This is a genomic window from Photobacterium minamisatsumaniensis (genome assembly GCF_050336695.1).
Taxonomy (GTDB): Bacteria; Pseudomonadota; Gammaproteobacteria; order Enterobacterales; family Vibrionaceae; genus Photobacterium; species Photobacterium minamisatsumaniensis.
Genome location: NZ_JAKJSI010000022.1, coordinates 1 through 57,671, shown reverse-complemented (window position 1 = coordinate 57,671; position 57,671 = coordinate 1). Strand labels below are relative to the sequence as shown.

General features: G+C 44.7%; 54 protein-coding genes, 4 tRNA genes and 2 pseudogenes (1 of these 60 running past the window's edge). 40 read left to right on the top strand and 20 right to left on the bottom strand.

Annotation, left to right across the window (positions count from 1 at the left end; genetic code table 11):
* The 3 genes in view from thiB to thiQ are tightly spaced (at most 13 nt apart) and all read left to right on the top strand, a layout consistent with a single transcriptional unit that may run on beyond the window.
* On the top strand, positions 1 to 693 hold the 3' portion of the coding sequence (gene thiB, locus L4D78_RS12345; RefSeq protein ID WP_428467202.1) for a thiamine ABC transporter substrate binding subunit. It extends 294 nt beyond the left edge of the window; only the last 693 of its 987 coding nucleotides appear in the window; the start codon falls outside the window, past its left edge; it ends in the stop codon at positions 691 to 693.
* Positions 694 to 706: 13 nt separating this feature from the next.
* Positions 707 to 2,302 (top strand): thiamine/thiamine pyrophosphate ABC transporter permease ThiP, encoded by a 1,596-nt coding sequence (gene thiP / locus L4D78_RS12340; protein ID WP_428467201.1) that lies wholly within the window; start codon positions 707 to 709, stop codon positions 2,300 to 2,302.
* A complete protein-coding gene (gene thiQ, locus L4D78_RS12335; protein WP_428467200.1) occupies positions 2,296 to 3,015 on the top strand; it encodes a thiamine ABC transporter ATP-binding protein in 720 nt (239 codons plus the stop codon). Before thiP ends, thiQ begins: the two co-directional genes overlap by 7 nt.
* Before the next feature lie 76 nt (positions 3,016 to 3,091).
* Here the strand turns inward: thiQ and L4D78_RS12330 are convergent, their stop codons facing one another.
* On the bottom strand, positions 3,092 to 4,468 hold the full coding sequence (locus L4D78_RS12330) for a PhoH family protein (RefSeq protein WP_428467199.1): 1,377 nt from the start codon (positions 4,466 to 4,468) through the stop codon (positions 3,092 to 3,094).
* 348 nt (positions 4,469 to 4,816) lie between these two features.
* Here L4D78_RS12330 and rapA point away from each other — a divergent pair, with 348 nt between their 5' ends.
* From rapA to L4D78_RS12315, 3 genes are all read left to right on the top strand, one after another.
* Positions 4,817 to 7,735 carry an RNA polymerase-associated protein RapA gene (gene rapA / locus L4D78_RS12325; protein WP_428467198.1) on the top strand — a complete coding sequence of 973 codons (2,919 nt, stop codon included), beginning with the start codon at positions 4,817 to 4,819 and terminating at the stop codon, positions 7,733 to 7,735.
* A 150-nt stretch (positions 7,736 to 7,885) separates the two neighbouring features.
* Complete coding sequence (rluA, locus tag L4D78_RS12320) at positions 7,886 to 8,593, top strand: bifunctional tRNA pseudouridine(32) synthase/23S rRNA pseudouridine(746) synthase RluA (protein WP_428467197.1); 708 nt, start codon at positions 7,886 to 7,888, stop codon at positions 8,591 to 8,593.
* A 90-nt stretch (positions 8,594 to 8,683) separates the two neighbouring features.
* Entirely contained in the window at positions 8,684 to 9,652 is a 969-nt protein-coding gene (locus tag L4D78_RS12315) for a D-2-hydroxyacid dehydrogenase (protein ID WP_428467196.1), read from the top strand.
* Positions 9,653 to 9,748: 96 nt separating this feature from the next.
* Here L4D78_RS12315 and djlA read toward each other — a convergent pair whose 3' ends face one another.
* Complete coding sequence (gene djlA, locus L4D78_RS12310) at positions 9,749 to 10,582, bottom strand: co-chaperone DjlA (protein ID WP_428467195.1); 834 nt, start codon at positions 10,580 to 10,582, stop codon at positions 9,749 to 9,751.
* Between the two features lie 191 nt (positions 10,583 to 10,773).
* Between djlA and lptD the strand changes: the two genes are divergently transcribed.
* From lptD to L4D78_RS12280, 6 genes are all read left to right on the top strand, one after another.
* Complete coding sequence (gene lptD, locus L4D78_RS12305) at positions 10,774 to 13,119, top strand: LPS assembly protein LptD (RefSeq protein ID WP_428457407.1); 2,346 nt, start codon at positions 10,774 to 10,776, stop codon at positions 13,117 to 13,119.
* A 65-nt stretch (positions 13,120 to 13,184) separates the two neighbouring features.
* Positions 13,185 to 14,489, top strand: coding sequence for a peptidylprolyl isomerase SurA (gene surA / locus L4D78_RS12300; protein WP_428467194.1), 1,305 nt, complete (start codon positions 13,185 to 13,187; stop codon positions 14,487 to 14,489).
* Positions 14,476 to 15,468, top strand: a complete 993-nt coding sequence (gene pdxA, locus L4D78_RS12295; protein WP_428467193.1) for a 4-hydroxythreonine-4-phosphate dehydrogenase PdxA — start codon at positions 14,476 to 14,478, stop codon at positions 15,466 to 15,468. Before surA ends, pdxA begins: the two co-directional genes overlap by 14 nt.
* Positions 15,465 to 16,280, top strand: coding sequence for a 16S rRNA (adenine(1518)-N(6)/adenine(1519)-N(6))-dimethyltransferase RsmA (gene rsmA, locus L4D78_RS12290; RefSeq protein ID WP_428467192.1), 816 nt, complete (start codon positions 15,465 to 15,467; stop codon positions 16,278 to 16,280). The genes pdxA and rsmA overlap by 4 nt, the downstream gene beginning before the upstream one ends.
* Positions 16,281 to 16,363: 83 nt before the next feature.
* A complete protein-coding gene (gene apaG / locus L4D78_RS12285; RefSeq protein WP_428467191.1) occupies positions 16,364 to 16,747 on the top strand; it encodes a Co2+/Mg2+ efflux protein ApaG in 384 nt (127 codons plus the stop codon).
* 8 nt (positions 16,748 to 16,755) lie between these two features.
* The gene (locus L4D78_RS12280; protein ID WP_428467190.1) at positions 16,756 to 17,571 is read left to right on the top strand and encodes a symmetrical bis(5'-nucleosyl)-tetraphosphatase; all 816 of its coding nucleotides are present in this window, start codon (positions 16,756 to 16,758) and stop codon (positions 17,569 to 17,571) included.
* A 60-nt stretch (positions 17,572 to 17,631) separates the two neighbouring features.
* On the opposite strand, the gene folA is transcribed toward L4D78_RS12280, so the two are convergent.
* The 7 genes from folA to rplU all read right to left on the bottom strand — a co-directional run bounded on the left by folA (position 17,632) and on the right by rplU (position 22,432).
* Positions 17,632 to 18,114, bottom strand: a complete 483-nt coding sequence (folA, locus tag L4D78_RS12275) for a type 3 dihydrofolate reductase (RefSeq protein ID WP_428467189.1) — start codon at positions 18,112 to 18,114, stop codon at positions 17,632 to 17,634.
* Positions 18,115 to 18,135: 21 nt separating this feature from the next.
* The gene (locus L4D78_RS12270) at positions 18,136 to 18,609 is read right to left on the bottom strand and encodes a threonine/serine exporter family protein (RefSeq protein WP_428467188.1); all 474 of its coding nucleotides are present in this window, start codon (positions 18,607 to 18,609) and stop codon (positions 18,136 to 18,138) included.
* Positions 18,606 to 19,397, bottom strand: a complete 792-nt coding sequence (locus tag L4D78_RS12265) for a threonine/serine exporter family protein (RefSeq protein ID WP_428467262.1) — start codon at positions 19,395 to 19,397, stop codon at positions 18,606 to 18,608. Before L4D78_RS12265 ends, L4D78_RS12270 begins: the two co-directional genes overlap by 4 nt.
* A gap of 130 nt (positions 19,398 to 19,527) precedes the next feature.
* Entirely contained in the window at positions 19,528 to 20,706 is a 1,179-nt protein-coding gene (gene cgtA / locus L4D78_RS12260) for an Obg family GTPase CgtA (RefSeq protein WP_428467187.1), read from the bottom strand.
* 147 nt (positions 20,707 to 20,853) lie between these two features.
* Positions 20,854 to 21,780 (bottom strand): DMT family transporter, encoded by a 927-nt coding sequence (locus tag L4D78_RS12255; protein WP_428467186.1) that lies wholly within the window; start codon positions 21,778 to 21,780, stop codon positions 20,854 to 20,856.
* A gap of 64 nt (positions 21,781 to 21,844) precedes the next feature.
* Positions 21,845 to 22,102 (bottom strand): 50S ribosomal protein L27, encoded by a 258-nt coding sequence (gene rpmA / locus L4D78_RS12250; protein WP_005369901.1) that lies wholly within the window; start codon positions 22,100 to 22,102, stop codon positions 21,845 to 21,847.
* A gap of 18 nt (positions 22,103 to 22,120) precedes the next feature.
* Positions 22,121 to 22,432: a 50S ribosomal protein L21 gene (gene rplU / locus L4D78_RS12245; protein WP_428457418.1), complete on the bottom strand. Its 312-nt coding sequence runs from the start codon at positions 22,430 to 22,432 to the stop codon at positions 22,121 to 22,123.
* A gap of 416 nt (positions 22,433 to 22,848) precedes the next feature.
* On the opposite strand from rplU, the gene ispB reads away from it, so the two are divergent.
* Positions 22,849 to 23,820, top strand: a complete 972-nt coding sequence (gene ispB / locus L4D78_RS12240) for an octaprenyl diphosphate synthase (protein ID WP_428467185.1) — start codon at positions 22,849 to 22,851, stop codon at positions 23,818 to 23,820.
* 149 nt (positions 23,821 to 23,969) lie between these two features.
* A complete protein-coding gene (locus tag L4D78_RS12235) occupies positions 23,970 to 24,161 on the top strand; it encodes a hypothetical protein (RefSeq protein WP_428467184.1) in 192 nt (63 codons plus the stop codon).
* A gap of 97 nt (positions 24,162 to 24,258) precedes the next feature.
* On the opposite strand, the gene mdh is transcribed toward L4D78_RS12235, so the two are convergent.
* Positions 24,259 to 25,194 (bottom strand): malate dehydrogenase, encoded by a 936-nt coding sequence (gene mdh / locus L4D78_RS12230; protein WP_428467183.1) that lies wholly within the window; start codon positions 25,192 to 25,194, stop codon positions 24,259 to 24,261.
* Between the two features lie 373 nt (positions 25,195 to 25,567).
* Here mdh and argR point away from each other — a divergent pair, with 373 nt between their 5' ends.
* The 4 genes from argR to L4D78_RS12210 all read left to right on the top strand — a co-directional run bounded on the left by argR (position 25,568) and on the right by L4D78_RS12210 (position 30,594).
* Positions 25,568 to 26,038, top strand: coding sequence for a transcriptional regulator ArgR (argR, locus tag L4D78_RS12225; protein ID WP_428457422.1), 471 nt, complete (start codon positions 25,568 to 25,570; stop codon positions 26,036 to 26,038).
* A gap of 338 nt (positions 26,039 to 26,376) precedes the next feature.
* The gene (locus L4D78_RS12220; RefSeq protein ID WP_428467182.1) at positions 26,377 to 27,348 is read left to right on the top strand and encodes a TAXI family TRAP transporter solute-binding subunit; all 972 of its coding nucleotides are present in this window, start codon (positions 26,377 to 26,379) and stop codon (positions 27,346 to 27,348) included.
* Positions 27,349 to 27,473: 125 nt separating this feature from the next.
* Positions 27,474 to 30,050, top strand: a complete 2,577-nt coding sequence (locus tag L4D78_RS12215) for a TRAP transporter permease (protein ID WP_428467181.1) — start codon at positions 27,474 to 27,476, stop codon at positions 30,048 to 30,050.
* A gap of 94 nt (positions 30,051 to 30,144) precedes the next feature.
* Positions 30,145 to 30,594, top strand: a complete 450-nt coding sequence (locus L4D78_RS12210) for a universal stress protein (protein WP_428457425.1) — start codon at positions 30,145 to 30,147, stop codon at positions 30,592 to 30,594.
* A gap of 56 nt (positions 30,595 to 30,650) precedes the next feature.
* Here L4D78_RS12210 and L4D78_RS12205 read toward each other — a convergent pair whose 3' ends face one another.
* On the bottom strand, positions 30,651 to 31,268 hold the full coding sequence (locus L4D78_RS12205) for a flavin prenyltransferase UbiX (RefSeq protein WP_428467180.1): 618 nt from the start codon (positions 31,266 to 31,268) through the stop codon (positions 30,651 to 30,653).
* A 1-nt stretch (position 31,269) separates the two neighbouring features.
* A complete protein-coding gene (gene mpl / locus L4D78_RS12200) occupies positions 31,270 to 32,634 on the bottom strand; it encodes a UDP-N-acetylmuramate:L-alanyl-gamma-D-glutamyl-meso-diaminopimelate ligase (protein ID WP_428467179.1) in 1,365 nt (454 codons plus the stop codon).
* 211 nt (positions 32,635 to 32,845) lie between these two features.
* Between mpl and fbp the strand changes: the two genes are divergently transcribed.
* The 3 genes from fbp (at position 32,846) to L4D78_RS12185 (ending at position 35,035) form a co-directional block, all read left to right on the top strand.
* Positions 32,846 to 33,862 (top strand): class 1 fructose-bisphosphatase, encoded by a 1,017-nt coding sequence (gene fbp, locus L4D78_RS12195; RefSeq protein WP_428467178.1) that lies wholly within the window; start codon positions 32,846 to 32,848, stop codon positions 33,860 to 33,862.
* Positions 33,863 to 34,040: 178 nt separating this feature from the next.
* Positions 34,041 to 34,571: an inorganic diphosphatase gene (gene ppa / locus L4D78_RS12190; RefSeq protein ID WP_428467177.1), complete on the top strand. Its 531-nt coding sequence runs from the start codon at positions 34,041 to 34,043 to the stop codon at positions 34,569 to 34,571.
* A gap of 77 nt (positions 34,572 to 34,648) precedes the next feature.
* On the top strand, positions 34,649 to 35,035 hold the full coding sequence (locus L4D78_RS12185) for a rhodanese-like domain-containing protein (RefSeq protein ID WP_428467176.1): 387 nt from the start codon (positions 34,649 to 34,651) through the stop codon (positions 35,033 to 35,035).
* Positions 35,036 to 35,039: 4 nt separating this feature from the next.
* On the opposite strand, the gene L4D78_RS12180 is transcribed toward L4D78_RS12185, so the two are convergent.
* The 3 genes from L4D78_RS12180 to tamA form a co-directional block, all read right to left on the bottom strand.
* The gene (locus L4D78_RS12180; protein ID WP_428467175.1) at positions 35,040 to 35,393 is read right to left on the bottom strand and encodes a gamma-glutamylcyclotransferase family protein; all 354 of its coding nucleotides are present in this window, start codon (positions 35,391 to 35,393) and stop codon (positions 35,040 to 35,042) included.
* Positions 35,394 to 35,471: 78 nt separating this feature from the next.
* Entirely contained in the window at positions 35,472 to 39,218 is a 3,747-nt protein-coding gene (gene tamB, locus L4D78_RS12175; RefSeq protein WP_428467174.1) for an autotransporter assembly complex protein TamB, read from the bottom strand.
* Entirely contained in the window at positions 39,215 to 40,936 is a 1,722-nt protein-coding gene (gene tamA, locus L4D78_RS12170) for an autotransporter assembly complex protein TamA (RefSeq protein WP_428467173.1), read from the bottom strand. The genes tamB and tamA overlap by 4 nt, the downstream gene beginning before the upstream one ends.
* A gap of 174 nt (positions 40,937 to 41,110) precedes the next feature.
* Between tamA and msrA the strand changes: the two genes are divergently transcribed.
* Positions 41,111 to 41,740, top strand: coding sequence for a peptide-methionine (S)-S-oxide reductase MsrA (gene msrA, locus L4D78_RS12165; RefSeq protein ID WP_428467172.1), 630 nt, complete (start codon positions 41,111 to 41,113; stop codon positions 41,738 to 41,740).
* Position 41,741: 1 nt separating this feature from the next.
* Here msrA and L4D78_RS12160 read toward each other — a convergent pair whose 3' ends face one another.
* Positions 41,742 to 41,948 carry a DUF1107 domain-containing protein gene (locus tag L4D78_RS12160; protein WP_428457434.1) on the bottom strand — a complete coding sequence of 69 codons (207 nt, stop codon included), beginning with the start codon at positions 41,946 to 41,948 and terminating at the stop codon, positions 41,742 to 41,744.
* Positions 41,949 to 42,215: 267 nt separating this feature from the next.
* Here L4D78_RS12160 and L4D78_RS12155 point away from each other — a divergent pair, with 267 nt between their 5' ends.
* The 10 genes and pseudogenes from L4D78_RS12155 to L4D78_RS12110 all read left to right on the top strand — a co-directional run.
* Positions 42,216 to 42,767: a YtfJ family protein gene (locus tag L4D78_RS12155; RefSeq protein ID WP_428467171.1), complete on the top strand. Its 552-nt coding sequence runs from the start codon at positions 42,216 to 42,218 to the stop codon at positions 42,765 to 42,767.
* Positions 42,768 to 43,192: 425 nt separating this feature from the next.
* Positions 43,193 to 43,801, top strand: coding sequence for a zinc uptake protein ZrgA (gene zrgA, locus L4D78_RS12150; RefSeq protein WP_428467170.1), 609 nt, complete (start codon positions 43,193 to 43,195; stop codon positions 43,799 to 43,801).
* Between the two features lie 47 nt (positions 43,802 to 43,848).
* Positions 43,849 to 44,541 carry an ATP-binding cassette domain-containing protein gene (locus tag L4D78_RS12145; RefSeq protein ID WP_428467169.1) on the top strand — a complete coding sequence of 231 codons (693 nt, stop codon included), beginning with the start codon at positions 43,849 to 43,851 and terminating at the stop codon, positions 44,539 to 44,541.
* Positions 44,538 to 45,797, top strand: coding sequence for an ABC transporter permease (locus L4D78_RS12140; protein WP_428467168.1), 1,260 nt, complete (start codon positions 44,538 to 44,540; stop codon positions 45,795 to 45,797). The genes L4D78_RS12145 and L4D78_RS12140 overlap by 4 nt, the downstream gene beginning before the upstream one ends.
* A 6-nt stretch (positions 45,798 to 45,803) precedes the next feature.
* Positions 45,804 to 46,286, top strand: coding sequence for a DUF3299 domain-containing protein (locus tag L4D78_RS12135; protein ID WP_428467167.1), 483 nt, complete (start codon positions 45,804 to 45,806; stop codon positions 46,284 to 46,286).
* Between the two features lie 117 nt (positions 46,287 to 46,403).
* A complete protein-coding gene (locus L4D78_RS12130) occupies positions 46,404 to 47,270 on the top strand; it encodes a TIGR03899 family protein (RefSeq protein WP_428467166.1) in 867 nt (288 codons plus the stop codon).
* 247 nt (positions 47,271 to 47,517) lie between these two features.
* Positions 47,518 to 48,390: pseudogene (locus tag L4D78_RS12125) on the top strand (IS982 family transposase).
* Positions 48,391 to 48,884: 494 nt separating this feature from the next.
* Complete coding sequence (locus tag L4D78_RS12120; protein WP_428467165.1) at positions 48,885 to 49,190, top strand: helix-turn-helix domain-containing protein; 306 nt, start codon at positions 48,885 to 48,887, stop codon at positions 49,188 to 49,190.
* Positions 49,191 to 49,529: 339 nt separating this feature from the next.
* Positions 49,530 to 50,018: a helix-turn-helix domain-containing protein gene (locus L4D78_RS12115; RefSeq protein ID WP_428467164.1), complete on the top strand. Its 489-nt coding sequence runs from the start codon at positions 49,530 to 49,532 to the stop codon at positions 50,016 to 50,018.
* A 365-nt stretch (positions 50,019 to 50,383) separates the two neighbouring features.
* Positions 50,384 to 50,668 (top strand): annotated as a pseudogene (locus L4D78_RS12110) (transposase); the annotation flags it as partial.
* Between the two features lie 228 nt (positions 50,669 to 50,896).
* On the opposite strand, the gene L4D78_RS12105 reads toward L4D78_RS12110, so the two are convergent.
* The 4 genes from L4D78_RS12105 to L4D78_RS12090 all read right to left on the bottom strand — a co-directional run bounded on the left by L4D78_RS12105 (position 50,897) and on the right by L4D78_RS12090 (position 53,779).
* Complete coding sequence (locus tag L4D78_RS12105; protein WP_428467163.1) at positions 50,897 to 51,082, bottom strand: hypothetical protein; 186 nt, start codon at positions 51,080 to 51,082, stop codon at positions 50,897 to 50,899.
* Positions 51,083 to 51,234: 152 nt separating this feature from the next.
* Positions 51,235 to 51,864 (bottom strand): nicotinamidase, encoded by a 630-nt coding sequence (locus L4D78_RS12100; protein WP_428467162.1) that lies wholly within the window; start codon positions 51,862 to 51,864, stop codon positions 51,235 to 51,237.
* Positions 51,865 to 51,872: 8 nt separating this feature from the next.
* Positions 51,873 to 53,222: a CDP-diacylglycerol--serine O-phosphatidyltransferase gene (pssA, locus tag L4D78_RS12095; protein WP_428467161.1), complete on the bottom strand. Its 1,350-nt coding sequence runs from the start codon at positions 53,220 to 53,222 to the stop codon at positions 51,873 to 51,875.
* 131 nt (positions 53,223 to 53,353) lie between these two features.
* Complete coding sequence (locus L4D78_RS12090) at positions 53,354 to 53,779, bottom strand: GNAT family N-acetyltransferase (protein WP_428467160.1); 426 nt, start codon at positions 53,777 to 53,779, stop codon at positions 53,354 to 53,356.
* Between the two features lie 76 nt (positions 53,780 to 53,855).
* Here L4D78_RS12090 and murB point away from each other — a divergent pair, with 76 nt between their 5' ends.
* The 8 genes from murB to L4D78_RS12050 form a co-directional block, all read left to right on the top strand.
* Positions 53,856 to 54,896 carry a UDP-N-acetylmuramate dehydrogenase gene (gene murB, locus L4D78_RS12085; RefSeq protein ID WP_428467159.1) on the top strand — a complete coding sequence of 347 codons (1,041 nt, stop codon included), beginning with the start codon at positions 53,856 to 53,858 and terminating at the stop codon, positions 54,894 to 54,896.
* Positions 54,893 to 55,855, top strand: coding sequence for a bifunctional biotin--[acetyl-CoA-carboxylase] ligase/biotin operon repressor BirA (birA, locus tag L4D78_RS12080; RefSeq protein WP_428467158.1), 963 nt, complete (start codon positions 54,893 to 54,895; stop codon positions 55,853 to 55,855). The genes murB and birA overlap by 4 nt, the downstream gene beginning before the upstream one ends.
* Positions 55,855 to 56,586 (top strand): type III pantothenate kinase, encoded by a 732-nt coding sequence (locus L4D78_RS12075; RefSeq protein WP_428467157.1) that lies wholly within the window; start codon positions 55,855 to 55,857, stop codon positions 56,584 to 56,586. The genes birA and L4D78_RS12075 overlap by 1 nt, the downstream gene beginning before the upstream one ends.
* A gap of 96 nt (positions 56,587 to 56,682) precedes the next feature.
* Positions 56,683 to 56,758 (top strand) — tRNA-Thr (locus L4D78_RS12070).
* Positions 56,759 to 56,794: 36 nt separating this feature from the next.
* Positions 56,795 to 56,879, top strand: a tRNA-Tyr gene (locus L4D78_RS12065).
* Between the two features lie 40 nt (positions 56,880 to 56,919).
* A tRNA-Gly gene (locus tag L4D78_RS12060) sits at positions 56,920 to 56,994 on the top strand.
* Between the two features lie 12 nt (positions 56,995 to 57,006).
* A tRNA-Thr gene (locus L4D78_RS12055) sits at positions 57,007 to 57,082 on the top strand.
* Positions 57,083 to 57,186: 104 nt separating this feature from the next.
* Positions 57,187 to 57,671 (top strand): GTP-binding protein (locus tag L4D78_RS12050; RefSeq protein ID WP_428467156.1); only part of this gene is annotated, 485 nt, incomplete at its 3' end.

Below are 57,671 nucleotides of genomic sequence, written 5' to 3'. Positions count from 1 at the left end.
GCCGAACACCAAGTTGATACCAGCAACGTGAATTTGCCAAATGGCTGGTCAGATACCACTTTCGTTCCGTATGACTTTGGCTATTTTGCCTTTGTGTATGACAGCAGCAAGCTCACCAATCCACCCAAAAGCCTAAAAGAACTGGTTGCTAGAGGTGATCTCAGCATCATCTACCAAGACCCTCGCACTTCAACACCAGGGCAAGGGCTGATGTTATGGATAAAATCAATCTACGGTGACAAGTCTTCAGAAGCTTGGCAGCAACTGGCCAAGAAAACCGTTACGGTAACTAAGGGTTGGTCTGAAGCCTATAGCATGTTTCTGAAAGGCGAGTCTGATATGGTGCTGTCATATACGACCTCACCCGCTTACCATTTGATTGCGGAAAGCGATGATAAATACAAGGCAGCTGACTTTAGCGAAGGGCATTATATGCAAGTCGAAGTTGCCGCAAAATTAAAGAGCAGCTCCAACCAGGCACTGGCAGATAAATTCATGGCTTTTATCTTAACGCCTGAGTTCCAGTCCGTGATCCCTACGGGCAATTGGATGTACCCCGTCATTAAACAAACACTGCCTGAAGGGTTTGAACAGCTTACCCTCCCAGCCACATCGCTAGAGTTTGATGCAGATAAAGTCTCGGCTCAGCGACGAAACTGGATACGAGAGTGGCAACAAGCTCTAACGCAATAGTAGGCACTCACATTTGAACACCCGAATTCGCACTTTATTGCCCGGCATCATCGCCGCCGGGCTGATCCTATGCCTCGTTATGACAGCACTCAGCGCGTTAGTAGGTGAAGCCCTTGAGTTGAATATACTCACGCTATGGCAAGATAGTTACCTTCGCCATGTCACTCGCTTCACCTTTATCCAAGCTTTGTTGTCGACTTTACTCAGTGTGCTGCCTGCCATTCCAACGGCTTACGCCCTGTCGCGACGGCAGTTTCCGGGTAAGGCTTTACTGCTGCGGTTATTTGCGATGACCTTGGTGCTGCCTGTTTTGGTCGCCGTTTTTGGCTTACTCGCCATTTACGGTAAAAGTGGCTTAATAAACCAATACCTCCAAGCATGGGGTTGGCAAGGATCACTGTCTATTTATGGCCTCAATGGTATCTTGCTTGCACATGTTTTCCTGAACTTACCGCTTGCAGCTCGCTTATTATTGCAAAGCTTGGAAGGTATCCCTTTTGAGCAGCACCAATTAGCCACCCACCTTGGGCTATCAAGCTGGCAAAAATTCAAGCTCGTCGCTTGGCCTCGCTTACGTCAACAATTACCCCATGTGATTGGTCTGATCTTCATGCTTTGCTTTACCAGCTTTGCCGTGATCATGTCCCTCGGGGGAGGCCCAAAAGCAACCACGATTGAACTCGCGATTTATCAAGCATTGCGTTACGACTTTGATTTAGCTGGTGGTGCTATTTTAGCCCTATGGCAAATGCTGCTTTGCTGTAGCTTGGTGCTGTTTAGCCAGCGCTTTGCCAAGCCACTGCCAACATCCAATCAATCCGTTGCCAAAAACCTACCGCGTTGTTTTGATAGCAAAAGAGAAAAGTGGTGGGACGGCACTTGGATTGCTTTGTCGATGGTATTAGTTTTACCGCCCCTTATTGCAGTATTCATCGCGGGTATAAATAGTCAAACCATCGCACTATTAACCACCCCAAGCCTATGGCAAGCCGTCCTAAATTCACTGCAAATAGCTCTATTGTCATGTGCTTTAGCCTTAACAGGGGGCATCGCCATTTTGCTGACCAGCCGTCAGTGGCGGCTTCAATGTAAGAAGTGGCGGGCAGACGGCATTGAGCTTATTGGCACCATCATTTTAGTCACGCCAGGTTTAGTGCTCAGCACCGGAATTTTCTTACTGCTACGCCAGTATACCGATGCTTTTGCTGCGGCTTTCTGGGTTGTGGTTACCGTTAATGCCCTAATGGCGCTGCCGTATGTACTAAAAACGCTAAGTCAACCAATGCTCCATGTTGCCCAGCAATATGAACCTCTCTGCCAAAGCCTTGGTATGTCAGGTTTGTCACGCCTAAAACTGGTTGAATGGCGCGCCCTTAAAGCCCCTATCGCTCAAGCTCTGGCGATAGGTTTCGTTCTCTCATTGGGCGATCTCGGCGCCATCGCACTCTTTGGCAGTAATGACTTTCAAACCTTACCGCTGTACTTATTTCAATTGCTAGGCAGCTACCAAATGGATGCCGCAGCGGTTGCCGCACTTATCTTGCTAACCCTTAGTTTGGGGTTATTTAGCCTAGTTGAAAAAATGATCATTCGGACCTCGTCATGCTAACCATTCAGCAATTAAGCCATAGCTACCGACACCCTACGCAACGAGAAAGCTCAACCACTCTGTGTTTTGATCTTAATGTCGAACAAGGGGAAATTGTTGCTTTACTTGGACCGAGTGGGGCAGGGAAAAGCACATTGCTGGCTATGATTGCAGGCTTTTTATCGCCTGATAGTGGTCAGTTAACCATTAACGGTAAGCTCATTGAGCATCAGCACCCGGCACAAAGGCCGTTATCGATTTTATTTCAAGAACATAACTTATTTCCCCACCTGAGCGTTTTTGAAAATATCGGCCTAGGGTTACACCCTGGGTTGAAGTTAACGGATCATGACAAAGAAAACATTGTGGTGACTGCCGCCAAGGTCGGTGTTCAAAATTACCTAGACCGTCTGCCCGAGCAACTGTCAGGTGGCCAGCGCCAACGTGTTGCGTTGGCTCGGTGCTTGATCCGTCAACGGCCCTTGCTTTTATTGGATGAACCGTTCTCGGCTCTAGACCCTGCCCTGCGAAAAGAGATGTTAGAGCTCGTCAAAAAACTGGCCAAAGAACAAGCTACAACCGTATTGATGGTAACCCACAGCCCAGAGGATGCCGTGAAGGTTGCAGATAAATGTGCCTTTATTGAACAAGGAGAAGTGACCGTTTTTGGTCCAACCAAAGAAGTCATTGAATCACCCAATCATGAAGCCCTGCAACGTTACCTCGGACGTTAACGTCAATCTCTCGTATAAAGAAAAAGGAGTGATGCATACGCACCACTCCTTTTTATAGCTCTAGCAATTAAATGGGCTATAGGTTTTCTTCTGCAAACTCGGCCAAACGGCTACGTACAACACCGTTAAGGTAAATGTTGGCACTACCCTCGAAGTTTTTGAATCGCTCGACAATATAAGTCAAGCCCGAGGTGACGGGAGAAAGGTAACTGGAGTCAATCTGCGCTAAGTTACCGGAACAGACAAGCTTGGTGCCTTCCCCACAGCGGGTGATAATGGTTTTGATCTGTGAGGCGGTTAAATTCTGACATTCGTCCAATAAAACAAATGCATTCTGGATAGAACGACCACGCATAAAGTTGATCGATTTGAACTGGATATTGGCTTTATCGTAAATGTATTTCATCGAGCCATCGGTACACACATCATTCTGATGCAAGGCTTCCATCGTATCGGTCACCGCGGCGAGCCATGGCATCATTTTTTCTTCTTCGGTACCCGGCAGGTAACCAATTGACTCTGCTATCTCTGGGGTGTTTCGGGTGACGATAATTTTATCGTACATTCCTTTTTCGATAACTTGCTCAAGCGCTGTTGCCATCGCAAGGATGGTTTTACCACAACCGGCAGGGCCCGTCAGAATCACTAAATCAATACTCGGATCCATCATGGCATCGATCGCCATACCTTGATAAATATTCTTAGGGTGGATCCCCCAAGCCTGACGATGCATTAGCCGTTCGTGGCCGATATCTTTCAGTGTTAGTGTATCCCCCTTTATCGCTTGTACTCGCCCAGCAAAATCAGACTCCTCATCGATTAGGTACTGATTAACAAATGGGGCTTCAAATAATTCTGCCGGAAGGGTATGCAGCGTAGAGCGTCCCCGGCTTTCCGAGTGACATTCGGCTACCCTCTCCCAGAAATTCCCTGAATACTTATGGAAACCTTTGGTTAATAGCTTCACATCATCAATTAGCTGATCAGATCGGTAATCATCAACAAAACAAACACCCGCCCCTTTGGCACGGAGTCGCATATTGATATCTTTGGTAATAAGCACCACTTCACGGGGCGCATAGTGGGCTTGCAGGTAGAGCACACCGTTTAAAATCCGATTGTCACCGGCTTTATCGGTAAAAGCATGCACGGTTTCTGTCACTTCGTAATCGGCAAAGATCGCAATCGTGCCTGATTTTCCTCCCTGTTTGTGAAATGAAATCCCTTCAGCTATCTGTTCCGGTGTCGCATCGTGGAAGATATCTTCTAGGGCGCGGATAGCAACTCGAGCATCACGGGCGACATCGCGCTTACTGTCCTTGATGCGATCAAGCTCTTCAAGCACCGTCATCGGGATCACAACGTCATGCTCGTTGAAGGAATAAATAGCGAGGGGTTCATGAAGTAGAATATTGGTGTCTAGTACAAAGACTTTCCGTCCTACGTCATCCATAGGTACCTCCTTGGTAATAAGTTAACAGTAAAAATTACTGTTGTTTTTGAAGCATCAGCCAAATCGCTGCTGTTACTATTAAAGACCGGAGATAATTAAATAAATGTGACACTTAGATAATGCGAGTTTCTTGACACTTTAGCCGTGACCTTGCTCACGGCATGCAGTAACATAACTCCCCTTTTTTACCGATGCGAATTCTGGCTTACACTTATATACCGACAACCTTGCAATTAGCAGGAAGTTTTCTTTCTGTTGTACGGTATTACTTTGAGTGTAGTTCAAAAATGCTAGCGCATCGGTTTAGCATTTTCCTTAATATCAAATAATTAGAAGGTTTTAACCACTATGCCATTTGCTTTGGGTCAACGTTGGATCAGTGATACTGAAAGTGACTTAGGTTTGGGTACTGTTGTTGCAGCTGATGCCAGAACCGTCTCCCTAATGTTCTCTGCCTGTGAAGAGAACCGTCTGTATGCTCGAAATGACGCTCCCGTGACCCGCGTAATGTTCAATGTCGGTGATGTGGTTGAAAGCCATGAAGGTTGGTCGCTGAAAGTAGAGCGTGTCGACGAAGACGGCGGTGTTTTCACGTATGTGGGTACGCGTACTGATACCGAAGAAGAAGATGTCACGTTGCGTGAAATCTTCCTCAGTAACCAAATCCGCTTCAACAAGCCACAAGATAAGCTTTTTGCAGGTCAGATCGACCGTATGGATCGCTTTGCGCTCCGCTACCGAGCACTTAAGAATCAATATGAACAGCATAAAAGCCCGCTACGTGGCCTTTGTGGCATGCGCGCAGGCCTGATCCCGCATCAGCTCTATATTGCTCATGAGGTTGGTCGTCGCTACGCGCCACGTGTGTTACTGGCCGATGAAGTCGGTTTAGGTAAAACGATCGAAGCCGGTATGATCATCCACCAGCAAGTACTGTCTGGCCGTGCCGAACGCATTTTGATCCTCGTGCCTGAAACACTTCAGCATCAATGGCTGGTTGAGATGATGCGTCGCTTTAACCTTTATTTCTCCATCTTTGACGAAGAACGCTGTGTTGAAGCTTTTGCTGATTCAGCGAACCCATTCGATACTGCTCAGTATGTACTGTGTTCCCTCGACTTCTTGCGTAAGAGCCGTCGTCGCTTTGAGCAAGCACTCGATGCAGACTGGGACTTAATGGTTGTGGATGAAGCCCATCACCTAGAGTGGAGTGAAGACAAGCCAAGTCGTCAATATCAAGTTGTCGAGCAATTAGCAGAAAAGACCCCTGGGGTACTTCTACTAACCGCTACACCAGAGCAGCTTGGTCATGAGAGTCACTTCGCCCGCCTACGCTTACTCGACCCCGATCGCTTCTATGACTATGAAGCCTTTGTCGAGGAAGAGCGTCAATATGCTCCTGTTGCAGATGCCGTTTCACGCCTACTATCGGGTGAAATACTGGATGATAATGCCAAAAATACACTTGTTGAATTACTGCCAGAACAAGATATCACTCCAATGCTTCGCACTATTGAAGCCGATGACGCTGATACCGAGCAGCAAGAAAGCATTCGCCATGAGTTGATCGATAACCTAATGGATCGCCATGGTACAGGTCGCGTACTTTTCCGTAATACGCGTTCAGCAATCAAAGGGTTTCCGCAACGCCACCTCAATATGTACCCGCTTGCGCTACCAGCCCAATATCAAACGGCAATGCGTGTCGCTGCGATGATGGGTGGCCAAATGAACGAAGAGCAGAAGGCTGTTAAGCTGCTCTACCCTGAAGATATTTATCAGGAATTTGAAGGCGAATCAGCAACGTGGTGGAACTTTGACCCGCGTGTTAACTGGTTGCTAGACATGCTAAAAGCCAATCGCCAAGAAAAAGTTTTGGTCATTTGCTCACGCGCCCAAACAGCATTAACCCTTGAGCAAGCATTACGTGAACGTGAAGGTATTCGCGCTACCGTGTTCCATGAAGGTATGTCGATTATCGAACGCGATAAAGCCGCAGCTTACTTTGCTCAAGAAGACGAAGGCGCACAGGTTCTGCTTTGTTCTGAAATTGGTTCAGAAGGACGTAACTTCCAGTTTGCCAACCAGCTAGTGATGTTCGATCTTCCCAATAACCCTGATCTTCTGGAGCAGCGTATTGGCCGTCTTGATCGTATCGGCCAACAACGTGATATCGAAATTCATGTACCTCACCTACAAGGGACATCGCAAGCATTGCTAGCGCGTTGGTACAACGAAGGTTTAAATGCCTTTGAAGAAACCTGTCCAACAGGTCGCGCTATCTACGATGCTTTCAGTAGTGATTTGATCACACTACTTGCAAGTGATAAGCCTTGCGGTGAACAGCTTGAGCTTCTGATCGAGCAAAGTGCTGCCATGCACCAAACACTGAAGAGCAAACTCGAGCAAGGCCGCGACCGCCTATTGGAAATTCACTCAAACGGTGGTGACAAAGCGCAGCAGCTAGTTGAACAGATCAGTGCCAAAGATGGCGATACCAATTTGGTCGCCTTTGCATTGGGCCTATTCGATACCATCGGTCTTAATCAGGATGATAAAGGCGAGAACGCTATTGTCGTTACACCATCGGAACACATGATGGTGGCAAGCTACCCAGGCTTGCCTTATGACGGCTGTACCATCACATTTGAACGTGACACTGCAATATCTCGTGAAGATCTGCACTTTCTCAGCTGGGAGCACCCGATGATCCAAGGTGGCATTGACTTGCTACTGTCAGAAGGGGTCGGGACAACGGCGGTATCTCTACTTAAAAACAAAGCGTTACCTGCAGGCACCCTACTGCTTGAATTAGTGTACGTGGTTGACGCTCAAGCACCGAAACAATCGGGTATTGGTCGTTTCTTACCGAAAACACCGATTCGTATTCTGCTTGATGCCAAAGGCAATAATTTGTCGGCCAATGTAGAGTTCGAAGGCTTCAACCGCCAGTTAAGCCCAGTTAACCGCCACCTTGGCAGCAAGTTAGTTAACTCAGTACAAAAAGACATTCATGTCTTAATTGAGCATGCTGAAGAGGCTGTTGCCAAAGAGCTGGTTACCGTTCGCGAAAACGCTCAAGTCGAAATGGAAACTAACCTGCGTGCTGAGCTTGCTCGCCTACAGGCACTGAAAGCGGTCAACCCGAATATTCGTGATGACGAGTTAGAGCTGCTGGAAAACCAAATCCAAGAGCTCACAGGCTACATTGCCAAAGCGCAAGTACAGCTTGATTCATTACGCTTGATTGTTGTTAGCCACGGTTAAATTTATCAATCAATGTAATACTCAAAGCCGCCATTCATATGGCGGCTTTTTAATGCCTGCTAATAACCATCTCAGTATGCTCAACGCTAGGGGGCACTCACCGTGCTGTGATATTATTCCCGCCCTCGCAACTAGATGATCAGGTCTTTGATGAAACCCTTGCCCGTATTGGATTACCATCCACCAACCGACCCTTGGCTCGATATTTTATACCTCGATGATGATCTCATTGCTATCAATAAACCATCAGGGCTGCTTTCTAACCCAGGCCGAGATCCAATCCACTATGACAGCGTTTTTAGCCGGGTGATCCGAGATTACCCTGACGCCCAGTTAGTTCACCGACTGGATATGTCCACCTCTGGATTAATGATCCTTGCTTTGCATAAAGAAGCTGAACGCAATCTAAAAATACAATTTCAGGATCGCAAAACTGAAAAGGTTTATTACGCCCGAACCTATGGGGTTGTTGATCAAATCTCCGGCACAGTTGATCTTCCACTGATCTGTGATTGGCCCAATCGCCCTAAGCAAAAAGTCTGCTTTGAACATGGCAAACCATCTGTCACCCACTACCAGCGGCTCAGTCATGATGAACAATCTAGCCTTGTTCGTTTAAGGCCTGTAACAGGCCGCTCGCATCAGCTACGCGTCCACCTTTTAGCGCTCGGTCAACCCATTCTTGGCGATCGGTTTTATGCCAACGAAGAAGGGCGCGCCATGGCGGAGCGATTGCAACTGCACGCTGCGGAGTTGTCATTCTTCCACCCAACAACAGGTGAGCCAATGCACCTGTTTGCCCCTTGTGATTTTTACCCTGAAGCGCCGAAGAGCACACTGTTAAACGAAGAAAGTTAGCGCTGGTTCAAAAATTCGATACGACATATTGAGGCTAGGTATAGAAGTAAGGTTAACTGATACTATTATCCCTATACCCAGACTCAAATTATGCCGTCATCCGCAACTGAAACCATTGTTTTTCTTGACCGAGACACGATCCCTCAGCATATTCAGCTTTCCGTCCCAAACTTTCCACATCAATGGATTGATCACTCTGCAACCGAGCCAGAGCAAATAGTTGAACGCTTGACGAATGCCACTATCGTCATCACCAATAAAGTGGTGCTTGATGCCACCATCTTGAGCCAGTTGCCTCAACTTAAAATGATCGCGATTTCTGCCACGGGCACCAATAATGTTGACCTCGGTTATTGCCGAAGTAACGGCATTATTGTCAGTAACGTTCAAGGCTACGCGGTAGGTTCAGTACCTGAGCACGCCATTGCGATGATGTTTGCATTACGCCGTAATCTAATGGGTTACCATCAGGATATTCAAAATGGTGTATGGGCAGAAAAAGGACAATTTTGTTTTTTCACTCACCCTATTGGCGATATTCAAGGTGCGACGCTTGGGATCATTGGCAGCGGTGGCCTTGGTCAAGCAATGGCGCATTTAGGCAAGGCGCTTGGAATGAAGGTCGTATTTGCTGAACGCAAAGGGGCACCGACCTGCCGCGAGGGGTATCACTCGTTTGATGAGGTCATTTCACATGCGGATATAATTAGCCTGCACTGTCCGCTAACAGAACAAACAACGAACCTGATTAGCAAACCAGAACTTGAAAGCATGAAAAGCAGCGCATTACTGCTCAATACCGCCCGCGGCGGCCTTATTGATGAACAAGCTTTGGTCGATGCTCTAAAGTCAGGATCAATTGCAGGGGCTGGCATTGATGTATTCACAGCAGAACCAGCCCCACATGACAATCCATTAATTGCCAACGCCAAGCTACCTAACTTATTACTAACGCCGCATGTCGCTTGGGGCTCTGACAGCGCCATTCAAGGGCTCGCCGATCGCTTGGTTGATAACCTCAACGCCTTTGCCGCGGGAACGCCACAAAACAGGGTATAGCCCTTATAGGGACTCTGAGTCATCACTTAAAAACAAAAAACGAGAGCTTTAGCTCTCGTTTTTATTAGCTCGCAAACTCGATGAAATGGACTAAGTTTACTTAACCCCTTTTTCCTTGCGGATTAAATCATAAGCCGCCTGTAGTTCTTGAGTCTTCTGTTTTGCTAATTCCATCATTTCAGGTGGAAGCCCTTTTGCTGCCAACTTATCTGGATGATGTTCATTCATTTGTTTCCGGTAAGCACGCTTAAGCTCTTGCGCTGTGGCCGTTTCTTTTACACCAAGCACTTCATAGGCATCAGCAAGTTGATCTTGCGTCGGCGCTTGCTGAAAACCGCCTTGCTGGTTGAAACCACCTTGCTGAAAACGAAATGCAGCCTCTTGCATATGCAGGCGCTGCTCTAGTTGGCGCTCTGAGAACCCCAAATACCGCGCGATAACATGCAACAGTTGACGCTCGCTCGGATGCAACGTGCCATCAGCAAAAGCCGCTTGAATTTGCAGCTCAAGGAAAAACTGTAATAAATCCGCTCGACCCGCACAGCCTGTCCGTACTTTGCTCAATGTCTCTTCGAGTGGAAATCCTTCTTCTTTGCCATCACGAAACGCATTTTGGGCTTGACGACGAGATTCACCATGAAGTCCCATCCTATCCATAATGGCACTGGCGACTCGGATCTCATCTTCTGTTACATGCCCTTTTGCTTTAGCAACATGCCCCATAACCGCAAAGCCTGCATGAAAAAACTCAGCCTGACGCTCGGCACTTGATGCCTGATTTCCACCAAACCCCGCAAAACTTCTTCTTCGGTAAACTATTGATCGTGCTTTATCGAACTTATGCCCCAAAAAGAGACCTAATAACAAACCAAATGGTCCACCTAGAAGGAAACCAAAAAATGCCCCTAAGATTTTGCCCCAAACTTGCATTCGCTACTCTCTGGTAATTTGCTAAATTTAGAAATATTTATAATAAATTAAACCCGATACAATAACGCCAAAAGATGCCGTCGGGTAGAATTTGCATTATGATAGCTGGCATTTATCGGGAATGCTTGTGAAAACCCGGTCAGCAATAACAAATGCGCTAAAAAAAATTTAATACAGGAATGTTTATTTAGATGTCATCAACTTCCCGCAGCTTATTGGCAACCATGATCAGCCTCGCGCTATTCGGCCCGACAATGGCTTATGCAACACCTGCAACCGATGAAGAGGTTAATGACCATTCATCGGTCAAAGATGGCACTGATGAACTAGAAATGGTTCGTGGCGTGTGTATTGCGCCACAGGATATGCCAGCTGACCCAAACAACGAGCCCATTTTTGTTTCAGCGGATCATGCTGAAGCCAAAACAAACCAGAAAGTGACCTACTCTGGCGATGTAGTATTGCAGCAAGGAAATCGCACTGTTGCCGCAGACAACGCCACGCTACGCCAGCCCGAGAACATAGTGACGGCTGAAGGTAATGTTTATTATCATGATGGTACGCTCGAAGTGTACTCAGATCGGATTCAAAATAATTTGGATACCGACGACGCAGAAATGAACAATGCCGTCTACAGCATGACCTGTGAAGCTGGCCGGGGCGAGGCAGAGAGGGTCACAAAAAGTGGTTTGTCTTATTACCGCTTGAAAAACGGCACCTATACCACATGCCCACCGGGTGATAAAAGCTGGCAGTTTTCCGCCTCTAGCATTGAGCGAGAAAACGATTCTCCTTTTGCAGATATGTATAATGCCCGCTTTGAAATTGCCAATGTCCCTGTTTTCTACATGCCATATTTGCGCGTGCCTGTCGGAAAAGAGCGCTTAACGGGTTTTCTCTACCCCACCGTAAGCTTCGGCTCTCGTGATGGCTTTGAAATGGAAGCCCCGTTCTATTGGAACATCGCCCCTAACTACGACATGACCATTACGCCAAAGTATATGAGCAATCGTGGCCTACAACTGAACTCTAAGTTCCGATACCTCACCGATCTTGGCAGCGGTAGCTTAGAGGGCGAGTATTTAGGTGATGACAAGCTGGCGACCGAAGAAGATTCACGCTGGGCCTTTAACTGGTCTCACCGCGGCTCTTATCAAGGGCACTGGCTCTTCGAGGTTGACTACAGCAAAGTCAGCGATCCAACATACTTTTCTGATATTAGCTCCGGTATTGGTAATCGAGAAGATAACAACCTACTCCAAACGGGTGAAGTGTCATACCGAGATCTTAATTGGGATTCAACACTCAGGGTGCGTAATTTCCAGCCGTTAACCCTTGGCGTATCCTCGAATTACCGCCTCATGCCGCAGCTAGAGTTTAACTATTATCAAGACGATATCCCTTATGGTTTTGATTTTAAGATGAACAGCCACATCAGCCGCTTTGAAAATGATGACTCAAGCAAGCCATCGGCTGATCGTGTTCACCTTGAGCCAACACTAATGCTGCCCTACGCAACACCATGGTGGTCCATGACGAGCGAAGCCAAACTGATGTATACCTATTACAATCAGGACTTCGATGCGTCATTAAATCCAGAGTTGGAAGAAACAGCGTCACGCACCGTGCCGAGCATTCGTCTCCACAGCGGGCTTTATCTTGAGCGTGATACTTTACTTTGGGGAGAGAGTTATACCCAAAGTTTGGAACCTCAAGTCCAATACCTATACGTGAAAGACGTTGAGCAAGATGATATTTTTGCCGCGTACGATACAACGCTGATGCAGACCGACTACTACGGCCTGTTCCGTGACAAACGCTACTCAAGCGTCGATCGCATCGCTGCTGCCAACCAATTCACTGTCGGCGCAACCTCGCGCTACTTTGATAATGGCTTCAAGGAACGCTTTAACATCGCGGTAGGACAAATATTCTTCCTCAATGACTCTGGGCGTAACCTAGAAGACGGTGATGAGGTCACGCCGAATTACTCTGCGACCGCTTTTGAGTCTGAGTTCAACTACGATGACTGGTTATTCTTCCATGGCGGATTGCAATATGACGCCAACAAAAAGGATCTCCAGTTCGCCAACGGTGCACTCGAATACCGCGAAGGCGGCCTTTTCAGTCAAATCAACTACCGTTATATCTCTCGAGATTATTTACTGGAAAACGTTCTTGATGAGGACGATTTAGATCGCTACACCGAAGACGGAATTTCTCAACTGGGCTTCTCTACCGGGTTCCCCGTTGCTGATGGCGTTACACTCCGTGGCGATTACTATCATGACCTGACTGAAAACCAAATGCTGGAAGGGCAAATCACCCTGAACTTCCGCACTGCGTGTTGGATGATTAGCCTTGGCTATAACGAGTACCTCAAAACACGAGGTAATGTTTCTACCAGCGCTGCAGAGTATGAGCAGAACTTTAGTATCTCATTTAGCTTACTCGGCTTAGCGGGTGTGCCAGCAGTTGGTTCGAGCTCCGATGGAAACTCAATTAGCTACGGTCGTCCATTTTATCTAAACAACTAATGTTACTGGTAGCTTGCTGCTAGAACCTTGATTTACTGCGCCTTCGCGCCACATGGAAATATGATATGAATAATTGGAAGTCTGGCCTGCTTGGCCTTGCTCTATGGGGGCTAACTGCGGGAAGCATTGCCGCTCCACAGGAACTCGATCGCGTTGTCACTATCGTCAATGAAAGTGTGATTTTACAAAGTGACGTCGATGGTATGTTAAAAACAGTTCGCATGAATGCTGATGCTCAAAACCAGCCTTTGCCACCTGAGGAGCTACTCTCAGAGCAAATTATGGAAAAATTGATCATTGAAACACTACAAATTCAACAAGCCGAGCAGTTCGGTATTCGTGTTGATGATACACGCCTTGATCAGTCTATTGCTCAAATGGCTGCAGAGCGCCAGATAACCGTGGCACAACTGCAACACGATCTCGCTCAATATGACATCAGCTTCTCGATGTTCCGTGAACAAATGCGCCGTGACATTACCGCTGAAGAAGTTCGTACAATCCAAGTACGTCGCCGTATTAATATCTTGCCACAAGAAGTGGAGTTGCTTGCCGACCAGCTTAACCAACAAGAGCAGCAAAGTGTACGTTATAACCTGAGCCACATTCAGCTTCGTGTTGAAGAAGGGGCAAATGCCGCAGAACGTGAAAAAGTTGCAGACCAAGCTAAGCAAATTATCAGCGAGCTTCAAGATGGGGCTGATTTTGCCAATTTAGCTTATAGCTATTCGAAAGGCCCTAAAGCCTTAGAAGGCGGTGAATGGGGATGGATGCGAGAAGAAGAAATGCCAACCATTTTTGCCGACCAAGTAAAATCACACGGTACTGGTGCGATTATCGGTCCATTCCGTAGCGGTGTCGGATTCCACATCCTTAAAATCAATCAAGTTGAAGGCTTAGAAACGGTATCGGTCACTGAAGTCAACGCACGTCATGTTTTAGTCAATACATCGGTAATTCTGAGCGATGAGGCAGCACAAAGACAATTGATGGAAGCACGACGCGCAATCATTGCAGGCGAACGTACCTTTGCTGATGTTGCTCAAGCGCTAAGTGCTGACCCTGGTTCGGCAGCCAATGGTGGTGAACTCGGTTGGCAAACGCCAGATTTATACGTACCAGAATTTAAAGATAAAGTAGAAACATTACCAAAAGGCACAATCAGCGAACCATTCAAAACGGTTCATGGCTGGCACATTGTTGAAGTGCTTGAGCGTCGTGATGTTGACCGCACCGATGCCGCAGTAAAGAACCGAGCTTATCGCATTCTGTTTAGCCGTAAATTCAATGAAGAAGCACAGACTTGGCTGCAAGAGCTGCGTGCTGGTGCTTTCATCGAGCAACCGGAAGAAAATAATGACCAAAGTTAATCGTATCGCGATCACGCCGGGAGAGCCTGCAGGGATCGGGCCTGACTTGGTGTTATCATTGGCCCAGCAAGACTGGCCACAGCAATTAGTCATTTGTGCTAATGCTCAGGTTATGGTAGAACGTGCAGCCACATTGGGTTTGCCCATTGAGGTGATCCAATATGATGCCACATTGCCCGCTCAGCCTCACAAAGCTGGGACGTTAGTAGTCGCAAACCATGATTTAGCGGCTCCAGTCGTTGCTGGTGAGTTAAATGAGCTAAATGGTCATTATGTACTACATACTCTGACACAAGCGGCTGACGGCTGTATGAGCGGTGAATTTGCTGCGGTTGTAACTGGCCCTGTACATAAGGGGGCGATCAACCGAGCCGGTGTTTCATTTAGCGGCCATACCGAGTTTTTTGCCCAGCAGTCAGATACAGACCAAGTAGTGATGATGCTGGCAACAGAAGGGTTGCGTGTCGCTTTAGTGACCACGCATATTCCTCTTGCCTATGTATCAAAAGCGGTGACCGAGGAACGCTTACAGCAAGTGATTCGAATTTTACATGCTGATCTTGTCAGCAAATTCGGCCTCGCAAACCCTAAGATATATGTGTGTGGGCTCAACCCACACGCTGGTGAAGATGGCTGCTTAGGGACGGAAGAGATTGATGTAATCAATCCGGCTCTAGAGCAGCTCCGCCAGCAGGAAGGTATGAATTTGATCGGCCCACTGCCGGCAGATACTATTTTCCAAGAAAAATATTTGGCCGATGCTGATACGGTATTGGCCATGTATCACGATCAAGGGCTACCAGTGCTGAAATACAAAGGCTTTGGTAAATCTGTCAACATTACGTTAGGCCTGCCCTTCATCAGAACTTCAGTAGATCATGGTACCGCACTGGAACTCGCGGGTACCGGACAGGCGGACACCGGTAGCCTTTGGACAGCGCTATCGCACGCCCTTGAATTGGTAGAAAAACAAACATGAGCAGCGATCAGGTCCATTTAGGCCACCGTGCGCGTAAGCGCTTTGGCCAGAACTTTTTAAAAGACCCTTACATCATTGATGGCATTGTGTCTTCAATTAACCCTCTTCCAGGTCAAAACCTGGTTGAAATCGGCCCTGGTCTTGGTGCGATCACCGAACCTGTCGGAAAGTTGGTTGATAAATTTTCGGTTATCGAGTTAGACCGTGATTTGGCTGAGCGCCTGCGTAATCATCCTGATCTAGGCAGTAAGCTAACAATTCATGAAGGCGATGCAATGCGCTTCGACTTCACTCAGCTTATTAAGACCAACAACAAGCTACGTATTTTTGGTAACTTGCCATATAACATCTCGACGCCGCTGATGTTCCACCTTTTCTCATTCCATGAGCATATTGAAGATATGCACTTCATGTTGCAGAAAGAAGTGGTTAACCGTTTAGCTGCAGGCCCTGGCAGTAAAGCCTATGGTCGATTGACCGTTATGGCTCAGTACTACTCTCGCGTTATGCCAGTTTTAGAAGTGCCGCCAGAGTCATTTGTACCAGCGCCAAAGGTTGACTCAGCCGTTGTACGTATTACACCGTATGAAACGCTACCGCATCCATGTACTAACCTTAAATGGTTAGATCGTGTCTGCCGAGAAGGTTTCAACCAACGCCGTAAAACCATTCGTAACTGCTACAAAGCATTGCTCACCACCGAGCAACTAGAAAATCTTGGGATCAACCCAGGCCTACGCCCTGAAAACCTGACACTAGAGCAGTTTGTAGGTATGGCTAATTGGCTGGATGCCAACCACGTCAACAAATAGGCCCTGCTGTCACATCGCCTAATTTGATAAACCCGCGCATTCGGCATTTGCCCAATGCGCAGTTTTAGAAAGGAAGCAAAGCAATGACAACGACTGTGACCCCTACGATAAGATGCCGTGTAGTCACTCACTACATTGAAGACCAATCTGAACCAGAAAATCAGCGTTATGTGTTTTCTTATACCATCACCATTGCTAATTTAGGCAGCGGCAGTGCCCAACTGCTTAGCAGGCATTGGCTTATCACCGATGCAAATGGTAAAAAACTCGTTATTGAAGGTGAAGGCGTTGTTGGCGAGCAACCGCTTATTCCTGCGAAAGAAGAATACACATATACCAGTGGCACGATCATCGAGACCCCCCTCGGTGTTATGCAAGGGCACTATGTCATGGTTAATGAACATGGCGATGAATTCAACGCTGAAATTTCTCCATTTCGTCTTTCCATCCCCAATATTCTCCATTAAGGGCAACTATGTCGACTTACCTTGTCGGTGATATTCAAGGCTGTTTTGACGATCTCTGCGAACTACTTGATCAAGCAAATTTTAACCCGCAACAAGACGAACTTTGGCTCGCTGGCGATCTCGTTGCCCGAGGTCCAAAATCACTCGAAACACTCCGTTTTGTTAAAGGGCTAGGTCACCGAGCCACAACAGTACTCGGCAATCATGATCTTCACTTATTAGCTGTCGCCAATGGTATTGCAAAAAGTAAAGCCAAAGACAAAACCCAAGCCATTCTTGATGCCCCAGATCGCGATGATCTCCTTGATTGGCTACGTCATCAGCCTCTATTTGCCGAACACCCAACGCATCAACTCGTGATGAGCCATGCAGGCATTAGCCCCCAGTGGGATCTAGCGACCACGCATCAACAAGCCCGCGAAGTCGAACGGCTTCTCCAAGGAGAAGACTACCTCTGGCTACTTAAAAATATGTATGGGAATGGCCCTGACAAATGGTCTTCAGCATTGCAGGGGATCGAGCGCTACCGCTATACCATCAACGCCTTTACCCGCATGCGTTTTTGTTACCCTGACGGGCAATTAGACATGGATTGCAAGCTCTCGCCAGAACAAGCCGCTTCGAGTGATCTTAAACCTTGGTTCACCCTCCCTCGCCCACCGATTAACAAAAAAATAATCTTTGGTCATTGGGCCGCACTGATGGGTTATGAAGATGAGCAAGTCATTGGTTTAGACACTGGTTGTGTCTGGGGAAATAGCATGACACTACTCCGCTGGGAAGATGGGGTAAGATTCGAACGTGCCTGCCCGGTTCATGCGTAGATCATCGCTTATCGCCATTTAACTATGGTTTGGGGCAGGCACAATGCCTGCCCAAAGCGATCAGTTGCGATTTAGAATCACAAAACGCATATCATGAGCATTCTTTTCATCTGCACGATACTCTTCACTATGAACCTCTTGCCAACCTTCTCCCCAATTAGGGAAACAGGTATCGCCATCCACATCGAGATCGATAAAAGTTAAGTACAAGCAATTTGATTCAGGCAGGCAAGCACTATAAATGCTTCCTCCGCCAATGATCATGAGCTCTTCAACATCACCAGCGGCTTGTTTCGCTTCCTCGATATCAGAAACAACGGTTATACCTTCGGCTTTAAATTCAGGGTTTCGACTGATCACAATGTTTAATCGACCAGGTAATGGACGACCAATTGATTCAAATGTTTTGCGCCCCATCACAATTGGCTTACCCAGTGTCATTTGCTTAAACCAAGCAAAATCTGCAGGTAAATGCCATGGCATGGCATTGTCTTTACCAATCACTCGTCCATTTGCCATTGCAGCGATCATACTGATCTTCATCTTATCTCCCTCAACTTTTGGTTATACCACTGGTCGGCGACGATAAAACAATAAGCCAGGCATTGCTAGTCCAATTGCTAGCGCAGCCACGACAAATACCGCTTTAAGTACATTCTCGATAAGTAACGCCCACACCTCAGGTGTAAAGCCGCGATGATTAATTTCAACCAAGGCAATCATCGCTTTAAACGCAAAAACACCGGGCACCATCGGGATCATAGCAGCAACGGTAAACACTTTAGGGTGAGCCAAAAAGCGATGCGACCAATGTACGCCAATCATGCCGACAAGCGTCGCAGCACATAACGTCGCCCATTCAACGGATAAACCATAGTGCATCAGCGTAAAACGGCACCCATGTCCTATGGCGCCACCTATTGCGCAATATTTTAGGGCCTTAACGGGAACATTGAATACCAACGCAAACCCGACGGCAGGAATCGCCGCAAAAAACATATCATCAAGCAGTGCTATTAAAAATGTTGAAGTGATCATGACAACCATCCCCATACACCCAGTATGTTCATCGCACCCACAATTCCCATGCTTGTCGCGAGAGTAAGTAAGGTTGCCATTGTCCAACGGGCAATCCCCATATTCACGAACCCTTTGACCATATCAGAAATAGCATTAATTAAAGGAAAACCAGGCACTAACATCAATACCGAAGAAGCCATTGCTAGAAAAGGAGTTTCGCCAATTTGATAAACCTGCCCGAGCCCCGCAATCAGCGTTGTGACAAATGCCGTAATTCCAAAATTTAGTAGGGGGTTAAAATGACGATGCGCAATTTCTTGTCGAACAAACATACCGATAGAAGAGGCGAAAAAGGTAAGTAAAAATACTGGCCAATCGCCCCCAGCCAAACGACTGAAAGAGGCACAAGATAATCCAATCATAAAGATAACCAGATAACGGTTATAGCGCAGAGGCTTAATTTTTTCTAACCGTTGATGCACACCGTCAATATCTAACATTCCGCGCTCAGCCATAATGCAAACACGTTGAATTTCAGTCACGACCTGCATATTAATCCCTCGGTCCTGACAACGTCGCGTTGTCGTAATACACCGTCCGTGGCTTAATGTGGTCAGTACCATTGAGCTGGCCGACAATGAAACCTCGACACTCTCGGCCCCCAAAGCTAACCCTAACCGCCTGGCGACATCCATCACCAATGTACTCTCTGCTCCATGCTGTAATAACCTCTGCCCTGCAAGTACAGAAAGTCGAGATATCTCTCTCTGTATCAACTCTGGCAATGGATTATCTTCCGCTTGCATAATTGCACCTATCACTTCAATCGAAATAAATGTCATTAATTATCATACAAATTGGAGCGGCAGGGTTTGATAAGGCACAAAAAAAGCCGCTATCAAAGCGGCTTTTTATCTGGCGTTATGAAATTCGCGATTATGGCTTGTAGATGATCTCTACATCATAATCGTCTTCGTCCCAATCATCCCAGTCATCATCGTCATCACTCTTATCAGCTTGTTTAACTTGCTGCTCGTGATAATCATCCCACTTGAACTCGGCTTTCTTATCTTCAGTCTCGTCTTCATCATCGTTATAGACAACAGCAGGCATCGACTCAATTTGGGTCATAAGATCATACGTTAGATCTTTTGTCCCCGTACGGTTCAGTGCTGAAATACAGTAATACTTGTCTTCCCATGCCAACGCATCCAAGATCTCTTCGATCTTCGCCTGAGCTTCTTCTTCAGGCATCAAGTCAGCTTTATTAAAGACAATCCAACGTGGTTTATTCGTCAGCTTATCACTGTACTGGTTCAATTCGTTAATGATCGTAAACGCATTTTCGATCGGATCTGAACCATCAGCTGGCAGAAGGTCAACCATGTGAAGTAACACACGACAACGCTCTAAGTGTTTAAGGAAACGAATACCAAGACCAGCACCGTCTGCCGCACCTTCGATCAGGCCCGGAATATCTGCAACCACAAAGCTACGATCGCTATCGACACGTACCACACCAAGGCTTGGCACTAATGTTGTAAACGGGTAATCAGCAACTTTTGGCTTCGCCGCAGAAACAGAACGAATAAACGTCGATTTACCCGCATTCGGTAAACCAAGCATACCAACATCAGCCAGCAACAATAGCTCTAGTCGAAGGTGACGTACTTCGCCTTTCGTACCCATCGACTTTTGACGAGGAGCGCGATTAACAGAAGACTTATAGCGAGTGTTCCCCAAACCGTGGAAACCACCTTTCGCAACCATGATCTTCATACCATGCTGCGTCAAGTCTGCAATCACCTCACCCGTTTCTTCATCGATAGCGCGGCTACCAACAGGAACGGATAGGACTTTGTCGGCACCACGCTTACCAGTACAATTACCACCTCGACCATTTTCACCACGTTCAGCGGCATAGAATCGTACAAAGCGATAGTCAATCAGCGTATTAAGGTTTTCATCGGCCAGTAGGTAAACATCACCACCATCACCACCGTCACCACCGTCAGGTCCGCCTCTCGGTACATACTTTTCAGTACGAAAACTAACGGTACCATTACCACCGTCACCAGCATCGGCGCGAATTACCGCTTCATCTACAAACTTCATCTTTTTCTCCGCACTGTGGCGTTAAAATTTTTCACTTGAATGGCCTTTGCCACTCAGGTGCTATTAACCTATTGTAATACCAAATACCACGCTTAACAGGCTTCCCCTTCTGGGCTGTACTGACGAAGTACTGGTTTTGACCTTAACTCAGCTTCTTGGCCGTATTAACTTGTGGCCTATAGCGCAGAACATCGCACCACTCACTACCACAAACGCTCCCATATACCCGAAAGTATTCAGTGAAGCAGGCGTAAAATACGCTGGCCAGACAAGGCTCGCGAGATCAACAAATAAAATAGTAAATAAGGGAGCTAAGGTGATCACAGCACTCACTTGCGAGGCCTGCCACCGTGCCATTGCTTCGGCAAATGCTCCATAACCAACTAGCGTATTCATGCAGCAAAATAGCAGCATACCCAATTGGCGTTGATCCATCAGTAGGATCTGATCTGGCTTTGCTAACGGCGTCAGCATCAAAGTACAGATCACATAGATCATCAATAAGATCTGTGGTGAGCTGTAATGCTTGAGCATCGTTTTTTGAGCGAGCCCATATACGACCCAAACAATAGCAGCTAAAACTGCAAACAGCACACCGGTAGTATAGCCACTGAAGCTCGTAAACAGCTCAGCAAGACGCTCGTTAAAGAACAGCAACAGCCCTGCAAGTAAACACGTTACTCCAATGATCTGATGTCGTCCTAATGTTTCTTTGAACACCCAGACACTCGTCAGCAGCAGCATCACAGGAGCCAACTGCATAATGACCTGCACAACAGGTGGGTTCAAGTACTCCAAAGAGCTATTAAACAACACAAAGTTACCTGCTAGCCCTAGGCTTGCGAGGAATAAGATTGTGCCATTTTTCACACTTAAGGTTTTCACTGACGGCAACTGCTTTCTAAAAGAAAGCCATAAGCCAAGGCCTACGGATGCAGTAATAAAGCGATACCAAACAATGGTAAACGGATCCATTACTTCAACAGCTTGCTTCATTGCAATTGGTAAGGCTCCCCAGAATACTGCGGTCAGTAATGCCAGCATAATCCCCATAGTAGGGTTGTATTGCGGCATGGTGCCTCCAATAACAAAAAGCCCCGCCAATAGGCAGGGCTTTATAATTCGTTACGAGACTGAATTATTCAGCTTCGATAGATACGAATTTACGGTTCTTAGGACCTTTAACTTCAAACTTCACTTTACCGTCAGATAGAGCGAAAAGAGTATGGTCTTTACCTAGGCCTACGTTGTTACCAGCGTGGAATTTAGTACCACGTTGACGAACGATGATGTTACCTGCTAGTACAGATTCGCCACCGAAACGCTTAACACCAAGACGTTTACTTTCTGAATCGCGGCCGTTGTTAGTAGAACCGCCAGCTTTTTTGTGTGCCATCTTTAAATTCTCCTGTTATTAAGCGCTGATGCCAGTAATTTTGACTTCAGTGAACCACTGACGGTGGCCCGCTTGCTTACGAGAGTGCTTACGACGACGGAACTTAACGATTTTAATTTTATCGCCACGACCGTGTGTAACTACTTCAGCAGTTACTTTACCGCCAGCTACGAAAGGTGCACCTACAGTTACTTCTTCGCCATTAGCTACTAGAAGTACTGAGTCAAATTCAACATTAGCGCCTGTTTCAGCGTCTAATTTTTCTAAGCGTAAGGTCTGGCCTTCGCTTACACGGTGTTGTTTACCACCGCTTTGGAAAACAGCGTACATGTCTTACTCCGCTTGTCCGCATAGGCCATTAGCCACATATAGATCGGGCTATGGGTATGCGCTTAATCTTGTCATCAATAGGGCGCGAATGTTACGTGAAAATGGAGCTACTGGCAACCCATTAGACAAAGAAAATTGGTGAAAAGCTGGTCAGTAATAAAAGTCGTTGATTTAAACACAATCGAGATTATGAAGATGGTAGTCTTATAGTGTAATATTCGATAATTATTCTTAGCCGCAAATTAACAATATTTAGACTAAACAACCCACTTGTGGTTTAGTTATCAAACGTTTTTACCCACCGCATATTGCTGTTGCATAAGGCTGGTTGATAAACACCGTTTGTTGTAAGTGTACTGTCAATTTGCAGACTTAACATTCCGCCGATGTGCGGCAAACTATTAGCTGGATGTACAATGGATTTCAAAGCTATCCAAGCGCTCACTGCCAACGATATGGCAGAGGTCGACGCGAAGATACTGGCTCAACTGAACTCAGATGTGGCCCTCATTAACCAACTAGGCTTCTACATTGTCAGCGGTGGTGGTAAACGCCTTCGTCCAATGCTTGCTGTTCTTGGCGCGCGAGCGCTTGGCTATGAGGGTGATAAACACATAACAGCGGCTGCTTTTGTCGAATTTATCCATACAGCGACATTATTGCATGATGATGTGGTTGATGAATCAGACATGCGCCGTGGCAAAGATACGGCGAATGCCCTATTTGGCAACGCTGCAAGTGTGCTTGTTGGCGATTATATTTACACCCGCTCATTCCAAATGATGACAAGCCTAAGATCCTTGAGGATCCTTGACATTATGAGTGAAGCGACCAACGTCATTGCCGAAGGTGAAGTACTGCAGTTAATGAACTGCAATGATCCTGACACGACCGAAGATAGCTATATGCAGGTTATCTATTCGAAGACGGCCCGTTTGTTTGAAGCTGCCACTCAGATCTCTGCTATTTTAGCTGAAGCACCTGCAGATATTGAATCTGCAATGCAAGATTATGGCCGCTACTTAGGCACAGCCTTCCAGCTAATTGACGACGTACTTGACTATAATGCTGATGGTGCTGAAATGGGCAAAAATGTGGGTGACGACCTTGCTGAAGGTAAACCTACACTACCATTACTTCATGCTATGCATCATGGTAATAGCGAACAAGCCTCAATGATCCGTGAAGCGATTGAACAAGGTAATGGTCTCGATAAGCTTGAACCTATCCTCGCCTGTATGCGCGAAGTGGGTTCACTGGAATACACTCAACAACGTGCAGAAGAAGAAGCAGAAAAAGCGATTGCCTGCCTGTCACCTCTTGCTGAAAGTGATTATAAGTCAGCCCTTGTGGCCCTTGCCCACCTTGCAGTAAACCGCAATAAATAAGCAAAAGTAAAACGCCTACTATAAAGCCTGCTTTGAGCAGGCTTTTTTGATCTTATACCATTCTCGCGCCATTCCATAGACTCGTTGAACCAGTTCCCGATCAACTATAGTTAACTCATGGATCCTGATGATCCACCAAGGAGCGTGCCATGCAAGCAACAGAGTTAAAACCCGGAATGAGAGTGGAATGCCAACACGGGGTTGCCGAGATCATCGACATCGATCAAACCCACAATACTGCGATCATAGAAAGCATGGCGGATCATCGCCGTGTAAACATCAACTGTGATGATATTATCGATCAACCTCAGTTACATACGGGTTGCGATAGCTACTACTAACTTAAGATATCAACTCGCCAAGCAGTACATGAGGTTAACGCGACCAAAAAAAGCGGCCTATGGCCGCTTTTTAAATACGATGGCTATGACTAACGCATTACTTTGCGAATTCTTCGCCCTTCGTAATATCACCGTGAAGTGTTTCTAGCATGCTCTCTAAAGCATCTTGCTCGAAGCTGCTTAGCGTGCCGTAATCCATCACTTCCTCGACACCTTCTTTACCTAGCAAGACTGGTTGCGCGAAGAAACGAGCGTGTTTGCCATCACCTTCCACATAAGCACACTCAACAACACCGCCTTCACCTTGTAGTGCTTTCACTAAAGAAAGGCCGAAGCGACATGCTGCCTGACCCATCGATAACGTCGCAGAACCACCGCCCGCTTTAGCTTCAACAACTTCAGTACCTGCATTTTGAATGCGTGGCGTAAGTGCTTTGATTTCTTCTTCTGTGAACTCCACACCTTCAACTTGTGAAAGTAGAGGAAGAATCGTCACACCAGAGTGGCCACCGATCACAGGTACATTTACCTGAAGAGGATCAACGCCTTTAAGTTCAGCTACAAAGGTTTCAGAACGGATAACATCAAGCGTTGTCACGCCAAATAGTTTGCGCTTATCGTAAACACCCGCTTTCTTCAATACATCTGCGGCAATTGCCACTGTAGTATTTACAGGGTTAGTGATAATACCCACACAAGCTTTAGGACAAACGACCGCGATTTTCTCCGCCAATGCTTTAACGATACCGGCATTTACATTGAATAGATCCGCACGATCCATACCTGGTTTTCGTGCAACACCGGCAGAAATTAGAACAACATCCGCACCTTCTAGTGCAGGTGTTGGATCTTCACCACCATAACCCTTGATAGAAACAGGAGTTGGGATATGGCTTAAATCAGCAGCAACGCCTGGAGTGACTGGCGCGATATCATACAGAGCTAAATCAGACCCTGCAGGCAGGCGGTTTTTTAGCAATAACGCCAACGCCTGGCCGATACCGCCGGCCGCACCAATTACAGCAACTTTCATGTTCGTTCTCCTTTACGATAGAAGTATATGATTTTCAGACCTAATTATATGAAATCACAATAAATTAATAATATGATTTGATATTACAAGCTAGTAATCACTGACGTTATAGCAAGCTCATCGTAAATACAATCAAACACAGTGAGCTTTGCGATGTTGCGCATAGGCCAGAATAAAATGTGCTACATGAGCGTAACATTTAACCGTCAGTGCTTAGCCCTCAAAAATTCAAAATAATGCATATATCACAATATTTATTCATTAAGAGCCTCTATAATGGTGATACAAGCACCAGTTTACTTGAACACTGTTTGCTAGTGGTCAAAAGGTTATGCCAAAATACAGCACCTCGTCCTGTACATGAAATTTACTTATGCGAAATTCAGATAAACAAGAACGCCTTGTTAAAGCATTCAAAGCGATCCTAAAAGAAGAGAAGTTCAGCTCTCAAGGCGAGATCGTCGACGCTTTGAAGGCTCAGGGCTTCGATAACATCAACCAATCTAAGGTATCACGTATGCTCACCAAGTTTGGTGCCGTACGTACCCGTAATGCCAAGATGGAAATGGTGTACTGCTTACCGATTGAGCTTGGTGTTCCAACCACCAGCAGTCCATTAAAAGAACTTGTAATGGAGATAGGCTACAACAGTGCACTTGTTGTGATCCATACAGGACCTGGCGCTGCGCAGGTTATCGCTCGTCTACTTGATTCTTTAGGTAAAGCTGAAGGGATCTTAGGCGTAGTGGCAGGTGATGACACCATTTTCATCACCCCAACGAATACGATTTCGACAGAGGAGCTATTCGACTCCGTATGCGATCTATTTGATTACAGTAAGTAAAACCCCCTTTCTTACTTCTCGATACTGGGCAGGAACCACCTTTTCCCGACCATCCTGCCTGGTATTAATGAGAGTTACATCACAATCAAGCAAACTTTTATAGTTAAGTTAATCCCTCTGCAAATCATTGATAGATTTATATAATTATTCTTAATTATTATACTGTCAGCTCCAATTTCCACTTTAAAAACTCAAAAAGTCATTAACATAATTTTAAATTCATTCTTCTATTTTGCTATCATCTTGATGATTTAGATATGTAATACCCAAGGTATATGCCTTTTCCATCGATGGAAAAACTCCTTAACGGGAATAACAATAATTAGGAAGGGACAAACATGGCATTAAGACAATTCATCACAATGAGTGCACTTGCAGCAGCAGTTATGACAACAGGTATGGCTAGTGCACAAGCTCAAAGCTTTATTACTATTGGTACTGGTTCTGTAACTGGCGTTTACTACCCAACAGGTGGTGCTATTTGCCGACTCGTCAATGCTGATCGTAAAGAACACAATGTTCGCTGTTCAGTGGAGTCAACTGGCGGCTCTATCTACAACGTAAATACCATGCGTGCCGGTGAACTTGATTTTGGCATTGTGCAGTCAGATTGGCAGTACCACGGCTACAACGGTACCAGCAAATTTGAAGAGCAGGGTCCATATAAGAAATTACGTGCAGTATTCTCACTCCACACCGAACCATTCAATATCATTGCCCGCACCGATGCCGGTATTAACGGTGTTGAAGATTTAAAAGGTAAACGTGTCAATATCGGTAATCCTGGCTCTGGCGACCGCGCAACCATGGGTGTTGTAATGGACGCGATGGGTTGGACAAACAAAGACTTTAAACTGACTTCTGAACTAAAGGGTTCTGAACGTTCTCAAGCTTTGTGTGACAACAAAATTGATGCCTTTGTGTATGTTGTTGGCCATCCAAACGGTTCAATCAAGGAAGCAACAACGTCTTGTGATGCGAAACTAATCTCAGCAACAGGCCCAGCTATCGATAAAATCGTAGCCGATAACCCTTACTATGCAAAAAGCACCGTTCCTGGTGGCATGTATAAAGGCACAGTCGATGACGTAAATAGCTTCGGTGTTGCGGCGACACTTGTTTCGTCAACAGATGTATCAGATGACGTTGTATACGCACTGGTAAAATCAGTATTTGAAAATTTTGATACGTTTAAACGCCTACACCCTGCCTTTGCTAACCTGAAGCCTGAAGACATGGTCAAAGAAGGCCTATCAATCCCACTTCATCCGGGTGCAGTGAAATTCTATAAAGAAGCTGGCTACTTATAATTTAATCCAGATTCACTGTGGCATTTTTGCCATTTATGCGCCGCTTTTGCGGCGCATATTGTTTTTATTAGCCCATACTAAACACAATAATTTTTACTACCTAGACCATCAAAAAAGGATTATGCATGGCGAAGACAACTCAATCGTCGACAGATGTGCAAGATATGGTGGCTCAGGCTGATACAGGGGCAAGAAGCCCTGCTGGACTGTCTGGACGTATCTTGTGGTTCGTGCCACTGTGCTGGTCACTGTTCCAGCTTTGGTATGCATCACCATTACCATTTATCTTTAATTTTGGCGTACTAAATGACACCGAGGCGCGCTCAATTCACCTCGCTTTTGCCATTTTCTTAGCTTTTACTGCTTACCCAGCCCTCAAACGCTCACCAAGAGATCGGATCCCGGCCGCTGACTGGATACTGGCTCTCGCTGGCAGCTTTTCATCAGCGTATATCTACTTATTCTATACCGAGCTTGCAGGTCGTTCAGGAGCGCCAACCCAACCCGACATTATCGTCGCAGCCATTGGTATGCTACTGCTACTTGAAGCAACCCGTCGTGCACTGGGTCCCCCATTGATGGTCGTCGCTGCAGTATTTCTACTGTACACGTTCGGCGGCCCACACATGCCGGATGTTATTGCCCACAAAGGAGCAAGCCTCAATAAGGCAATGTCCCACCTGTGGCTAACAACAGAAGGGGTATTTGGGATAGCCGTCGGGGTTTCAACCTCATTTGTTTTCCTGTTTGTATTATTTGGCGCAATGCTGGATCGGGCAGGGGCAGGCGCTTACTTTATTAAAGTGGCTTTTTCACTACTCGGGCATATGCGTGGCGGCCCAGCGAAAGCCGCTGTCGTAGCATCTGGCTTATCTGGTTTAGTCTCTGGCTCGTCGATTGCAAACGTTGTAACAACGGGTACCTTTACCATTCCACTGATGAAAAAAGTGGGCTTTCCCGGCACTAAAGCAGGCGCGGTCGAAGTCGCGGCTTCAACTAATGGCCAGCTAACCCCTCCAATTATGGGTGCGGCAGCATTCTTGATGGTTGAATACGTCGGTATTTCTTATGTTGAAGTGATAAAAGCAGCCCTGCTTCCAGCACTGATTTCATATATCGCACTGATCTATATTGTTCACCTTGAAGCTTGTAAAGCCGGTATGTCTGGCCTTAAACGCCGCTATAAACCTACGATTTCTCAAAGTTTCTTCTCATTTGCGACAACCGTTGTCGGCCTAATCGTAATGAGCGCGATTGTTTATTACGGTATTGGTTGGACTAAAGGTGTATTTGGTGCAGCAGCAACACCAATGATCGCAGTAATAATCTTGATTGCTTACGTCGCCCTCGTGAAATACTCCGCGAGTTATCAAGACCATACGCTTGAAGATCCAGATGCCGAGATCACGGAAGTCCCCGACCCCGGCCCGACAGTGAAGTCAGGGCTTTACTTCCTACTGCCTATTGTCGTATTGGTATGGTGCCTCACTGTTGAGCGTTTCTCTCCAGGCCTCTCTGCATTCTGGGCAACCGTCTTCATGATTTTCATTTTATTAACTCAGCGCCCACTATTAGCGCTATTTAATAAAGAAAAGACATTGCCAGCGGCTGCATTGGAAGGCGTTCATGACTTACTAGAAAGCTTAGTCTCCGGTGCCCGCAATATGATTGGCATTGGTGTGGCTACAGCTGCAGCAGGGATCGTGGTTGGCGTTGTGACACTGACAGGGATCGGCCTTGTCATGACCGAGTTTGTCGAGTTTATCTCGGGTGGTAACATCATACTGATGTTGTTATTTACCGCTTTAATTAGCTTGATCCTCGGGATGGGTCTACCAACAACGGCAAACTACATCGTCGTTTCAACCCTAATGGCACCCGTTATCGTTACACTTGGGGCACAAAATGGGCTTATTATCCCATTAATTGCAGTCCACCTCTTTGTGTTTTACTTTGGTATTCTGGCTGACGACACCCCTCCTGTTGGGCTCGCTGCATTCGCCGCGGCCGCTATAGCTAAAAGTGACCCGATCCGTACCGGTATTCAAGGCTTTACTTATGATATCCGTACTGCCATTTTGCCATTCATGTTTATCTTTAATACCCAATTATTATTGATGAATATCGATTCTTGGTGGCACCTAACACTTACGGTGTTATCCGCCATCATAGCCATGCTGACCTTTTCTGCCGCTACACAGGGTTGGTGGTTCACCAAAACAAAATGGTGGGAGGTCATCGCCTTACTGCTTATCACCTTCACGTTATTCCGACCTGGCTTCTGGTGGGATATGGTTTACCCAGCCAAACACGAAATGCCTGGTACCTTCATTACCGAAGCTGCAGGTAAGCTTAAGATCGGCCAACCGCTAGAGCTGCAAGTCAGTGGCGAAACACTTGAAGGTAAGTGGGTATCAAAGCACGTATTACTCCCATTTGATGAGACCGCAGTAACCCCAGAAGAGCGAATTAGTTCCATGGGCTTAATGCTTCGCCAAGATGACACGAAAATGATCGTCGATATGATTGAATTTGGTAGCTCTGCAGAAGCAGCTGGTATCGACTTCGATTGGGAGATCACAACGGTTAGCTTACCTGCAATAAGGCCAATGAAGGAGTGGGTGTTTGTGCCTACGTTGTTAATATTAGGTGCGATCGGAGCTAATCAGCGCCGCCGAGCAAAACAGCTAGGTCATGCTTAATTGGCATTGATAGGATGATCCCTCTCAAAATGGGATCATCCTTACTGATGTACACTATAGGAAGTAACTATCCCATTTGGTAAAGAGACACACTATGTATAAGCAGATATTGGTTCCTGTCGATTTAAATGAGCAAGGCTTTGCAGATAAAGCAGTTGAGCTTGCGGTATGGCACGCCAAACATTCAAATGCCACTATCCACTTGCTCAACGTGTTGCCGGGGATCCATATGGCAATGGTTTCAAGCTATTTCCCCAAAGATGCTGCACGTAAAATGATGCAAGATGCTCAAAAGCAGCTAAAGGCATTTGCTGAAAATTACATTCCAGCAGAAATAGTTCATCATCAATATGTTTCTGAAGGAAAAACGTGGACCACGATTTTAGATCATGCCGAACGTGTCGGTGCAGATCTTATCATCATGCCAAGCCATAAGCGTTCAAAAATCGATAAAGTTATGCTTGGCTCAGTCGCGGCCAAAGTGGTCGAAAACTCTCCAATCAACGTGCTGGTACTTAAGCCACAAGAACATTTGAGTGAATAAAAGAAGCCCGCAGCAGTGCGGGCTTTTTCTTGTTAGTTTAATGATTCAATGCAAAATCATTGCCTATGATCATATCCCCATCGCGGTACAAGCCCTTGCTCTACGCCAAGATGATCTAGAATACGTGCCACCATAAAATCGACTAAGTCTTCAATGCTGGTTGGTTGATGATAAAATCCCGGCGCTGCTGGCATAATCGTTACCCCCATTTTTGATAACTTAAGCATATTCTCTAGGTGTAATGTTGAAAAAGGCGTTTCACGAACGACCATTAACAATTGGCCTCGCTCTTTCATCACGACATCAGCAGCACGTTCAAGTAAATTATCTGACATGCCATGGGCCACTGACGCCAATGTGCCTGCAGAGCATGGGCAAACTACCATTGTTTTCGGTGCTGCAGAGCCTGATGCGACAGGTGAAAACCAATCATCTTTTCCACAGACTTCCAACCGCTCAGTGCTATACCCTAAGTGCTTACACAATGCTTGTTTAGCTGCTTCTGGTCCAGATGGTAATTTCAAACCATGTTCCGTAGCTAACACAACACGAGCCGCCGATGAGATCAATAAATAAACGTGATAGTCAGCTGCTAGCAAACATTCGAGCAAGCGTAATCCATACGGAGCACCAGATGCCCCCGTCCAAGCTAAAGTGATCCGTTTATTATGCATTTTACTTCTCGTTTGCATTGGAGAGTGCTGTCAGTAGTTTGCTATGAATCCCACCGAAACCACCATTACTCATAACTAAAATATTGTCGCCAGGACGAGCTGAAGCAATGATACGCTCAACCAATACATCTAAATCAGCCTCGGTATAAGCTGGTTGATGGCAGAGCTCCGCAATTTCATCGACAGACCATGGAATAGTGTCTGGTTGATAAATATAAACTTCATCGGCAGCTTGAAGCGCTGGCGCAAGATCAAGCTTATGCACACCAAGTTTCATGGTATTCGATCGAGGCTCTAAAACAGCAAGAATACGCTGCTCACCCACCTTGGCACGTAACCCCTCCAAAGTAAGCTCAACGGCTGTAGGGTGATGAGCAAAATCGTCATACACCCGTATACCTTGCTGCTCACCTTTAAGTTCTAAACGGCGTTTAGTATTAATAAACTTACCCAAAGCCTCACAAGCCAAATCGGGAGTAACTCCAACATGCCTTGCAGCAGCAATGGCCATTAGCGCATTCTGAACATTATGCTCACCAATAAGATCCCAGTTAACGGTACCTACATTCGCTTTCTCAAAGTAAACATCAAAACAACCACCAGCCTCATCTTGCTTCTTCGCTTGCCAATGGCCATCTTCTCCGCTGTATTCCAGCTCACTCCAGCATCCCATAGCTAGAGTTTCATCTATCGCAGTAACACCTTTCGGTGCAAAAATTCGACCATTACCGGGAACGGTACGAACTAAATGATGGAATTGACGCTGAATCGCTTTCAAATCATCAAAAATATCTGCGTGATCGAACTCAAGATTGTTCATTACGAGCGTTCTTGGTCGATAATGAACAAACTTAGAACGTTTATCGAAAAAAGCACTATCGTATTCGTCCGCTTCGACGACAAAGAACATACTTTCACCTAACCGCGCGGAAACACCGAAGTTTCCGAGCACTCCCCCGACAAGAAATCCGGGCTGGTAACCGCAATATTCCAAGACCCAAGCCAGCATACTGGCAGTGGTCGTCTTACCATGAGTCCCCGCAACCGCCAGCACCCAGCGATCATGCAATAAAATTTCCTGTAACCACTGTGGTCCAGAGGTATAGCGTAAATTGTTATTAAGCACATACTCCACGCAGGGGTTTCCTCGACTCATTGCATTACCAACAACGACAAGATCGGGAGCAGGATTCAGTTGAGAAGGATCATATCCTTGTATTATTTCAATACCTTGCGATTCAAGCAAAGTACTCATCGGCGGATAAACGTTGGCATCGCAACCGGTCACTTTATGGCCAAGCTGACGCGCAAGTACAGCTGCACCGCCCATAAATGTGCCACAAATACCTAAAATATGAATATGCATAGCTGTCGACTCACAGGTAAATGATGATAACTTCACGCAAATGCGTTACTTCAGTACCATAAAAAAGATCTTTATATACAATTCTTTATACAGAAATAGACCACACACTATAAACATAGGCGAAAAGCCTACACAGGTATATCAATTGTCCGTTAGAGACATTGTACCTGACTTAACTACCCCCGATGACAACTTGATGCAAGGATTGTATATGTCCGATATTAGAACCCTTGGTGAGTTCATTGTCGAGAAACAAACTGACTTCCCCCATGCAAGTGGTGAATTATCTTCACTACTTGGCTCAATAAAACTTGCAGCTCAAATCGTCAACCGTGAAATCAACAAAGCAGGCTTAGTTGATATTACCGGTGCGATTGGTGGTGAGAATATTCAAGGTGAAGAACAGCAAAAGCTCGACGTTTACGCCAACGATAAATTTAAAGCAGCCTTAGAAGCACGCGATCAAGTGTGTGGCGTAGCCAGTGAAGAAGAAGACGAAGCCGTTGCCTTCGACAGAGAACTTAACCGAAACTCAAAATACGTTGTTTTAATGGATCCACTTGATGGTTCTTCAAACATCGACGTAAACGTTTCCGTAGGTACCATCTTCTCAATTTACCGTCGTGTTTCTCCAGCTGGTACACCAGCAGTAGAAGAAGATTTCCTACAACCTGGTAACCGTCAAATTGCTGCTGGTTATATCATTTATGGCTCATCAACCATGCTGGTATATACAACCGGTAACGGTGTGCATGGCTTTACTTATGATCCTTCAATTGGTGTATTCTGTCTTTCTCACGAAAACATGACTATTCCACAAGATGGAAAGATCTACTCAATTAACGAAGGTAATTACATTCGCTTCCCTATGGGTGTGAAAAAGTACATCAAACACTGCCAGGAAATTGTGCCTGAGGATAACCGTCCTTATACTTCACGTTATATCGGCTCGCTTGTGTCCGATTTCCACCGTAATTTATTGAAGGGCGGTATTTACCTGTACCCGAGTACAGCAACTCACCCTAACGGTAAACTACGCTTATTATATGAATGCAACCCTATGGCATTTATCATGGAGCAGGCTGGAGGGATTGCATCCGATGGTGCTAATCGCATCATGGATATTAAACCAACAGAGCTTCACCAGCGCGTACCGTTCTTCGTCGGATCAACCAATATGATCCACAAAGTCGAAGCGTTCATCAAAGAATTCCCCGAGCAACACTAATCGAACCAATTTACAGGCTGCACTTGCAGCCTGTTTCTTTTCAAGCATCATGTAATAATGCCAACCCTGCCGAAATTGTATCGTTGTTAATTGTTGCTATTAGACAAAGAATTAATGATGTTGCTATTATAAATTCAACATCACCAACAATTAGTTAACTTAACAAAAGGAAGAGATCATGAGCCTGAATCAGGTACCTGCCGGAAAGGACATCCCAGAAGATATCTATGTGGTCATTGAGATCCCAGCAAATGCTGACCCAATAAAGTATGAAGTTGATAAAGATACTGGCGCTATTTTTGTTGATCGCTTTATGTCGACCCCCATGTTCTACCCATGTAACTACGGCTACGTAAACCACACTCTCTCTCTCGATGGCGACCCTGTTGATGTTTTAGTACCAACACCCCATCCACTTGTACCTGGGTCAGTCATTCGTTGTCGTCCTGTAGGCGTACTCAAAATGTCTGATGAGTCAGGCGAAGATGCTAAAGTTGTTGCCGTTCCTCACAGCAAGCTGAGCAAAGAGTATGATCATATCAATGATGTGGATGATCTACCTGAGTTATTAAAAGCGCAAATCACACACTTCTTTGAGCGTTATAAAGAGCTTGAAGCAGGAAAGTGGGTAAAAGTCGATGGCTGGGAAGATGCTGCTGCAGCGAAAGAAGAGATCCTAGAGTCGTTTAAACGCGCTCAAGAGAATTAACATATTAAAAGGTTGCTGATAAATATCAGTGACCTTACCCTTTAGTTTCATCATCGCAAGTAAAGAAGGCAAGTAGAATGCGACGACGTATTATCACGACATTATCAGCGCTTGTTTTCGTGCTTTCCGCTGCAACACAAGCAGAAACAGTAACACCTGAACAATTTTGGCTTCAGCACCAAAGTGTACAACAAGGTAAACCGTTACTGATTGATGTCCGCACTAATGAAGAATTTATTGCTGGTCACTTACCCAACGCAATTAACATTCCTTATGATCAAATAGATCGCCTATCGACAATTGCAGCAGATAAAAGTCAGGTGATCTTTCTCTACTGTCGCTCAGGGCGACGTTCGGCCATTGCTGAAAGCTCTGTACTTAAACAAGGCTACGAACATGTGTATAACGGAGAAAGCTATGAGGCACTATTACAAGCATTACCACGCAGTATACAGCCTCAATAACCGCTCACCGCTCCCTTAAGCACCAATCCCCGTGATTGATAACAGGAAAGCGCTCCACTGGACGAGTATAAATATAGATCCAAGCTTGACCAAACTCCGTCTTGACCAGCGCCCGTAAGTATAAGACTGGGCACTCTTCAAGCCGATCGAGCTCAGCCATCACATCATCAGACACCTCATAGACTTCGCCAGTAATCGGCAAAGAAGGCTCCGCTGATATAATTGCGGGGTAATCACCTAAGTTATATAACCGATAGCCATTATTCACTTGGCATCGCCCTATATAAGTTTCCCGTACCAACAAGTGATGGTTACTCTCTCCTTTTCTCAAGGTGCCATACACAAATACTTTTTCCATGTATCCTCGACTTGTCACTCGGCAGGCGACATATCACCAAAAAAATAATCATATGCACCTACCTGAGATCTCAGGGCTTTAATTAAACTCAAACTGGTAAAGTAAATCCACTGCGCTATCAAGCCCAGAAACGACTTCGACATAAAGATCTTTCATTAAACGATAACGAACAGTAAATTCACCGATCGAGTCAAATATCCCGACACCGTATTTTACTTGTAGGCCCGGCGCAATATAACCACTGATCGTTACCTGAGACTCACTACCAGAACCCGAAGTATCAAGTGCCAAGTCTTGTACACCAAAGGCTTCACCAACATTACCCACCAGCTGCCCACTTTGTGCTAAACCCATACTGATCAAAGCCGTTGTCATGGCATCACCACTATCACCAGATTCACTATCAAGATCTTTGCCTCGTAGGATATACGACAAAGCATTTTGCTGTGGCATAGATGGATCCGAAAATATATCAATCCGAGGCTCGTCCGCAGGGCCTGTTACCCTGATCCCTGCAATCACATCATCTTCGATATTTTCAGGGTCCCGAATCGCTTCAATTGACAGATAAGGCTGATCAGCAGGGCCATTAAACAAAATCTGTCCTTTGCGGATCACCAGCTCTTGTGCAAATGAGCGATAGGTACCGTCTGTTAAGTTAATTTCACCGTATACCAATGGGCCCTTATTGTTCTGACGAACATTTAACTCTCCAATCAAGCCTGATTTCAAACCAAATGCAGAGAGTTGAACATCATCCCCCACCTTGACCAACACATTCGTTTTTACAGCGAAAGGCACAACAGGATCTTTATCTATCGGCTGTAGATCATCGGTTAACAATACCTCATCACTCGAAACGGATACCGCTGATTCTGGTAACTGGTCAACCGTAATACGTCCCCATGGAATACCAATACTACCTGTTATTTCAGCAAGCTTCGGTGAAGCTTTAATGGTTAAATCAGGTGATACTTTAAGAGCAATCATCGGCGGAACACTCACCTGAAGCTCGCGACCATTAACCCTTAACTGGCTTTCCCAGTTGGCTAAATCCTGCCAGTCAGCACTGCCCTTGAGTGCCAGTTTGCCATCAGGGGTAACTACATCGCCGTGCAACTGTGCCGAATAACCACTGAACGTTGCTGTAATATCTGCTTTCTCTATATCAACAGGAACGGTACGACCAATTGCTTCAACATTCATGATCTTCAATACCCCATTCACTTTGGGGTGCATCACAGGACCAGACATCGAGAGATTAGCATCCACTTGCCCATCAAACTGGTGGTAATCTCTTAGCAGTGGTTGTAAAAAACCCAGCATGAAGCGGTCAATTTTGAAGTTAGCTTCCAGCTGCTGATCACTCGTTAGCTGAGTTACGGTAGCCCGCCCAGAAAGGTCACCATTGTCTTTAACTGCAATCAGCCAATCGGCATTGACAGCATCCTGCTTCATTTCTGCATTCAGCGTCACGCTATCCCAGCCAACAGTAATCGCAGGTTCATCAGCCTCAAGTTGCTGAGTAACAGAGCCTGCGGGCAATCGTACATTTGCTTTTACATAAGGCGCAGATTCAGGAGCCCAGCTTGCTTCTGCATTAGCACCAACCATTCCCTTTAATTGCATCTCAGGAGGGAGAAACGGCTCTATCAATGCAAAATCAAACTGATTTACAGCAACCTTCGCATGGCCTGAAGCCCCGGCTTCAAGATTCTCGGTCAAACACAAAGAAGCCGATTTTTGTTGCCAACAGTGTGCGGTCACATTGGCCTGCTGGGTTTTGATATTGTAACCCAATGCCGTAGGCTGGTTCAGCCGCCAAGGGCCTATTTCAGTCGAAATCTCACCGTGAACCAGTGCACCTTGCCATCCCTGCTTTCTATCTAAGTCTCCAGTTAAACGGAGTGTAGTACTCACAGGTGTAGCATCCATATCAACATCAAGCTGATGCTGCTTTTCCGTTCCATTGAATAGCAATGAAAGCTGGTTAAGCTCAACACCGCCAGCTTTTCCTTTCGAAGCAAGTAATGAGATATCAGCATTGAGGGTTGGTATAGGCTGAATCTTACCCTTAACAATTAAACTCTCTAACGAAGCGACATCTTGCCAACCCAAGGTTTGGCCAACAAGATCGACCTGTAAGTTCGGCTCTGCCATCTTCCCACTCAGTGCTACGTCACCAGCAACACTGCCGCGAAGTCCAGGTACCGATTGTGATAAATCTGGCGCATTAATTTTAGCTGTCATATCCCATGTTTTAGCCAGCCGCCCCTCTGCCTTCAGGCTATTGGGGCCATGTCGCACAGAGAGGCCTTGAGTATTTAGTTCAATATCTCCTTTGCCGACTAAGTCTTTAGCTGTTAATTGGCCATCGAGATCCAAAGGCTGCTTCATCACAGTGCCATCAACATCCAACATTGGCAGTTCAACATACCAACCACCAGCCGCAGTCAGGCCACCAGATGTTTTTAGCTTGCCGTTTACATTGCCTTGGACATCTGGCCATTCAAGCTCTGGCTGAATTTGTGTAAACGCCAGCTCACCCTGCCAGTTAACCAGCTCTTTCCAATTCGCCTTCGCCTTACCTGTTACTTCCCCTCCCAGCGTTTTAAGTTCCAAACGGCTGAAATCAACGTGTGTTGTACTACCATTGCCGGCTAAATTAGCTCCAACCGCTGGCATTGGTTTACCATCAATGTCACTTTTAGCTGAGAAGGTAAATTTATCGAGGTCACCTTTTGCATCAATTTGAGTATCGGCAAGAACAAATTCTGCCTCTTGATCGAGCGGCCATTGAATATGCTGACTACGCAAATTTAAATCAAAAGGTAAGGTCGATTTCAATGGCGATATTTGCCCTGCTAACATCGCATCCAGCGTGCCTTTTAAACTGGCATCAAGAATTAATTCATCCAAGCTGCCCGTGACATTTAATGCTAACTGATGGCCACTAAGCGGGGGCATCGCAATATCAAGCCCTGCATCGAGAGACAGTGGATAGCCCCCCGTCAGACTGATTATGCCATTGGCATCCAACTTTGCCTGAGGGATCTCCAATTCAAGTTTCGTCAATGCAATGTCACTGCCGGTCGCTGTTGCCACCAACTCTAACTTCTCAACTGTTTGTGGTGTATCACCTTTTAGTTCAAACCCTGTTACGGTAAATCGCTGCACATCGATAGATAAAGGGAGCACAATGGTAGGTAGCACGATATCGGAGCTATCACTAGCTTCAGTTGACTCTGTCTCTGCTACGGGCTCTTCTTCCGATGCTGCCAGCATTAACGTAATACCCTGCCAATCTGTTGGTTTCAGAGTCAAGTTTCCGCTATTCATTTCAGCTGCAGTTGTAAAACGCTGCCAAGCAAGTTTATTACCCAATATATCTAAATCGATATTATTAAGGGCAAGCTGCTCAAGCCTTATGGGTAAAGGAAGAACAATCTCCGTTGTCGGCTCTGACGGCGCAGACTCAGTTTCAACGGAACTGTCAGGCAAGGTCGGTAAAGAAAAAGCCACCCCATCAACGGTCAGTGCCGAAATACAGATGGCAGGCTCCAGCAAACACTTATCATCAATCACCAAATTAAGTGATTGAACCGCTAATGCGGTACTGCCATCATCATAAGCAACCTGAGCTAGTGAAAATCCAGACAATAAGCTTCCAGAACTCTTTCCAACAGATAATGCAGGCAATGCTTTTTGCGCTCCCCATAAGGCTACTTTCACGCCTGCAGGGGTATACAATAAAGCAGCTATCGCGATAACAAGAATAACGAATAAAGCCAATAAGACTAATGTAATACGCTTTATCCAAATCATATCTCTGGCCCTAAAATAAAGTGAATTTGGAACTTGTCGTCTTCCTTATCAAGCCCCCACGCAAAGTCTAAACGGATCGGACCAACGGGTGATGCCCATCGAACACCGACCCCCGCACCGCTCAGCCATGTGGGTGTGTCTATCCATGCTGAACCATAGTCATAAAAAACAGCGCCCCACCAATCACCATACACTCGGTACTGATACTCAAGCGTTGATGTCAACATGTACTGACCACCACGACGCAGGCCATCACTGTCTCTTGGCGCGATAGACTCATAACTGTAACCGCGCAAACTATTATCCCCACCCACAAAAAAACGCATAGAAGGGGGAATATCTTCAAGCTTATCGGCAATCACAGCACCACCATCTAACCGAAATAAACCACGATGATTGTCTTGGTAGCTTCTTATCCACGCGGAGCGTCCCCTGAAACGGGCTAATCGCGTGTCAGATCCTAAAGCAGGGTCTGAATACTCAATAGAAATAAGCTGTTTATCCCCCCATGTAGGCATTGCACCACCACGCACTCGTGTTTTGTCATAACTAATCCCCGGGAGCACCATCGCTAACACGCCAGATTCTTGTTTACCCTGCTTATAGTCTTCATATAACAAACGTAACGAGGCGATCCGCTTCCAGCCAGATTCCAGCCGCCAATGCCGTTCTAAGCCAAGGTTATATTCAGTACTCACAGTGTCATGGTTATCAACATAACGAATACCACCAACAACTTGGTAATAATCATTAAGTACATCATCCAATGGGATTTTATATGCAGCTTCAATTTTAGGTTGGAGTTTAGAGAATTCTGCTTTCACATTTAGGCTATGACCTGCACTGTTAAGCCAAGGCTTACGCCAATTAAGCTTAAGGTTCATCCCTACATCCGTAGAGTAACCAATACCCGTTTCTACCTGATTTTTTACCTGAGGGGATACAACAACATTTATTGGCACGTTGTCATCTTCAAGGTTCGCGACATCTCCGCCCACAAAAAGAGAAGAAAACCAGCCGACGCCAGATAACCGCTGATTAAACTCACCTAATGTAGAAGCAAGGTATGGGTCCCCTTCATCGTATGGAATTAACGACTGAAGGCGGTCAAGTTCAATTTGACTCCCTTCAAACGTTGTTTCACCAAAGTTATAGCGCTGTCCAGCAGCAAACTCTATTGTGATAAAGGCTTCATTACGGCTAGGGGCAACTTCTAACTTGCTACTTTTTAACTCAGCATCGAAGTAACCTTTTCTGAGCGCTAAGCTACTCAATGATGATTTTAATGCTTCATATTTACCGTGGTTAAGTGTTTTCCCAAGCCCTAAACCACTATTTCTGACTAATGAAATAAAATCTGGATCACTCTTAGCCATCCCCGTTAATCGAATATTACTCCTGGCTATAACTGTTTTAGGTCCAGGGTCGACATCAACGACTAGCCTTTCACCATCACCATCGGCTTGGCTTTCATAGGTTATAATAGGATTGTAGCGCCCTAACGCTTTCAAACCATTGCGAATTTCTCCTTCAAGCTGTTCTCTAAATCGTAATGATGTGCTGTATTCTTTTTTAGGGATCGCAGAAACGTAAGCATCAACATTATCTTCCAAGCTTCCTTTAAGCCCTTTAATCGTTAGCGACGTTTCGGCGTATACATCCAATGTTGCCGAGAGTGCAAGTACGGCAAGGCTGCACCGTAAAATTATTTTTTTCATTCTTATTTTTACTTCATCAATAAGAGCATGATTGATATTCATCTTTAAGCATTTCTTAATTCTGACAAAGCTGAGCCATAACTGCCAACATTTTGACTTGAAAAAGTAATGAAGTTGAATCTCTTTCCCGTTTCCTCTACCTTGAAAAAACGACAGCATTATAAGGACGTCACGATGGCTAACAGTAAAAGTACACTACCCAATGCAGATTCCGCGTTAATTGGCAGAGCAACACCCATTACCCCGTCAGCATTGCATGCAATAAACAGCACCCCTCTTAATGATACGATCCCTGATGGGTTTGAGGAAATCATGTTTGGTATGGGCTGCTTTTGGGGAGCTGAGCGACTTTTTTGGCAACAACCAGGGACATACAGCACTGCCGTTGGTTATAGCGGAGGCTTCACCCCAAATCCAAGTTACGAAGAAGTATGCAGCGGTAAAACAGGGCATACTGAAGTTGTTAGGGTTATTTATAATCCTGTCGAGGTTTCGATTTCTAAGCTTCTAACCCTCTTTTGGGAAAACCACAACCCAACTCAAGGGATGCGCCAAGGTAATGACCAAGGTACTCAATACCGTTCGGCTATTTATACTTTCACCGAAGAGCAGTCTCAAGCGGCAAAGAAAAGTCAACTCAGCTATCAGTCCGCACTTCAAAACGGCGTAATTACAACTGAAGTTGCAGATGCTGGCACCTTTTACTTTGCTGAAGATTACCACCAACAATATTTAGCTAAAAACCCAGGAGGATACTGCGGACTTGCTGGTACAGGCATTTGTATGCCCCCAGAGCCAGAGTAAATCAGCTGATTTCTGCGAGGTGCTGAATTTCTCGGTTAACTTCACCAAGAACATTCAGCGCTTTCTTATCTTGTCTTTTCGGGGGCAGCAAACGCCCACAGTCAAATTCATAAGCTCCAACACCCATAATGAACAATCGACCTCGAAAGTAACTTTTCACATAACGAGCAATTTGATTCGGTCGGTATTGTTTAAATATTCTCAGCATAATTCCCTCTCAATCAGTCTTATTACAGACCGCTATCACGGCTAATGGTTTCAATAAAAAACGTCAATAAATAAAAGCAATTTTCTTGCCATCTTTTTTTCTTTAATGTCAGAGGCTAGATAAAATCTGTTTCGCACCTTGAATCGCCTTTTTAAGCAACTTTTTAACTATCTGTGTGATGGAACTCAAAAACCAACTACTGGTTTAACCAGTTCGCATTACTTATTCTAAGATAATGGAACCTCAATAAATTCTGGAATAAATACGATGAATAAGAAGCCTGCAATTGCTTTACTTGCTGCACTATTACCAACATTTACGATGGCACACAACCTAACGGTTGGTGAATCGCTGCCATCGGTATCTGTTGCTGATAAGGGAGAAATTTTGGTTCAGGATGATAAAATCGCTTACCAAGAATGGAATAGTAGCCAGTTAGCTGGCAAGGTGCGTATTATCCAAGCCATTGCTGGCCGTAGTGCCGCAAAAGCAATGAATGCAGAGCTAATGGCTGCCATCACGGATGCCGATTTCGCAGAAGGTATGTATCAAACAACCACCATCATTAATCAAGATGATGCTATGTGGGGAACAGGGGGCTTTGTTAAATCATCAGCTGAAGACAGTAAGCGTGATTTCTCATGGTCTTCAATGGTGCTTGATGGAAATGGGAAAGTACACGAGGCTTGGGAGCTAGCCGCTGAAAACTCCGCAATTATTGTGCTTGATAAAGAGAGTAACGTACTCTTTGTTAAAGAAGGTAAATTAACTAATAGCGAGATCCAAGAAGCCCTCAATTTAGTCAAAAAGAACCTCTAGCAAAGTAAATTATTACACTCTTCCTAACAAAGTCATGACCCATACAGTAAAGTGATGTTATATTATAACATCTTTGGGTCATGGCATTTGTGTATATACAGTGAGACAAGATTATTATCATAAGCCTCTGCTAGGACTCATGATCGGTTTAATGATAATCATTGGGCCAATATCAGTGCTCCACAAGATTGAGGCAGTTCAGAGCCATCACCACATTGAAAACTGCTCGATTTGCCATCTATTACATGCCGCTGTAACACCAACCCTATTACTTACGGCTGTTCATCATCCTCACCCTGATTTAGCTAACTTATTACCACAGCCCTTATGGTATACGATTGATTCCAGGCCAAATGCACGTTCCCCACCAATCGAATATAACTGAAATAATCGTTATATATTATTACCTAATTAGTGGAGTTAACATGAATACAATTAAAGCCCTGTCCTTATCATCTATAGCCATTACCTCTGTCCTATTTACTTCAGCGACACAAGCTGAGGAACATTTCCGTCAACACAATGCTCACGTACACGGTGTCGTTGAACTAAATGTTGCTCAAGATGGCAATCAAATTTTACTGGAGGTTACCGCTCCAGGCTCAGATGTGGTTGGTTTTGAGCATTCGCCACAAAATGATCAACAACAAACGTTACTGAAGAAAGCAATATCAACGCTTTCTGATACCAACTCATTATTTATTTTCCCAAAAGAGGCAAAATGCCAAGTTTCGGAAAAATCAATAACTGAAACCTTAACTGGGCATGATGGACATGGACACGACGAACATGGACACGACGAACATGGACACGACGAACATGGACACGACAAACATGGACATGACAAACATGGACACGGGGAGTTCAGTGCACAATATGTCTACACTTGCAACAATACAGAAAAATTAGAACATATTGACGTTCGATGGTTTGAATATTTCTCTTCAACCGAAAGCATCACCATAAATGCCATCACAGAAACAACACAACAAACAGGTAAACTGCTGCCTAGCAGCACGGTATTTAAATTCTAATGCATAAGGTCATGGGGAGCTTACGCTCCCTACCCAAAGGAAGAGACATGAAAACAATTGAGCTTAATAACCTCACTTTTCGCTGGCCCAATCAAAAGTACAATTTACTTGATATACCCTCGTTAATAATAGAAGAAGGCGAAAAAGTTTTTCTGAAAGGACCAAGCGGTAGTGGCAAGTCTAGCCTGCTAAGCCTTCTTGCTGGTATTTCCCAACCAACAACAGGCAATATAGCGTTATTGAGGCAGACATTTAGTCAGCTCAAATCTACACACCGTGATCAATTTAGAGCGGATAATATTGGTTATATTTTTCAGATGTTTAATTTGCTACCTTATTTATCAGTCATCGATAACGTATTACTTCCTTGCCGCTTTTCCAAAGAGCGCCGCCAACAGCTAGGAAAAGACATGCATGTCGAAGCCAAACGGCTACTTTCACAACTTCAGCTTCCTGATGATTGCCTCCAACGCCCTGTTAACGAGCTAAGTATTGGGCAACAACAACGCGTCGCAGCAGCAAGAGCATTGATTGGCTCCCCTAAACTGCTCATAGCTGATGAACCAACCTCGGCATTAGATCATGATAATAGAGAAGCATTTATCCAACTACTAATGGAAGAATGCGATCGTGCTAACATCACATTACTCTTTGTCAGTCATGATGAAACATTAGAAACTCTTTTCGACCGTAGTATTTCATTAAACACGATAAACCTTGCTGCGGGGGACCCCAAATGACCGCAATTATTCGGCTTGCACTTCAAAGCTTGGCTAACCGTAAGACCACTGCACTTTTGACATTATTAACAGTGGCCATCTCGGTAACCCTCCTTCTTGGGGTCGAAAGGGTAAGAACACAGGCAAAATCAAGTTTTTCCAATACTATATCCGAAACAGATCTAATCGTTGGTTCCCGGTCTGGTCAGGTTAACTTACTGCTTTATTCTGTATTTAGAATTGGTAATGCCACAAATAATATAGACTGGAAAAGTTATCAAGAAATAGCTAATCATCGATCAGTTAACTGGTCCATACCAATCTCCCTCGGTGACTCTCATAGAGGCTTCAGGGTTATAGGGACAACCCAAGCCTACTTTGAGCACTATAAGTATGGCCAAAAACAAGCTTTAGCATTTAAACAAGGAAAAGAGTTTAAGAGCCTGTTTGAAACAGTTATTGGTGCTGAAGTTGCGAAGAAACTTAATTACTCCATCGGTGATGAAGTAATCATTGCACATGGGATAAGCGATAAATCGTTCAATCGGCACGACAACCTTCCTTTCAAGATTGTTGGGATTTTAGATCCTACTGGAACACCTGTCGATAAGAGTGTCCATGTTACTCTTGAAGCTATAGAAGCTATACATGTCGGTTGGGAGAGCGGGGCTAATTTAGGAGCCAATCCATCACCAGAAACGCTGAAACAATATCAGTTTGAACCCAAGCAGATCACAGCATTCATGCTTGGTTTAAATTCAAAGATTCAGACTTTTGCCCTTCAAAGATATATTAATACTTATTCAAAAGAGCCACTTAGTGCAATCATGCCAGGTATCGCTCTCCATGAACTATGGGGAATGATGTCGATCGCAGAGCAAGCCCTTTTAGTCGTCTCAGGTTTTGTCGTAATCGCAGGATTACTAGGAATGTTAACAAGCTTGTTAACAAGCTTAAATGAGCGCAGGCGTGAAATGGCAATCCTACGTGCGATGGGGGCAAAACCAAGGCACATATTCTTTCTATTAATCAGTGAGGCTGCAGCTTTAACGGCCCTAGGGATTCTATTTGGCACAGCTCTACTTTATAGCCTTTTACTTGCTACTCAACCCTTACTTCAAGAGCAATTTGGTTTACTAATAGCAATTACACCGTTAACGTCACATGAGTTGATGCTGCTTGGCCTTGTACAGCTTTCAGGCATAATTGTAGGTACAATTCCTGCTATAAGAGCCTACCAACATTCATTATCAGATGGCATGACCATAAAGGTATAAATTAGAATGAAGAAATGGATAGTTTTACTTTGCTTCTGGCTACCAGTTACTAGCTTTGCTAACGAAATATTGACACTTGATTGGATAGACCTTGTTCCAGAAGAAGAACGTCAACAGTTTAACCAAAATCAAATGCCAATCCTTAACCATGACGGAGAAGGAGCTCAACAAACACTCGTTGGAAAAGTACGTGAAGAGTTAAATGGCAGTAAGGTTAAAATACCCGGCTTTGTAATTCCCCTAGAAGGAGATGATAAGGCCATTACAGAGTTCTTACTCGTACCGTATTTTGGAGCATGCATCCATGTTCCACCACCACCACCCAACCAGATCATTTACGTTAAATACCCTGATGGCGCACCTATCCAACAACTCTGGGATGTGGTTTACATTATAGGAACATTAAAAACTCAAACGATCAGCCATGAACTTGCAGAGGTCGGTTACCTTATAGAAGGAATCGATTTGCAAGAGTATGATGATATGTAATTAGCGCGAGAGCACCTACCAATAACCATGTTATTGGTAGGTCTCAACATTAAGAGATTTCGTTATTGGTTACATAAGTCGCGACTGATAAACATAGCAATCATTGCGAGGAAGATAATGAGTAACGATCAAACAGATCTGCCAACAATAGAATTAGTTAGTAAGCTACCGAAAGTAGGTGAGAAAATAAAGTCCAACGGCTCTGCTTGCAACTATATCGAGAAAATTGCAATTGAGTATGGTGTTAACTACCTAATAAACCCAAAAGATGAAAGTAATCTTCACCAGCGCAGTAAAGAGCGCTTAGAAAATGATAATAATCGGCAACAAGAAAACCTCGAAAAAATATTTAAGCTTACTAGTGATAATTATAAGACAATAAAAACGGCAAAGATCGACCCTGATTGGCTATTCCATTTTATATCAATAGCTAAAAACATTCGTAACCATTCAATGCAGCACTTATGGGCCAGAACACTAAAGCAAGAATTAACAATATCCAACTCAGTTTCACTTAAAACGCTTGATACACTTCGTAACATGACACATAAAGAAGCACAGATATTCCACCGAGCTTCAATGCTTTCCTGTCAAATCAGTAATGATAGCTGTAAAAAATTAGTAACGAGCTTAAAAATAAAACCATTTCTATTACCCCGCCTTTTTTCTACAAAAATTAAAAAGCTTAACCTCGGGTACTTCCAGCTACCCTACTCCGATGTACTGATTCTAATGGATTTAGGCTTATTAATTAAAACTGAACTTGAATCTGGTAGCTTAGAACCAAAAGTAAGCTTTCCCTTTCGCTATCAGCAGTACACATATAACCTCACACCAATACAAAAAGAAGTTAGCTTTACCTACTATCGTTTTTCACCAGTTGGGGAAGAACTAGCTGAGTTACTCGGTGAGAAAACCAATGAACCTTTCCGTGAGAGTATACTTGAGCTGATTAATACCTACTTTATAGTAGAAGCAAACTAAACCGTTCTAAATCAAACATCTCAATAAAGATGAGTTTACTCTCACACTCACACTCACACTCACACTCACACTCACACTCACACTCACACTCACACTCACACTCACACTTTCAAGCTTAACAATCCCGTAGTGAGATTGTTAAGTTTCTTAAAATCAGTTTAACTAACCTATGAACTCGGGAAAAAATAGAAGGGAACTAAAAGCTGGTTCAGTGATCAGATCAGGACTCATCACTTAGGAACCAGCTATGGATAAATTAGTAGACTTATCTTGCCAAGTCGATGACTTTTGTAAGGTTTTCCTATCTCAGTGGAAAAAATGCAACTGGAAAGTAGTGAACGTAAGCGCAACCGTAAAGGCCGAATGTCTGAAAGTGAAATAATGACCATCATTATTGCCTTCCATGTGTCCCATCAACGTGATTTCAAAAACTTTTACCTTGGTCTTATTCACCGGCATTAAAAAAGACTTTCCCACGTTACTCAGTTACACCCGCTTTCTTGAAGTGATGCCATCAGTACTTATTCCGTTGAGCTCCTTCTTTACATATATCAAAGGAGAACCGACAGGCATTGAATTTATTGATTCTACAAATATTAAGGTATGCCATAACCTACGCATTCCACGTCACAAAAACCGCAGCACGAGGTAAAGGCACCATGGACTGGTTCTATGGTTTTAAGCTTCACATTATAACCAATCATCTTGGAGATATTGTTGCCGCCAAGCTGCCCCCCGCGAATACTGATGACCGAAAGCCCGTTCGAGAGTTATCAAAAGGGCTACTCGATAAGCTTTATGCTGATAAAGGCTATATCAGTAAAGCACTGACTGAAGATTTAAAAGAAGAGGGTATAACCCTAATTACGATTCATCGTAAGAACATGAAACCTAGGTGTTAGCCGCTTGGGATAGAGCAATGCTGTCAAAACGGTTCATTATAGAAACCATTAATGACCAGTTGAAAAACATCTCTCAGATAGAGCACTCTCGGCACAGGAGTTTACATGGGTTTATGTTGAACTTGCTTGGTGGGCTAATTGCTTATTGTTTGAAACCAGAAAAGCCATCGCTAAACATCACAAACACTGAGAAACCAGGGTTGATGGTGATGGCTTAAACTGATCTGAGGTTAACTAGTATGAATCATTATAAGAGAGGCCAGCTCACTAACTGATATTCATGCCCATATTACGACATAATTTGCCAAGATCTACCCCCATGCCATGGTTCGATATATTATCGCCGTCGCACTCTCCAAACAAAGGAGCTAAGGAGCGATGATTGTTCCATCGTCCAACAAACCCAATCATGCGGTTGTGTAATAGATCGTGAGGATTGGCACACTAAGGATATAGTTATATTTTTACAATGTCCGCACCATAAAAGTCCGACCCTATTACCCTAAATTAAATCCAATAGAACAAATATGGTGTTAAATAATGCAGCTTAGCTAACCAACTATTCAAGGATGATTGAGAAGGACTCTAAGCTTAGAAACACTTTATAGAGAGCAACAAAGGATGACAGGAATCCTTTTAAAAAGTCGATTTATACCAATTTAAGTAAAAATATGATCTAATTGAGGTTACTCCTTCAAACAGTCAAATCGCTATGGATAGCCTCAATAATATCGACTTCAAAAAAGTAGCAAGCCAACAAAAAACGATTCAAATGAAAATGAGACTGCTCGCGCTTGCCCACTTCAAAGAAGGGAACTCCCGTACACAAATTGCCAAGTTTCTCAAAGTCAGTAGGACTAGTGTCAATAAATGGGTTCATACCTTTCTTGAAGAAGGTCTTGATGGACTACAAGAGAAACCAAGAACTGGCAAACCTGCATTCTTAACACCAGCCCGAAAGAACAACTCGCTCAATGCATCAAAGAGAAAACCAACGATCCACAAAGCGGTAGGTTAACTGGGGCTGATATCCATACCTATATAGCGCAGAAATTTGGCAAGCAAAACACAACAACACGGCTTTGGGCGCAACGTGGGACACGGCCTAGAGCGGTTCGGCAACAACAGTTCGATTATGCATATCTGTTTGGCTCCGTTTGCCCGAGCCTAGGGGTCGGTGAAGCAATTGTCGTACCTTGGGTCAACAAGGAGATCATGATCGAGCACCTAAAGCAAATATCAAAAACCAATCAAAGCTTTAAAGATTACGGTGATATTGTTGATAAGGTATGTGTAATACCAATCTAAGTAAGAATATGAWCTAATTGGGGTTACTMCTTCAGATAGTCAAATCGCTATGGATAGCCTCAATAAAATCGACKTTAAAAAGTTAGCAAGCCAACAAAAAACTCTTCAAATGAAAATGAGGCTGCTCGCGCTTGCCCACTTCAAAGAAGGGCACTCCCGCACACAAATTGCCAAGTTTCTCAARGTCAGTAGGACCAGTGTCARTAAATGGGTTCATAGCTTTCTTGAAGAAGGTCTTGATGGACTACAAGAGAAACCAAGAACTGGCAGACYCGCATTCTTAACATCAGCTCAGAAAGAGCAACTCGCCCAATACATCAAAGATAAAGCCCATGATCCACAAGGCGGTAGGTTAACTGGGGCTGATATMCATACCTATATAGTGCAGAAATTTGGCAAGCACTATCACCCTGATTCTATTTMTTATTTATTGGGTCATATGGGRKTTTCATGGATCACATCTCGCTCCAAACACCCAAAACAATGCCAAGCAACTCAAGACGCTTTTAAAAAATTKCCTACTGGAAACGATCCGTAACATCCCCGGTCATGTACGCYTTKAGCAAGTTGATGTCTGGTTTCAAWATGAGGCTAGATTTGGCCAACAGAACACAACAACGCGGCTTTGGGCGCAGCGTGGGACTCGGCCTAGAGCAATTCGGCAACAACAATTTGATTATGCATATTTGTTTGGAKCAGTTTGTCCAAGCCGAGGGATCGGGGAAGCTATCGTCGTACCTTGGGTCAACAAAGAGATCATGACCGAGCACCTAATACCAATCTGGATAAGTAATTGATCTAAGTATTACGCAGGAARAATTGTTGTTATCAAKGCAGAGATTGCAGTAACTAGTGGCTCTAATTACAAAATCTCTAATGTAGAGAACAGCGGTTTTAACCAGTAAGACTGATCAAGTACTTRTGTAGGTTGGTATAAAACAAATATCAGCAGCCACYCAAGAAACTCGGTACGCAGTTGTCATTATGGACGGTGCTGGGTGGCATACTGCAGATATTGCCGATAAGTTTGAKAACATTAGCCTCATTAAACTTCCACCGTATTCACCGGAGTTGAATCCTATCGAACAAGTGTGGAGTTGGTTAAGGCAGCACTGCTTAGCCAATCAAAGTTTTAAAGATTACGGTGACAYTGTTGATAAGGTATGTGCCGCTTGGAACCAGTTTTGACCATTATTTGATGACTTTGAAAAAATCGATTCTAAGCCTTCTGAATAATGTGCCATCCCCCTCCTTGAATGTTTGAATTTAGTAAACAGTATTGCCGCATTCAACTTCATTCCTGTTATATTGGATTTAATTCAGAGCAATAGGACGGGATTTAGAATCATCGCATCGACTACAGCGTCAATTGCCAACCCTGCACCATCCATGACAACTGTTTCTGTTATATCGATATCAAGAAACTCGATCTTTCTGTTTGAGGTTATTTTGCTCTCCTCCCAAAATACGGCCCCATTTATTAAAGTTGGTTCGACTGATTTTTAGAAATTTAGCGATCTCAATGCGAGTAGATTCTTCTTTGAAGTAGTTAATTGCATCTTCATAGAGTCGGTTTTGACGTGATAGTTTAAGATTATCCATAGGATTACTATTGTATTTCAGGCACGAAAACTAGCTAATATTTTTAGAGTGTCGGATATTAGAGGTATAGCGGTTTACTAAAGTGAGGGTGTATTGGAAGCAGGCTAGGAGGTAATTAGTGTGAGCCTCTTTTTAGAAGCTCACGCAATGAGTTATAGATAAGATCTTATATTTCCAAGATTGTTTGCGATATAAATGCCTGCTTTTAGCATTTCTTCACAAGCTTTCTTCGTGGTGTTTTCACTGAGCCCTCGACAAGCTTCAAGGTTTACAATGACCTTGAATAACCCCGTAGCTTGCAGCTGAAGTGCTGTTGTCTTCACGCAATAATCTGTGGCAAGACCACCAACAAGAACTGTTGTTACGTGCTTTGCTAACAGCCATTCGATAAGGCCAGTGCTGAGCTTCTCATTAAGGTCATGATAGCAAGCGCCATATGGGTGAAGATCAGGTTCGATCCCTTTCCATATGACATGATCATACTCAGTGAGTGGTGGAAGCTGAGGGATTATTTCGAACCCCTTTGTTCCTGGAACAGCATGGCTAACCCAAGTAAGATCAGCATTAGGATAATTGAGAGGCTTCAGCATTTCGTCATGCGACTCAACGGCCCATACTGCTCCATGGGGATGCGCATCTTTACTTAGTACACGGTAATCTGCTAAGGAAGCTTGAGCATTTAACGCGGGACCAATTGTATCGCCGTCATTCACTGGTAACTCATTAGGGCATAGCGGAGTAAATGTTTTTTGAGGATCAACATCAATAGCAGCGATAGTCATATTTGTTCCTAGAGAATCTGATTAAGTATATGGTCTGCTTTAATTCGACGAATACGCTTAATTAGCTTTCTAACCGGAGCTGGATAAGCATCAATTTTATCAATGTCCTTGTAGCAACCAATTAGTTGTGTATGACTCAGGATACAGTCAAGCTCTTGCTGCTTCTGATCTGCAAGCAATTGGTTTTTATCATGGACCAAAATGGCATTTTCAAGATCAAGTTTCCACGCTCTTGGGTTTAGGTTGTTCCCCGTGATCAGCATATAACTGCGATCTACCCAGACACCTTTTAAATGGAAACTATTATCATTATGTTTCCATAGGTGGATAGCAAGTTGACGCCGAGCCATAGAGGCTTCATTTTGCTTTGCAAAGTTACGTAGATTCACTTCATAAAGATACGGTAAACCAGCAATGGTTTTAAAGGGCTCATTTGGTGGAATATAGAAATCATTTGCTGTTTTATCACCAACGATGATTGTAACTTTAACACCTCGGCGTAATGCCCTTTTAACTTCACGGCTAATGCTTCTTGGGAAGTTAAAATAAGGGGTACAAATAGTAAGCTCAGTTTTAGCACTCGCAACGAGTGTACAAATATGCTGGTTTAGCTTGTTTTTACGTTTACCTAGCCCGACAAGTGGCGTTAAGCCGACCTCGTCTTTGGAAATGGTTTCAGGTGAAAACTGATAGCTAGCTCGTTGCAGCTTATGGCGAAGATCTTTTATCGCCCCTTTTAGAGACTTGGTCTCAGGTCGCTTGTTTTGACTTAAGCAATTAACTGCCTCGCTGTTAACGAGAGTCTCGACAATAAAGTTCGCCATGCTGTCAGCAAGCTGTGCGTTATGAATTACGTGATAGCGATCATAACGATAACGTTGGTGTTGTGCGAGATAGACATCATTAAGGCTTGCACCACTGTAGATGACTTTATCGTCGACGACAAAGCCCTTAAGATGAAGGACACCAAATACTTCACGATTACGAACAGGAACCCCAAGAACATTGATTTGATGTTCATATCGCTCTGAAAATTCGCGATAAAGTGCAGCGTTACCATCAGACTGTGCCGCGCCAATTAACCCTCTTTGAGCACGATGCCAGTCGACAAGTACTTTTATATCAAGAGCCGGATTGAGTTGTTTAGCATCATAGAGAGCGGTCAGAATATCTCGGCCAGCTTCGTCGTCCTGTAGATATAGGGCAACTAAATAAATGCGCTTAGTAGCGTTGGAGATCTCTGTGTGTAGACGTTCACGGAACGATCCTGCATCAAGAAGTGTCTCTAAATCTTCTGGCTTGTGTGCAATACACGGCAGTTGCTCAATGCGTTGCTTGTTAGCAATAGCTGAATCCATTATCGCCTCGTTTACGCGACCTATATATTAGGAGGAGTCGGTGAATTAAGGGTGCAATTATAACAGAAAAAAGGCGTAGTCCATCTATACCTGCACTGGCTTCTGTCACGGATGACTTAATTAAGTGTAAATTAGTGTACGAACCGCATTGGAATAAGTGCTTTACCCGATTGGCGATAACGTTCAATTCGACTTTTTAATGACTCTGGTAGAGCGCTATCAGAGATAATTTGAAAGCCAGCTCGTTGATAAAAACTTTCAAGATGTGAAAACGCAAAACAGAAACATGTTTTTTGACTGATTTGCAGCTTAGAAGCTTGAACCAATTGTTGCCCAACACCAAGCTCTCGTATAGATGGATGAACAAGCATGCCTGTTAATAGTTGATAATTATCAAATTGCTTGAATCTTACGCAACATTGAATGCCATTATCATTTTCTCCAACCCATATGACTTCATCTCTTTTAGCTTTGCCTGCGGGATAATGGGCTTTATACAAACGGTTAATTAAAGGGAATCGTAACGGCTCTAAAGGGTGAAATCTGAAATCGTTCATTGTTAAAACACTGCGTCGCGTGATTGAATCAGTTAAAATGCAATACTTAGTATAAAAGGAATGGGTTAGAAATAGCATGAAAGTTTTGCAGGATAGGTCGCTAGCGCCTTTTCATACATTTGGTATTGATGTTAAAGCTAGGCACATTGTCGAGGCTGAAACCGCAGATGAGTTGATATCTATCTGGCAGAGTGAGTGCTATCAAACAATTCCTAAACTCATTGTTGGGCAAGGCAGTAATCTTTTATTCTGTGAGGAATATTCTGGTGTAATTGTTCTTAACCGCATAAAAGGCGTCGATATCACCGAGACTGAATCCTCATTCCTATTACATATTGGTGCTGGGGAGGATTGGCATCAGCTTGTCAAAATGACGGTTGAGCAAGGAATGCCAGGATTAGAAAATTTGGCATTAATTCCTGGTTGTGTTGGGTCATCACCCATTCAAAATATTGGTGCTTATGGTGTTGAGCTAAAAGATATCTGTCAATACGTAGATATTATTGATCTAGCGACTGGATTGATACAGCGCTTAAAGAACGAGGAGTGCGGCTTTGGTTATCGAGAGTCTGTTTTTAAGCGTGAGCTAAAAAGCTCACACGCCATAATAGCCGTTGGGATCGAGCTAACAAAGGCATGGCAGCCAAACATTAGTTATGGGCCGCTAGCAAAGTTTGATCAAAATACCGTTACAGCGAGTGATATTTTTCATGAGGTGTGCCTAATTCGGCGCAGTAAACTACCTGACCCCGCGAAAATGGGTAATGCTGGAAGCTTTTTTAAAAATCCCGTTATTTCTTCGGAAAAAGCATCGAGGCTAATCTATCAACATCCTGATATACCGATGTATCCACAGCCAAGTGGAGAGGTAAAGGTAGCTGCGGGCTGGCTGATTGACCAATGTAGTCTGAAAGGCTTTCAAGTTGGCGGTGCACGAGTCCATGATCATCAAGCTCTAGTCCTAGTGAATTATCACCGTGCATCATCCGATGACATCATCGCTTTAGCGTGGCACGTGATACATACTGTTGAGGCTAAATTTGGTATTACCCTCGAACATGAAGTACGTTTTATGTCCTCCTCAGATGAAATACTTATTACGGAGTTAGCTCAATGAGAGAGCATTCAACTCGATTAGCATTGATTGGGTTATTAGCCGACGGTGATTTTCATTCTGGTGAAGTTTTGGGGGTTGAACTTGGAATCTCACGAGCCGCAATAAGTAAACATATCAAGGCGTTGCAATCTTGGGGAGTAGACGTCTACCGAGTGCAGGGAAAAGGTTACCGCCTGTCAACAAAACTGGAACTCCTTGATTGCGATAAGATTCTGGCTCATGTAAAGTGCGAGAGCCTTGATGTGATCCCTGTGATTGATTCTACTAATCAGTACCTGTTAGAAAAAGTCGGCCAGTTACCATCAGGGGCCACATGTATTGCTGAATACCAGCAAGCTGGCCGAGGCCGGCGAGGTCGTCAATGGTTATCTCCATTTGGTAGTAACTTGTATTTATCGATGTACTGGCGTTTAGACGCAGGTATGGCTGCAGCAATGGGCTTGAGTTTAGTGGTTGGTGTTGCTATTGCTGAAACCCTGGAGTCGTTAGGCGCTGAAGGTATTCGAGTAAAGTGGCCAAATGACCTTTACCACCATGACAAAAAAATGGCGGGAATACTAATTGAAATGACTGGGCAGTCGGGTGAAGCCGCTCATCTAGTCATCGGCATGGGATTAAATATTGCGATGCCTGAACAAGAAGGTGCAGGTATCGACCAAGCTTGGACTAACTTGTCACAAGCTTGCCATAAGCTTCCGGAGCGGAATAAATTAGCTGCGACCCTAATTCATCAATTACAGCAGACATTAGCTGAATATGAAGTGTTGGGGCTCGACGGTTTTACTGATCGCTGGAATCGATTAGATAACTTTTTGGATCGCCCTGTTAAATTATTGATTGGTGAACGTGTAGTTGAAGGAATTGCTCGCGGTATCAATAACCAAGGGGCGTTATTACTTGAAACCGAGGGTGTTGTTACGCCTTACCTCGGTGGAGAAATCAGCCTTAGAGGTTGTTAATGCAGATTTTGATTGAAGCGGGCAACACTTATGTCAAAGTTGCCCACTTATTTGACAACGGTAATTTTGAGTTATTAGGCCGTTACCCAAGTCGTAAACTGGAAATGGTACTTGAACCGTTACTGGAGAATGGAGTTACCAGAATTGTTTTTGCCAGCGTTGGCCCCGTTGAAGTTGATAACTCAATTCAGCGTATTTCACAATTGGCGAATATTCCTGTCCTACAAGTTAAAACACTCAAAAAAGATTTTGGTGTAAAAAACGCTTATAGCGAATACCAGTATTTAGGGGTTGATCGTTGGCTCACTCTCGTTGCGATTCGGCAAGAGTTTAAAAAACCAACAGTGATAGTGGATATAGGTACTGCGCTTACCTTTGATGTAATGTCTGAAGAAGGTAAGCATCTAGGTGGATGGATTGCTCCTGGGTATCAACTCATGATGAAATCGGTGTTGGAAAACACAACAAAGGTATTTTCTGACCGAGATCATAATGATGAACTTGTTTTTGCTGACAATACTGCCGATGGCTTAAAAAATGGTTGCCGTGCAGCCTTGGTTGGCTTAATTGAATTCGGCCTATCTCAAGCTCGAGAACGGTTGAAAACTGAACCGGAAGTGATCTTGTGTGGAGGCGGGGTTCGCCATTTACCTATTTCATGGGGTAAGCGCTTTAATCATCGTTCAGACTTGGTACTGGAAGGTCTTGCTTTGTATGCAAAATGCCGATAATGGTGTTTTTTTCGGCGAGAAGATAAAAGTCGGAAAAAAAACTGCTTAAAGGTATTGCAAGGTTTTCGATAGTTCTCTAGAATGCGCAGCACTTGGGCCGACTTAGCTCAGTAGGTAGAGCAACTGACTTGTAATCAGTAGGTCACCAGTTCGATTCCGGTAGTCGGCACCACTTTCTCCTAAATGAGTGAAAGTGTAGAAACAATTTGGAGGGGTTCCCGAGTGGCCAAAGGGATCAGACTGTAAATCTGACGGCTCCGCCTTCGATGGTTCGAATCCATCTCCCTCCACCATTTTCAAATGATTGAAATAGCTTAACGAGTGACGAGTTTCGCGGGCATCGTATAATGGCTATTACCTCAGCCTTCCAAGCTGATGATGCGGGTTCGATTCCCGCTGCCCGCTCCACATTTCTTGTGTGCTGATATAGCTCAGTTGGTAGAGCGCACCCTTGGTAAGGGTGAGGTCGGCGGTTCGACTCCGCCTATTAGCACCACTCTCTCTTCAAGTCAGTTCAATCCTTTTGATATATACTCTACAAACCCATGATTGGTTGTGTGGTCGTAATGCCACCAAATACCGTGCCTAGAGGGACTATCCATGTCTAAAGAAAAATTCGAACGCGTAAAACCGCACGTTAACGTTGGTACTATCGGCCACGTTGACCACGGTAAAACAACTCTAACTGCTGCTATCTGTACTACGCTTGCTAAAGTGTACGGTGGTGACGCTAAAGACTTCGCTTCTATCGATAACGCTCCAGAAGAGCGCGAGCGTGGTATCACAATCTCTACTTCTCACGTAGAGTACGATACCCCATCTCGTCACTACGCACACGTTGACTGTCCTGGACACGCCGATTATGTTAAAAACATGATCACAGGTGCTGCTCAAATGGATGGTGGTATTCTAGTTGTTGCTGCAACTGATGGTCCTATGCCACAGACGCGTGAGCACATCCTTCTTGGTCGTCAGGTTGGTATCCCTTACATCATCGTATTCATGAACAAATGTGACATGGTTGATGATGAAGAGCTACTAGAACTAGTAGAGATGGAAGTTCGTGAACTTCTTTCTGAGTACGA

What these genes read in the sequence shown, in the direction of transcription:
- folA (WP_428467189.1), bottom strand. Translation starts at nt 18,114, where the DNA reads ATGAAGATCAGTATGATCGCTGCAATGGCAAATGGACGAGTGATTGGT.
- mdh (WP_428467183.1), bottom strand. Translation starts at nt 25,194, where the DNA reads ATGAAAGTTGCTGTAATTGGTGCGGCCGGCGGTATCGGCCAGGCGTTG.
- rsmA (WP_428467192.1), top strand. Translation starts at nt 15,465, where the DNA reads ATGAGCAGCGATCAGGTCCATTTAGGCCACCGTGCGCGTAAGCGCTTT.
- L4D78_RS12090 (WP_428467160.1), bottom strand. Translation starts at nt 53,779, where the DNA reads ATGAACGATTTCAGATTTCACCCTTTAGAGCCGTTACGATTCCCTTTA.
- L4D78_RS12180 (WP_428467175.1), bottom strand. Translation starts at nt 35,393, where the DNA reads ATGGAAAAAGTATTTGTGTATGGCACCTTGAGAAAAGGAGAGAGTAAC.
- zrgA (WP_428467170.1), top strand. Translation starts at nt 43,193, where the DNA reads ATGAATACAATTAAAGCCCTGTCCTTATCATCTATAGCCATTACCTCT.
- L4D78_RS12185 (WP_428467176.1), top strand. Translation starts at nt 34,649, where the DNA reads ATGCGACGACGTATTATCACGACATTATCAGCGCTTGTTTTCGTGCTT.
- L4D78_RS12315 (WP_428467196.1), top strand. Translation starts at nt 8,684, where the DNA reads ATGCCGTCATCCGCAACTGAAACCATTGTTTTTCTTGACCGAGACACG.
- pdxA (WP_428467193.1), top strand. Translation starts at nt 14,476, where the DNA reads ATGACCAAAGTTAATCGTATCGCGATCACGCCGGGAGAGCCTGCAGGG.
- pssA (WP_428467161.1), bottom strand. Translation starts at nt 53,222, where the DNA reads ATGGATTCAGCTATTGCTAACAAGCAACGCATTGAGCAACTGCCGTGT.
- L4D78_RS12100 (WP_428467162.1), bottom strand. Translation starts at nt 51,864, where the DNA reads ATGACTATCGCTGCTATTGATGTTGATCCTCAAAAAACATTTACTCCG.
- L4D78_RS12105 (WP_428467163.1), bottom strand. Translation starts at nt 51,082, where the DNA reads ATGGATAATCTTAAACTATCACGTCAAAACCGACTCTATGAAGATGCA.
- L4D78_RS12075 (WP_428467157.1), top strand. Translation starts at nt 55,855, where the DNA reads ATGCAGATTTTGATTGAAGCGGGCAACACTTATGTCAAAGTTGCCCAC.
- L4D78_RS12120 (WP_428467165.1), top strand. Translation starts at nt 48,885, where the DNA reads ATGGATAGCCTCAATAATATCGACTTCAAAAAAGTAGCAAGCCAACAA.
- L4D78_RS12205 (WP_428467180.1), bottom strand. Translation starts at nt 31,268, where the DNA reads ATGCATAATAAACGGATCACTTTAGCTTGGACGGGGGCATCTGGTGCT.
- rplU (WP_428457418.1), bottom strand. Translation starts at nt 22,432, where the DNA reads ATGTACGCTGTTTTCCAAAGCGGTGGTAAACAACACCGTGTAAGCGAA.
- L4D78_RS12145 (WP_428467169.1), top strand. Translation starts at nt 43,849, where the DNA reads ATGAAAACAATTGAGCTTAATAACCTCACTTTTCGCTGGCCCAATCAA.
- tamB (WP_428467174.1), bottom strand. Translation starts at nt 39,218, where the DNA reads ATGATTTGGATAAAGCGTATTACATTAGTCTTATTGGCTTTATTCGTT.
- rapA (WP_428467198.1), top strand. Translation starts at nt 4,817, where the DNA reads ATGCCATTTGCTTTGGGTCAACGTTGGATCAGTGATACTGAAAGTGAC.
- tamA (WP_428467173.1), bottom strand. Translation starts at nt 40,936, where the DNA reads ATGAAAAAAATAATTTTACGGTGCAGCCTTGCCGTACTTGCACTCTCG.
- argR (WP_428457422.1), top strand. Translation starts at nt 25,568, where the DNA reads ATGCGAAATTCAGATAAACAAGAACGCCTTGTTAAAGCATTCAAAGCG.
- msrA (WP_428467172.1), top strand. Translation starts at nt 41,111, where the DNA reads ATGGCTAACAGTAAAAGTACACTACCCAATGCAGATTCCGCGTTAATT.
- L4D78_RS12215 (WP_428467181.1), top strand. Translation starts at nt 27,474, where the DNA reads ATGGCGAAGACAACTCAATCGTCGACAGATGTGCAAGATATGGTGGCT.
- L4D78_RS12210 (WP_428457425.1), top strand. Translation starts at nt 30,145, where the DNA reads ATGTATAAGCAGATATTGGTTCCTGTCGATTTAAATGAGCAAGGCTTT.
- ispB (WP_428467185.1), top strand. Translation starts at nt 22,849, where the DNA reads ATGGATTTCAAAGCTATCCAAGCGCTCACTGCCAACGATATGGCAGAG.
- thiQ (WP_428467200.1), top strand. Translation starts at nt 2,296, where the DNA reads ATGCTAACCATTCAGCAATTAAGCCATAGCTACCGACACCCTACGCAA.
- L4D78_RS12130 (WP_428467166.1), top strand. Translation starts at nt 46,404, where the DNA reads ATGAGTAACGATCAAACAGATCTGCCAACAATAGAATTAGTTAGTAAG.
- rpmA (WP_005369901.1), bottom strand. Translation starts at nt 22,102, where the DNA reads ATGGCACACAAAAAAGCTGGCGGTTCTACTAACAACGGCCGCGATTCA.
- L4D78_RS12140 (WP_428467168.1), top strand. Translation starts at nt 44,538, where the DNA reads ATGACCGCAATTATTCGGCTTGCACTTCAAAGCTTGGCTAACCGTAAG.
- lptD (WP_428457407.1), top strand. Translation starts at nt 10,774, where the DNA reads ATGTCATCAACTTCCCGCAGCTTATTGGCAACCATGATCAGCCTCGCG.
- L4D78_RS12235 (WP_428467184.1), top strand. Translation starts at nt 23,970, where the DNA reads ATGCAAGCAACAGAGTTAAAACCCGGAATGAGAGTGGAATGCCAACAC.
- L4D78_RS12220 (WP_428467182.1), top strand. Translation starts at nt 26,377, where the DNA reads ATGGCATTAAGACAATTCATCACAATGAGTGCACTTGCAGCAGCAGTT.
- djlA (WP_428467195.1), bottom strand. Translation starts at nt 10,582, where the DNA reads ATGCAAGTTTGGGGCAAAATCTTAGGGGCATTTTTTGGTTTCCTTCTA.
- cgtA (WP_428467187.1), bottom strand. Translation starts at nt 20,706, where the DNA reads ATGAAGTTTGTAGATGAAGCGGTAATTCGCGCCGATGCTGGTGACGGT.
- ppa (WP_428467177.1), top strand. Translation starts at nt 34,041, where the DNA reads ATGAGCCTGAATCAGGTACCTGCCGGAAAGGACATCCCAGAAGATATC.
- L4D78_RS12160 (WP_428457434.1), bottom strand. Translation starts at nt 41,948, where the DNA reads ATGCTGAGAATATTTAAACAATACCGACCGAATCAAATTGCTCGTTAT.
- murB (WP_428467159.1), top strand. Translation starts at nt 53,856, where the DNA reads ATGAAAGTTTTGCAGGATAGGTCGCTAGCGCCTTTTCATACATTTGGT.
- surA (WP_428467194.1), top strand. Translation starts at nt 13,185, where the DNA reads ATGAATAATTGGAAGTCTGGCCTGCTTGGCCTTGCTCTATGGGGGCTA.
- birA (WP_428467158.1), top strand. Translation starts at nt 54,893, where the DNA reads ATGAGAGAGCATTCAACTCGATTAGCATTGATTGGGTTATTAGCCGAC.
- L4D78_RS12135 (WP_428467167.1), top strand. Translation starts at nt 45,804, where the DNA reads ATGAAGAAATGGATAGTTTTACTTTGCTTCTGGCTACCAGTTACTAGC.
- L4D78_RS12280 (WP_428467190.1), top strand. Translation starts at nt 16,756, where the DNA reads ATGTCGACTTACCTTGTCGGTGATATTCAAGGCTGTTTTGACGATCTC.
- L4D78_RS12265 (WP_428467262.1), bottom strand. Translation starts at nt 19,397, where the DNA reads ATGCAAGCGGAAGATAATCCATTGCCAGAGTTGATACAGAGAGAGATA.
- rluA (WP_428467197.1), top strand. Translation starts at nt 7,886, where the DNA reads ATGAAACCCTTGCCCGTATTGGATTACCATCCACCAACCGACCCTTGG.
- L4D78_RS12155 (WP_428467171.1), top strand. Translation starts at nt 42,216, where the DNA reads ATGAATAAGAAGCCTGCAATTGCTTTACTTGCTGCACTATTACCAACA.
- apaG (WP_428467191.1), top strand. Translation starts at nt 16,364, where the DNA reads ATGACAACGACTGTGACCCCTACGATAAGATGCCGTGTAGTCACTCAC.
- L4D78_RS12255 (WP_428467186.1), bottom strand. Translation starts at nt 21,780, where the DNA reads ATGCCGCAATACAACCCTACTATGGGGATTATGCTGGCATTACTGACC.
- L4D78_RS12330 (WP_428467199.1), bottom strand. Translation starts at nt 4,468, where the DNA reads ATGGATGACGTAGGACGGAAAGTCTTTGTACTAGACACCAATATTCTA.
- L4D78_RS12270 (WP_428467188.1), bottom strand. Translation starts at nt 18,609, where the DNA reads ATGATCACTTCAACATTTTTAATAGCACTGCTTGATGATATGTTTTTT.
- fbp (WP_428467178.1), top strand. Translation starts at nt 32,846, where the DNA reads ATGTCCGATATTAGAACCCTTGGTGAGTTCATTGTCGAGAAACAAACT.
- mpl (WP_428467179.1), bottom strand. Translation starts at nt 32,634, where the DNA reads ATGCATATTCATATTTTAGGTATTTGTGGCACATTTATGGGCGGTGCA.